Annotated in this window: 54 protein-coding genes and 1 tRNA gene (2 of these 55 running past the window's edge); 27 read left to right on the top strand and 28 right to left on the bottom strand. The window is 65.2% G+C overall.

Features of this window, described 5'->3' with window-relative positions; all coding sequences use genetic code 11:
- Positions 1-893: the 5' end (the start) of an NAD(+) synthase gene (locus tag ACT53M_RS00710; protein WP_476230794.1), read on the bottom strand. The gene continues 1,159 nt to the left of window position 1, outside the view; only the first 893 of its 2,052 coding nucleotides appear in the window; its start codon is at positions 891-893; its stop codon lies off the left edge, out of view.
- A gap of 83 nt (positions 894-976) precedes the next feature.
- A complete protein-coding gene (locus ACT53M_RS00715) occupies positions 977-1,702 on the bottom strand; it encodes a murein L,D-transpeptidase catalytic domain family protein (RefSeq protein ID WP_476227414.1) in 726 nt (241 codons plus the stop codon).
- A gap of 296 nt (positions 1,703-1,998) precedes the next feature.
- On the opposite strand from ACT53M_RS00715, the gene ACT53M_RS00720 reads away from it, so the two are divergent.
- Genes ACT53M_RS00720 through mtnA form a run of 5 tightly spaced genes read left to right on the top strand, consistent with a single transcriptional unit; the run spans position 1,999 to position 5,643 of the window.
- Positions 1,999-2,715 (top strand): L,D-transpeptidase family protein, encoded by a 717-nt coding sequence (locus tag ACT53M_RS00720; RefSeq protein WP_476230795.1) that lies wholly within the window; start codon positions 1,999-2,001, stop codon positions 2,713-2,715.
- Between the two features lie 59 nt (positions 2,716-2,774).
- Entirely contained in the window at positions 2,775-3,398 is a 624-nt protein-coding gene (gene mtnB, locus ACT53M_RS00725; RefSeq protein WP_476230796.1) for a methylthioribulose 1-phosphate dehydratase, read from the top strand.
- On the top strand, positions 3,395-3,943 hold the full coding sequence (locus ACT53M_RS00730; RefSeq protein ID WP_476227417.1) for a 1,2-dihydroxy-3-keto-5-methylthiopentene dioxygenase: 549 nt from the start codon (positions 3,395-3,397) through the stop codon (positions 3,941-3,943). The genes mtnB and ACT53M_RS00730 overlap by 4 nt, the downstream gene beginning before the upstream one ends.
- Before the next feature lie 24 nt (positions 3,944-3,967).
- Complete coding sequence (gene mtnC, locus ACT53M_RS00735; RefSeq protein WP_476227418.1) at positions 3,968-4,600, top strand: acireductone synthase; 633 nt, start codon at positions 3,968-3,970, stop codon at positions 4,598-4,600.
- Positions 4,597-5,643: an S-methyl-5-thioribose-1-phosphate isomerase gene (gene mtnA, locus ACT53M_RS00740; protein ID WP_476227419.1), complete on the top strand. Its 1,047-nt coding sequence runs from the start codon at positions 4,597-4,599 to the stop codon at positions 5,641-5,643. The genes mtnC and mtnA overlap by 4 nt, the downstream gene beginning before the upstream one ends.
- A gap of 4 nt (positions 5,644-5,647) precedes the next feature.
- Here the strand turns inward: mtnA and ACT53M_RS00745 are convergent, their stop codons facing one another.
- Positions 5,648-6,802: an aminotransferase gene (locus ACT53M_RS00745; protein ID WP_476230797.1), complete on the bottom strand. Its 1,155-nt coding sequence runs from the start codon at positions 6,800-6,802 to the stop codon at positions 5,648-5,650.
- A 100-nt stretch (positions 6,803-6,902) separates the two neighbouring features.
- Here ACT53M_RS00745 and ACT53M_RS00750 point away from each other — a divergent pair, with 100 nt between their 5' ends.
- Positions 6,903-7,127 carry a hypothetical protein gene (locus tag ACT53M_RS00750; RefSeq protein WP_476230798.1) on the top strand — a complete coding sequence of 75 codons (225 nt, stop codon included), beginning with the start codon at positions 6,903-6,905 and terminating at the stop codon, positions 7,125-7,127.
- A gap of 89 nt (positions 7,128-7,216) precedes the next feature.
- Here ACT53M_RS00750 and pncB read toward each other — a convergent pair whose 3' ends face one another.
- The 4 genes from pncB to ACT53M_RS00770 form a co-directional block, all read right to left on the bottom strand.
- Entirely contained in the window at positions 7,217-8,521 is a 1,305-nt protein-coding gene (pncB, locus tag ACT53M_RS00755) for a nicotinate phosphoribosyltransferase (RefSeq protein ID WP_476230800.1), read from the bottom strand.
- A 64-nt stretch (positions 8,522-8,585) separates the two neighbouring features.
- Positions 8,586-9,452: a tyrosine-protein phosphatase gene (locus ACT53M_RS00760; protein WP_476230802.1), complete on the bottom strand. Its 867-nt coding sequence runs from the start codon at positions 9,450-9,452 to the stop codon at positions 8,586-8,588.
- A 24-nt stretch (positions 9,453-9,476) separates the two neighbouring features.
- Positions 9,477-11,876 carry a TonB-dependent receptor gene (locus ACT53M_RS00765; RefSeq protein ID WP_476230803.1) on the bottom strand — a complete coding sequence of 800 codons (2,400 nt, stop codon included), beginning with the start codon at positions 11,874-11,876 and terminating at the stop codon, positions 9,477-9,479.
- Between the two features lie 138 nt (positions 11,877-12,014).
- Complete coding sequence (locus ACT53M_RS00770) at positions 12,015-14,669, bottom strand: DUF5695 domain-containing protein (protein WP_476230804.1); 2,655 nt, start codon at positions 14,667-14,669, stop codon at positions 12,015-12,017.
- Positions 14,670-14,808: 139 nt separating this feature from the next.
- Here ACT53M_RS00770 and ACT53M_RS00775 point away from each other — a divergent pair, with 139 nt between their 5' ends.
- The 3 genes from ACT53M_RS00775 to ACT53M_RS00785 are packed head-to-tail and all read left to right on the top strand — an operon-like array spanning position 14,809 to position 18,202.
- Positions 14,809-15,732, top strand: coding sequence for a dihydrodipicolinate synthase family protein (locus tag ACT53M_RS00775; RefSeq protein WP_476230805.1), 924 nt, complete (start codon positions 14,809-14,811; stop codon positions 15,730-15,732).
- A 5-nt stretch (positions 15,733-15,737) separates the two neighbouring features.
- The gene (locus tag ACT53M_RS00780) at positions 15,738-16,736 is read left to right on the top strand and encodes a 4-hydroxyproline epimerase (RefSeq protein ID WP_476230806.1); all 999 of its coding nucleotides are present in this window, start codon (positions 15,738-15,740) and stop codon (positions 16,734-16,736) included.
- Between the two features lie 32 nt (positions 16,737-16,768).
- The gene (locus ACT53M_RS00785) at positions 16,769-18,202 is read left to right on the top strand and encodes an amino acid permease (RefSeq protein ID WP_476230807.1); all 1,434 of its coding nucleotides are present in this window, start codon (positions 16,769-16,771) and stop codon (positions 18,200-18,202) included.
- Here ACT53M_RS00785 and ACT53M_RS00790 read toward each other — a convergent pair.
- Entirely contained in the window at positions 18,195-18,839 is a 645-nt protein-coding gene (locus ACT53M_RS00790; protein ID WP_476227429.1) for a GntR family transcriptional regulator, read from the bottom strand. The two genes, ACT53M_RS00785 and ACT53M_RS00790, sit on opposite strands and share 8 nt — an antisense overlap.
- 101 nt (positions 18,840-18,940) lie before the next feature.
- Between ACT53M_RS00790 and ACT53M_RS00795 the strand changes: the two genes are divergently transcribed.
- Positions 18,941-20,182 carry an NAD(P)/FAD-dependent oxidoreductase gene (locus tag ACT53M_RS00795; RefSeq protein WP_476230809.1) on the top strand — a complete coding sequence of 414 codons (1,242 nt, stop codon included), beginning with the start codon at positions 18,941-18,943 and terminating at the stop codon, positions 20,180-20,182.
- On the top strand, positions 20,179-21,363 hold the full coding sequence (locus ACT53M_RS00800) for a M24 family metallopeptidase (protein ID WP_476230810.1): 1,185 nt from the start codon (positions 20,179-20,181) through the stop codon (positions 21,361-21,363). Before ACT53M_RS00795 ends, ACT53M_RS00800 begins: the two co-directional genes overlap by 4 nt.
- Before the next feature lie 56 nt (positions 21,364-21,419).
- Here ACT53M_RS00800 and ACT53M_RS00805 read toward each other — a convergent pair whose 3' ends face one another.
- Positions 21,420-23,216 (bottom strand): DUF885 domain-containing protein, encoded by a 1,797-nt coding sequence (locus tag ACT53M_RS00805; RefSeq protein WP_476230811.1) that lies wholly within the window; start codon positions 23,214-23,216, stop codon positions 21,420-21,422.
- Positions 23,217-23,561: 345 nt separating this feature from the next.
- Between ACT53M_RS00805 and ACT53M_RS00810 the strand changes: the two genes are divergently transcribed.
- Positions 23,562-25,973, top strand: coding sequence for a TonB-dependent receptor (locus ACT53M_RS00810; RefSeq protein WP_476230813.1), 2,412 nt, complete (start codon positions 23,562-23,564; stop codon positions 25,971-25,973).
- Between the two features lie 38 nt (positions 25,974-26,011).
- Here the strand turns inward: ACT53M_RS00810 and ACT53M_RS00815 are convergent, their stop codons facing one another.
- Both ACT53M_RS00815 and ACT53M_RS00820 read right to left on the bottom strand, forming a co-directional pair.
- Positions 26,012-27,145 carry a DUF3089 domain-containing protein gene (locus ACT53M_RS00815; protein WP_476230815.1) on the bottom strand — a complete coding sequence of 378 codons (1,134 nt, stop codon included), beginning with the start codon at positions 27,143-27,145 and terminating at the stop codon, positions 26,012-26,014.
- Positions 27,142-28,482 (bottom strand): spinster family MFS transporter, encoded by a 1,341-nt coding sequence (locus ACT53M_RS00820; protein ID WP_476230817.1) that lies wholly within the window; start codon positions 28,480-28,482, stop codon positions 27,142-27,144. The genes ACT53M_RS00815 and ACT53M_RS00820 overlap by 4 nt, the downstream gene beginning before the upstream one ends.
- Before the next feature lie 185 nt (positions 28,483-28,667).
- Between ACT53M_RS00820 and ACT53M_RS00825 the strand changes: the two genes are divergently transcribed.
- Positions 28,668-31,022: a beta-L-arabinofuranosidase domain-containing protein gene (locus ACT53M_RS00825; protein WP_476230819.1), complete on the top strand. Its 2,355-nt coding sequence runs from the start codon at positions 28,668-28,670 to the stop codon at positions 31,020-31,022.
- Between the two features lie 11 nt (positions 31,023-31,033).
- Here the strand turns inward: ACT53M_RS00825 and ACT53M_RS00830 are convergent.
- Positions 31,034-31,110: transfer RNA gene (locus ACT53M_RS00830), tRNA-Arg, on the bottom strand.
- Positions 31,111-31,170: 60 nt separating this feature from the next.
- On the opposite strand from ACT53M_RS00830, the gene ACT53M_RS00835 reads away from it, so the two are divergent.
- A complete protein-coding gene (locus ACT53M_RS00835) occupies positions 31,171-31,917 on the top strand; it encodes a queuosine precursor transporter (protein WP_476230821.1) in 747 nt (248 codons plus the stop codon).
- A 107-nt stretch (positions 31,918-32,024) separates the two neighbouring features.
- Complete coding sequence (locus ACT53M_RS00840; protein WP_476230823.1) at positions 32,025-32,804, top strand: sulfite exporter TauE/SafE family protein; 780 nt, start codon at positions 32,025-32,027, stop codon at positions 32,802-32,804.
- Between the two features lie 7 nt (positions 32,805-32,811).
- Here the strand turns inward: ACT53M_RS00840 and purQ are convergent, their stop codons facing one another.
- The 4 genes from purQ to ACT53M_RS00860 form a co-directional block, all read right to left on the bottom strand.
- Complete coding sequence (gene purQ, locus ACT53M_RS00845; RefSeq protein ID WP_476230824.1) at positions 32,812-33,477, bottom strand: phosphoribosylformylglycinamidine synthase subunit PurQ; 666 nt, start codon at positions 33,475-33,477, stop codon at positions 32,812-32,814.
- Positions 33,474-33,704, bottom strand: a complete 231-nt coding sequence (gene purS / locus ACT53M_RS00850) for a phosphoribosylformylglycinamidine synthase subunit PurS (RefSeq protein ID WP_476230826.1) — start codon at positions 33,702-33,704, stop codon at positions 33,474-33,476. The genes purQ and purS overlap by 4 nt, the downstream gene beginning before the upstream one ends.
- Before the next feature lie 203 nt (positions 33,705-33,907).
- The gene (gene purC, locus ACT53M_RS00855) at positions 33,908-34,687 is read right to left on the bottom strand and encodes a phosphoribosylaminoimidazolesuccinocarboxamide synthase (protein ID WP_476230827.1); all 780 of its coding nucleotides are present in this window, start codon (positions 34,685-34,687) and stop codon (positions 33,908-33,910) included.
- Positions 34,688-34,820: 133 nt separating this feature from the next.
- The gene (locus tag ACT53M_RS00860) at positions 34,821-35,663 is read right to left on the bottom strand and encodes a DUF4349 domain-containing protein (RefSeq protein ID WP_476230828.1); all 843 of its coding nucleotides are present in this window, start codon (positions 35,661-35,663) and stop codon (positions 34,821-34,823) included.
- A 153-nt stretch (positions 35,664-35,816) separates the two neighbouring features.
- Here ACT53M_RS00860 and parC point away from each other — a divergent pair, with 153 nt between their 5' ends.
- Positions 35,817-38,057: a DNA topoisomerase IV subunit A gene (gene parC, locus ACT53M_RS00865; RefSeq protein WP_476230830.1), complete on the top strand. Its 2,241-nt coding sequence runs from the start codon at positions 35,817-35,819 to the stop codon at positions 38,055-38,057.
- A gap of 156 nt (positions 38,058-38,213) precedes the next feature.
- Positions 38,214-39,869: a putative bifunctional diguanylate cyclase/phosphodiesterase gene (locus ACT53M_RS00870; protein ID WP_476230831.1), complete on the top strand. Its 1,656-nt coding sequence runs from the start codon at positions 38,214-38,216 to the stop codon at positions 39,867-39,869.
- On the opposite strand, the gene ACT53M_RS00875 is transcribed toward ACT53M_RS00870, so the two are convergent.
- From ACT53M_RS00875 to ACT53M_RS00890, 4 genes are all read right to left on the bottom strand, one after another.
- Positions 39,809-41,044 (bottom strand): CCA tRNA nucleotidyltransferase, encoded by a 1,236-nt coding sequence (locus ACT53M_RS00875; protein ID WP_476230832.1) that lies wholly within the window; start codon positions 41,042-41,044, stop codon positions 39,809-39,811. The two genes, ACT53M_RS00870 and ACT53M_RS00875, sit on opposite strands and share 61 nt — an antisense overlap.
- Positions 41,032-41,628, bottom strand: coding sequence for a CoA pyrophosphatase (locus tag ACT53M_RS00880; RefSeq protein ID WP_476230833.1), 597 nt, complete (start codon positions 41,626-41,628; stop codon positions 41,032-41,034). The genes ACT53M_RS00875 and ACT53M_RS00880 overlap by 13 nt, the downstream gene beginning before the upstream one ends.
- Positions 41,625-42,191: a DUF1285 domain-containing protein gene (locus tag ACT53M_RS00885; RefSeq protein ID WP_476230834.1), complete on the bottom strand. Its 567-nt coding sequence runs from the start codon at positions 42,189-42,191 to the stop codon at positions 41,625-41,627. The genes ACT53M_RS00880 and ACT53M_RS00885 overlap by 4 nt, the downstream gene beginning before the upstream one ends.
- A 65-nt stretch (positions 42,192-42,256) precedes the next feature.
- On the bottom strand, positions 42,257-42,778 hold the full coding sequence (locus tag ACT53M_RS00890; RefSeq protein ID WP_476230835.1) for a GNAT family N-acetyltransferase: 522 nt from the start codon (positions 42,776-42,778) through the stop codon (positions 42,257-42,259).
- 176 nt (positions 42,779-42,954) lie between these two features.
- Between ACT53M_RS00890 and ACT53M_RS00895 the strand changes: the two genes are divergently transcribed.
- Entirely contained in the window at positions 42,955-43,326 is a 372-nt protein-coding gene (locus ACT53M_RS00895; RefSeq protein WP_476230836.1) for a dihydroneopterin aldolase, read from the top strand.
- A 42-nt stretch (positions 43,327-43,368) separates the two neighbouring features.
- Here ACT53M_RS00895 and ACT53M_RS00900 read toward each other — a convergent pair whose 3' ends face one another.
- A complete protein-coding gene (locus tag ACT53M_RS00900; RefSeq protein ID WP_476230837.1) occupies positions 43,369-44,193 on the bottom strand; it encodes a hypothetical protein in 825 nt (274 codons plus the stop codon).
- A 228-nt stretch (positions 44,194-44,421) separates the two neighbouring features.
- Here ACT53M_RS00900 and ACT53M_RS00905 point away from each other — a divergent pair, with 228 nt between their 5' ends.
- The 5 genes from ACT53M_RS00905 (at position 44,422) to ACT53M_RS00925 (ending at position 47,512) form a co-directional block, all read left to right on the top strand.
- Complete coding sequence (locus tag ACT53M_RS00905; protein WP_476227941.1) at positions 44,422-45,099, top strand: energy transducer TonB; 678 nt, start codon at positions 44,422-44,424, stop codon at positions 45,097-45,099.
- A 63-nt stretch (positions 45,100-45,162) separates the two neighbouring features.
- Positions 45,163-45,963, top strand: a complete 801-nt coding sequence (locus ACT53M_RS00910; RefSeq protein ID WP_476227940.1) for a MotA/TolQ/ExbB proton channel family protein — start codon at positions 45,163-45,165, stop codon at positions 45,961-45,963.
- A gap of 86 nt (positions 45,964-46,049) precedes the next feature.
- Complete coding sequence (locus ACT53M_RS00915) at positions 46,050-46,529, top strand: ExbD/TolR family protein (RefSeq protein WP_476227939.1); 480 nt, start codon at positions 46,050-46,052, stop codon at positions 46,527-46,529.
- Positions 46,530-46,555: 26 nt separating this feature from the next.
- A complete protein-coding gene (locus ACT53M_RS00920) occupies positions 46,556-46,981 on the top strand; it encodes an ExbD/TolR family protein (RefSeq protein WP_476227938.1) in 426 nt (141 codons plus the stop codon).
- 171 nt (positions 46,982-47,152) lie between these two features.
- A complete protein-coding gene (locus ACT53M_RS00925; protein WP_476227937.1) occupies positions 47,153-47,512 on the top strand; it encodes a tetratricopeptide repeat protein in 360 nt (119 codons plus the stop codon).
- A gap of 81 nt (positions 47,513-47,593) precedes the next feature.
- On the opposite strand, the gene truA is transcribed toward ACT53M_RS00925, so the two are convergent.
- Together truA and fmt are read right to left on the bottom strand one after the other, a co-directional pair.
- Positions 47,594-48,337, bottom strand: a complete 744-nt coding sequence (gene truA, locus ACT53M_RS00930; protein WP_476230838.1) for a tRNA pseudouridine(38-40) synthase TruA — start codon at positions 48,335-48,337, stop codon at positions 47,594-47,596.
- Positions 48,334-49,236 carry a methionyl-tRNA formyltransferase gene (gene fmt / locus ACT53M_RS00935; RefSeq protein WP_476227935.1) on the bottom strand — a complete coding sequence of 301 codons (903 nt, stop codon included), beginning with the start codon at positions 49,234-49,236 and terminating at the stop codon, positions 48,334-48,336. Before fmt ends, truA begins: the two co-directional genes overlap by 4 nt.
- 53 nt (positions 49,237-49,289) lie before the next feature.
- On the opposite strand from fmt, the gene recR reads away from it, so the two are divergent.
- The 4 genes from recR (at position 49,290) to ACT53M_RS00955 (ending at position 53,539) form a co-directional block, all read left to right on the top strand.
- Positions 49,290-49,886, top strand: a complete 597-nt coding sequence (recR, locus tag ACT53M_RS00940; protein ID WP_476230839.1) for a recombination mediator RecR — start codon at positions 49,290-49,292, stop codon at positions 49,884-49,886.
- Positions 49,887-49,917: 31 nt separating this feature from the next.
- A complete protein-coding gene (def, locus tag ACT53M_RS00945) occupies positions 49,918-50,445 on the top strand; it encodes a peptide deformylase (protein ID WP_476230840.1) in 528 nt (175 codons plus the stop codon).
- 249 nt (positions 50,446-50,694) lie between these two features.
- Positions 50,695-52,101: a DNA recombination protein RmuC gene (locus ACT53M_RS00950; RefSeq protein ID WP_476230841.1), complete on the top strand. Its 1,407-nt coding sequence runs from the start codon at positions 50,695-50,697 to the stop codon at positions 52,099-52,101.
- 55 nt (positions 52,102-52,156) lie between these two features.
- Entirely contained in the window at positions 52,157-53,539 is a 1,383-nt protein-coding gene (locus ACT53M_RS00955) for a hypothetical protein (RefSeq protein WP_476230842.1), read from the top strand.
- A 92-nt stretch (positions 53,540-53,631) separates the two neighbouring features.
- On the opposite strand, the gene ACT53M_RS00960 is transcribed toward ACT53M_RS00955, so the two are convergent.
- The 5 genes from ACT53M_RS00960 to ACT53M_RS00980 form a co-directional block, all read right to left on the bottom strand.
- Positions 53,632-54,435: a TrmH family RNA methyltransferase gene (locus tag ACT53M_RS00960; protein WP_476230843.1), complete on the bottom strand. Its 804-nt coding sequence runs from the start codon at positions 54,433-54,435 to the stop codon at positions 53,632-53,634.
- Positions 54,436-54,548: 113 nt separating this feature from the next.
- Entirely contained in the window at positions 54,549-54,821 is a 273-nt protein-coding gene (locus tag ACT53M_RS00965) for an HPr family phosphocarrier protein (protein WP_476230844.1), read from the bottom strand.
- Positions 54,818-55,225 (bottom strand): PTS sugar transporter subunit IIA, encoded by a 408-nt coding sequence (locus ACT53M_RS00970; protein ID WP_476230845.1) that lies wholly within the window; start codon positions 55,223-55,225, stop codon positions 54,818-54,820. Before ACT53M_RS00970 ends, ACT53M_RS00965 begins: the two co-directional genes overlap by 4 nt.
- A gap of 1 nt (position 55,226) precedes the next feature.
- Positions 55,227-56,165 (bottom strand): RNase adapter RapZ, encoded by a 939-nt coding sequence (gene rapZ / locus ACT53M_RS00975; protein ID WP_476230846.1) that lies wholly within the window; start codon positions 56,163-56,165, stop codon positions 55,227-55,229.
- On the bottom strand, positions 56,162-56,381 hold the final stretch of the coding sequence (locus ACT53M_RS00980; RefSeq protein WP_476230847.1) for an aldolase. It continues 221 nt past the right edge of the window; the window shows 220 of its 441 coding nt (coding positions 222-441); the start codon falls outside the window, past its right edge; it ends in the stop codon at positions 56,162-56,164. Before ACT53M_RS00980 ends, rapZ begins: the two co-directional genes overlap by 4 nt.

The following is a 56,381-nucleotide window of genomic DNA, read 5'->3' on the forward strand; positions in this document are numbered from 1 at the left end:
GCGTTGTCGTTGAACGTGCCGTCGCGCATCCGCTCCAGCCGCAGCCGCTCGAGGTCGAGATCGGCATAGGTGATTTCGGTGGTCAGCTCGAACCGCTCCGACGCCGCCAGCTTTTCGCCAAATTCATAGATCAGGCCCTGGCCATCCCAGGCAAGATCGGTGGTGCTCTCGCCCGGTCCCGATGCGGAATAGAGATATGCGGAAATTGTCCGCGAGCTTTGCGAGGCGCATAGCAATTCGCGCTCGCGCCCCTTGCCGATCACGATGTTGGAAGCAGAGAGGTTGCACAGCACTAGCGCCCCCGCCATCGCGCCTTCGGTCGAAGGCGGCTGCGGCGCCCAGTAATCCTCACAGATTTCGATATGGAAGACGAAGTCGGGCAGGTCGGTTGCCGCGAACAGCAGATCCGGACCGAACGGCACGGTCTGGCCGGCAATCGTGATGTCGAGGTCGCTGAGTCCTGCGCCAGAGGCGAACCAGCGCTTCTCATAATATTCGCGGTAATTCGGCAGATAGGTCTTGGGCACGACACCGAGGATGCGCCCGCGCGCGATTGCCACCGCACAATTATATAGCCGCCCGCCGCGCTCCAGCGCCGCGCCGACCAGTAACACCGGCTTTAGGTCACGGCTCGCCTCTACGATCTCCGCAATGCCTTTGCGGGTCGCGGCCAGCACCGCATCCTGCAGATGCAGGTCGTCGATCGCGTAGCTGGTGACGTTCAGCTCCGGGAAGACGAGGATGTCCGCCCCCTGCGCATCGCCCTGCTGCGCCAGCGCGATCGTGGCGCGGGTATTGGCGGCGGGATCGGCGACCGTGCCGACCGGCGTGCACACGCCAGCGCGGATCATGCCGTGGCGGTGCAGCGCGAAAAAGGGATGCGGATCGGCCATGTCCGTCTCCTATGCCGGGGACAAGACCATGCCAACCCCGCGGGCGCTGGATTGATCCGGCAGGGAAGGGAGCGTGCTCCCCCTCAGACCTTGGCCGAAAAGACCATCCGCCCCGGCCCGAGCCGCTCGAACACCTTGGCAAGCTGGCGCTCGCCCACGGCGAAGCAGCCCTGGCTGCGGCCGAGCTTGCCGTGCTTGGCGATCATGTCGGGGTTTGCGTACCATGCCGAATGGATCACGATGGCGCGTTCCAGCGCCTTGTCGTTGGTCGGGTCCAGGCCGATGAGCCGCTGCGAATCCCCATGCTTGCCGACATAATAATCGGCGGTCAGGAACGCGCCTTCGCAGGTCGCTTCGGAATTCACTTCGTTGGAGAAGCGATGCAGCAACCCGGTATGCCCCGGATCGGAACCGATCCCGTGCGCGACCAGGAAGCTTTCTACTTCGCCGGTGCCCATATTGACCAGGTAGAAACGCGGCTCGGACGAAGACTTCGAGAAATCGGCGATGGCGACGCGATCGTGTCGGTCGACGCGCATGGAATGGCGGTCGAGCGCGGCGGTCACTTGCCGGAACAATTCCGGCCGAATGCCCGGCGGGGTGGCACGGGCGGCGGCGGCCACGGTGGGCGCCTTCGGGATGGCGGCAACTTCAACCGGCTTTACCGGCGGTGGCACCGGAACCGGCGCGGCTGCTGCCGCAATACCCACCGTCCGTGATGCGCAGGAAGAAACCACTGCACCGCTTGCCATCACCAGCGCTGACCTGAGCAGCGCGCGGCGCGATTGCGCCGATCCGAACTTGTCCATCACCGTGTGTTGCGCCCGCTACAATATACTAGCCCCGGAAACACCCTATACCAAAAAGGGACTTAGCGGGGGCCTAAGGGATTCCATCTCCGGCTGCGACTCGGCGCAACTGACACCCGGTTCGCCGAAGCAGCGTGCCGAAAGGGGACGTTCGGCTGCGCCGCCACCCCTCGCTTCCCGCTTTGCGATTCGGCAAAGCCGTAAATCTGCGTTAACCACGATGCGGGGGCCTGGGGGGCTTCGCACGGAATTGGGGGAGTTCGGGTTTCGCGATGCGCGGCTTGATGCGCGGCTTGATGCGCGGCCTGCTGATCCTGCTGCTACTGGCCTGCGCTGCGACGCCCGCGGCGGCGCAGCGGCTCGCGTTGCGCAACGGCCAATATCGCTGGTTTGAGGCACCGGTAATGCTTCGCACCGGCGGGGTTGCCGGCGGTGTCTCGATTGCGGTCAGCATTCCCGAGCAACGCGCCTATGTCTATCTGGGCGGGCGGCTGATCGGCGTGACCACCGTGTCCACCGGCATGCGCGGCCATGGCACGCCGCCGGGCGAGTACACGATCCTTCAGAAGCAGGTGTTCCATCGCTCGAACCTCTATTCGAACGCGCCGATGCCTTACATGCAACGGCTCACCTGGACCGGCATCGCCCTGCATGCCGGGCATTTGCCGGGCTATCCGGCGTCGCATGGCTGCATCCGCATGCCCCGCGCCTTTGCCCGTACGCTGTATGACCTCACCGAAATCGGCGCGGCGGTTACGGTGGTGAATCACCGGATCGACGCAGTGCCGCCGGCAGCGTTCCCGCCGCCGGTGCAGGTCGCCCAGCGTGCACCGCGCCGGTGGGAGAATGCGGTCGCTTCCGCGCCGCTTCCTTCCATTCCTTATCCGCAGCCGATTCTGGTTGCCGATACGCGGGCGCTGAACGGTGCGGCGTTCGAGATCCTGACCATGGCGGGCGATCCCCCGGTCGGCACGGCCGAATGGGTGACCGATGACGATCCGGCGATGCGCTGACCTCAAGAAAATTTACGCACGCGATTTTCTCCGGATCGGCTAGAGGCGCGGATATGACGATGAGCTATTCCCAGGCAGTGACGGCGCTGATCGATGTCGGGCGGCGACTGGATGCGCGCGGCTGGGCCCCGGCGACCTCCGGCAACTACTCCGTGCGGCTCGACGATGGCAGTTTCGCGCTAACCGTGTCGGGCCGCCATAAGGGGCGACTGACGCCCGACGGCATCATGCGGATCGACGGGGAAGGAATAGGCCTCACGCCGGGCAAACCCTCTGCGGAGACCGAGCTGCATCTGGCAGTCTATCGTCTGTTTCCCGAGACTGGCGCCGTGCTGCACGGCCATTCGCCGCAGGCAGTGGGGCTGAGCCGCGCCGCGACGGAGGTCGATGCATGGGTGCTGGCGGGCCATGAGATGTTGAAGGCCTATCCGGGCCACACCACGCATGCCGCCGAAGTGCGTCTGCCGATCGTCGACAACAGCCAGGACATGGCAGTCATTGAAGCAGCGGTGCGTCCCGCATTGCTGGCGCCGGGCGCGATTCCCGCCTATCTTATCCGCAGCCACGGGCTTTACGCCTGGGGCAAGGACGTGGACGAGGCAGAGCGCGTGCTGGAGGCGACCGAATGGATGATCGCCGCAGAACTTGCCGAACTCGGCTTCAAACAGGCGTGGATGCGATGAGCCAACTCCGAATGTTCGCCGAAACGGGTGACGCACCGCTGCTCGACACCCGCGACCCGATCACGATCGCGGAAGAACTGGGCGCGATCGGGGTCCGGTTCGAGCAATGGCCGCTGCGCGCGATCCCTGTCGACGCCGATCAGGATGCGGTACTCGGTGCGTTCGCGCCCGAAGTGGACCGGTTGAAGGCGAGCGAAGGTTATCAGTCGGTCGACGTGGTCCGGATGGTGCCCGATCATCCCGAGCGCGCGACGCTGCGCGCGAAGTTCCTGTCCGAACATCGCCACGCCGAGGACGAGGTGCGCTTTTTCGTCGAAGGCGAGGGGCTGTTCACCATGCACGCCCGCGGGCGTGTTTATGCGGTGCTCTGCACGGCAGGGGATCTGATCTCGGTGCCGGCGGGCACGCCGCACTGGTTCGACATGGGCCCGGCGCCGTTCTTCACGGCGATCCGGCTTTTCACCAACCCCGATGGCTGGATCGCCCAGTTCACTGGGGATGCAATCGCCGATCGTTTCCCGCGCCATGAGCCCGTTGCCGCCTGAGCGCAGCCAGCCGAGTTTTTGTTCATGACCCAGCCCAAGGCCGTCCTGCTCGATATCGAGGGGACAACCAGCAGCATCGCCTTTGTGGCGGATGTGCTGTTCCCCTATGCCCGCGCGCATCTGGCCGGCTATGTCGCCACCCATGCGGAATCGGTGGCACCGATCCTCGCCGCGGTGCCGGGCGACGACAAGGTTGCGACGCTGCTGCAATGGATCGACGAGGACCGCAAGGAAACGCCCCTCAAGACGCTGCAGGGGTTGATCTGGGAACGGGGCTATGCCGATGGCACGCTTCAGGGCGATGTCTATCCCGACACGCCGGAGGCGCTGCGCCGCTGGTTCACCGCCGGGGTGGCGATATTCATCTATTCCTCGGGCTCGATCGCGGCGCAGAAGCTGATCTTCGGCCGCTCAATCGCGGGTGACCTGACGTCGTATCTCTCGGGCTATTTCGACACGACCACCGGCCCGAAGCGCGAAGCGGCCAGCTATGCGAAGATCGCTGACGCGACCGGCTTCGCGCCGCCGGAAATCCTGTTCGTCTCGGACATGCAGGCGGAAGTCGATGCCGCCCGCGCTGCCGGGCTGGGCGCGCTGCTGATCGATCGGCAGGGCGGCCCCGCCGACATCCACTCGCTCGCGGAGATTCGCCTGTGATCCTCGAAGACAAGCACACCCGCTCGATCGCGCGCACCGCAGACGGGCAGGGGGTCTGCATCCTCGACCAGCGGCAGCTGCCTTGGGAAATCCGCTGGGTCGAACTGCGCGACCTGAATGCGGCGGCTGTCGCGATTAGGGAGATGTGGACACGCGGCGCGCCGATGATCGGAGCGACCGCTGCCTATGGTCTCGCCATGGCACTCTCCGTCGATGCCAGCGACGCCGGGCTCAATGCCGCCTATGCGACGCTGGTCGAAACCCGGCCGACAGCGATCAACCTGCGCTGGGCGCTCGATCAGGTTCGGGCAGCGGTGCAGCCGCTGCCCGTGACCGAGCGCGCTGCTGCCGCGTTCGCCCGTGCCGACGCGATCTGCGATGAGGATGCCGAACTTTGCCGCGCGATCGGCGAGCATGGGCTGGGCCTGCTGCGCGAGCTTCATGCGAAGCACCCAGATCGCCCGCTCAACATCCTCACCCATTGCAATGCCGGCTGGCTGGCGACGGTCGATTATGGCACCGCGACTGCGCCGATCTATCTCGCGCATGATGCCGGCATCCCGGTGCATGTCTGGGTCGACGAGACGCGGCCGCGCAATCAGGGGGCGCTGCTCACCGCGTTCGAGCTGCGCAACCACGGCGTGCCGCACACGGTGATCGCGGACAATGCCGGCGGCCTGTTGATGATGCAGGGGCAGGTCGACGCGGTGATCGTCGGGACCGACCGGGTGACCGCAAACGGCGATGTCTGCAACAAGATCGGCACCTATCTGAAGGCGCTGGCGGCGCACGACAACGGTGTGCCTTTCTATGTCGCGCTGCCCTACACGACGTTCGATCCCGCGACCGCGACCGGCGCCGACATTCCCATCGAGAACCGCGCGGCAGAGGAAGTCACCCGGCTGACCGGCCCGGACGAAAGCGGCCGCATCGCGACGGTTCGGGTCACGGATTCTCCCGCGCTGAATCCGGCGTTCGACGTGACCCCGGCGCGGCTGGTAACCGGCTATATCACCGAGCGCGGGGTGCTGGACCGCATCTGAGGCTTCACCCCTGCCGCGTCCGCCAGTCCCGCACGCGCGCGATCGCCTCGTCCAGCACCGCGTCTTCCTTGACGAAGCAGAAGCGCACCACGTTCGTCACCGCATCCTCGGCATAGAAGGCCGATACGGGGATCGTCGCCACGCCTGCCTCGTCGACCAGCCGCTCGCTGAACGTCACATCGTCCATCGCCAGTTCCGACGCGGTCAGATCGACCGACAGGAAATAGGTCGCCGCGCTCGGCAGTACCGCCAGCCCCGCGTCGCGCAGTCCTGCCGCCAGCCGGTCGCGCCCGGCCTGGAACCGGTGGCGCGCCGCCTGCACCCAGTCATCCTGTGTCGCCAGCCCTTCAGCCACCGCCCATTGCAGGTTGGGCGGGGTGGTGAAGGTGAGGAACTGGTGCGCTTTGGCGACGACGCGGGCGAGCGGCGGCGCTGCGCACATCCAGCCGACCTTGAACCCGGTCAGCGCAAAGATCTTGCCCGCGCTGCCGATCTTCACGGTGCGTTCGCGCATGCCCGGAAAGCCGATCAGCGGCAGGTGCCGGGCGCCGTCGAAGGTGACATGCTCCCAAACCTCGTCGCAGATCGCGGTCAGGTCGTGCGCGACGCAAAAATCGGCGAGCATCGCCAGATCCGCGGCGCTGGTCATCGTCGCGGCGGGATTGAGCGGATTGTTGAGCAGAATCAGGCGGGTCTTCGCCGTCACCGCAGCCTCCAGCGCCGCGCGCTCGATCCGCCATTCGGGCGGGCTGAGGCGCACGAAGCGCGGCACGCCACCCGCACGGCGGATAAGCGGGACATAGGCGTCGTAGAGCGGCTGGAAGCACAGCACTTCGTCGCCCGGGGTGATCAGCGCGAAAAGGGCTGCCGCCAGCGCTTCGGTCGCGCCCGAAGTGACGATCACTTCCTCGGCGGACAGGTCCAGCCCCTGGTGCCGGGCATAGTGATCGGCCACGGCCTGGCGCAGTTCGGGCAGGCCGGCCATCGGAGGATACTGGTTCGATTTTTCCAGCACGGCGCGGGCGGCTGCCTCCAGCACCGCTTCCGGCCCCCGTCCGTCGGCAAAGCCCTGTCCCAGGTTGATTGCGCCGCGCGCTCGCGCGCGGGCAGACATGGCTTCGAAGATGGTTGTGCCCATCGAAGAATAGATCGGGTTCATCGCAGTCTGCTATTGCGGGCTGCGCTTGCGGGTTGCAAGTGTAGGCTCAGTGGCCGCATGGAAGGCCCGTTGCGTATCGTGCGTTGAATAAAGGATACCCATGACCAGCAAGTCGCCAGTCCAGAAGGACCAGAACACGCCGCAAAAGACGGAATCGAGTGGCGATGGCGAAGCGATGGCCGCAGTGAAGGAAATCGCGGAAGCCAAGAAGCGCCGCATGCCGACCACGCGCCAGATCGGCATGGGCGCGGCGATCGGTGTGGGATCGGCTGCAGTCGTCGCTGGCCTGCTTTACTGGCGCGGTGGCCGGAAGGACCGCAAGTAAAACCTCCCAGATGCAGCGCGGCGATGGCTGGCATCCGCCCACTGCCGCGCCGCGCATCTACACCCTAGGTGCGGGAGCGTAAGCGGCGCCTAAACCGCCACTTCGCATTCGGTTCGGCCTTCCGTGCCGAACAGCCGCAAATAGCGCGCGATCACTTCCGGATCGCCGGTCGCCTTTGCCGGGTTATCGGACAGCTTGACCGCCGGGCGGCCATCAGCCGCACTCACCTTGCAGACCAGCGAGATCGGCTCCAGCCCGGCGTCGCCATCGGGGTCGCAGCCGCGAAAGTCGTTGGTCAGGTTCGTGCCCCAGCCGAAGCTCATTCGCACGCGCCCGGTAAAGTGCCGATAGGTGCGCTCGATCGAATCCACGTCCATCCCGTCGGAGAAGATCAGCAACTTGCTCCCCGGATCGCGGCCCATGGCCTGCCACCAGCGGATGATCTGCTCGCCGCCTTCGATCGGCGGCATGCTGTCGGGCCGGAAACCGGTCCAGTCCGCCACCCAGTCGGGCGCATTTCGCAGAAAGGCAGTGGTGCCGAAGGCGTCGGGCAGGGCGATCAGCAGGTTGCCGCCATAATGCCGGCGCCATTGTTCGAGCACGCGGTAGGGCGCGTCTGCCAGCGCCGTATCGTCGAGCGAAAGGGCGGCTTCCACCATCGGCAGTTCATGGGCGTTGGTGCCGATCGCCTCGAGGTCGGCGTCCATCGCCAGCAGCACGTTGGAGGTGCCGATAAAGCGGTGGCCAAGTCCTTCCTTCAGCGCCTCGACGCACCAGCGCTGCCACAGAAAGCCGTGCCGGCGCCGGGTGCCGAAATCCGACAGGACCAGATCGGGCAGCAGGCGCAGCCGTTCCACCTTGTCCCACAGCTTCGCCTTGGCGCGGGCATAGAGCACATCGAGCGCGAACTTGCCCTTGTCCCGCATCGCGGCGCGCGAACGCAGCTCGTTCAGGATGGCGAGCGCAGGGATTTCCCACATGGTCGTGTGCGTCCAGGGGCCAACGAACTGGAGCAGATACTGGCCATCGTGCTTTTCGAGATGATAGTCGGGCAACCGGAAATCGGCCAGCCAGGCGATGAAGTCCGGCGCGAACATCTGGGTCTTGCCGTAGAAGCTGTTGCCGGCAAGCCAGATCAGTTCTTTCTTGCCGAAGCGCAGGCTGCGGGCATGGTCCAGTTGCGCGCGAAGCTCGCCCTCGTCGATGCTGTCGGCAAGCCGTACCGTCTGCGTGCGGTTGATCACCGAGAAAGTGACATGGGTGCCCGGGTGCAGATGGCGGATCATCTGCAGCATCAGCAGCTTGTAGAAATCGGTATCGAGCAGGCTGCGGACGATCGGGTCCAGCCGGAAATTATGGTTGTAGGTGCGGGTCGCGATGTCGGTGACGGCCATGCCGCCCGCCTAGCCGATCGGGGGCGGCTGTGCACCGCCCCTCGCACGTTTTTCCCGGCGGCGGTCAGCGGGTGAGGTAGAGATCCTGCAATTTGCGGCGCTCGACCGGTCCCAGCCCGAGCGCGTCGCGCAGATAACCGTCCGCGCCGTCCTTGTGTGCGTCGACTACGGCAAATGCCGCTTCGATATAGCTGCGGTCGGCGGCCAGCAGCGGGCGCATTACCGCCGGCGGCAGCGATGCCAGCGGATTGGCCGGATTGGGAGCGCCCCCCATCAGCTTGGCAGGATCGAGATAGGTGTTGGTGAGGAGATAGTCCTCGATCACCGTTTCCCGCGGCACGCCCAGCGCCGTCAGCAGGAGCGCGGCAGCGATGCCGGTGCGGTCCTTGCCGGCCGAGCAGTTGAACGCGAGCGGAGCGTGCCCGGCCAGCAGCTCGCCGAACATGCGGCGATACTGGCCGTTGAACTGCGCAAGCATGCGCGGATAGGACGCCGCCATGGCGCCTTGCACCTGTTCCGGCGTCCAGTCTTTCGGGCTGCCGGCGGGAAGGAAGCGCAGGTCGAGCGCATAGTCATCGCTCAGCACGCGCGGCATCTCCGCGTTCGGCCAGCGCACCGGTTCGGCGGCGCGCTCGCGGCTGTCGCGCAGGTCGCACACCACACGGATGCCAAGCCGTTCCAGATAGCCGAAGTCGCTGTCGGTAAGGCCGTGCATCGAGCCCGACCGAAACAGCATACCCCATTTGACCATGCGGCCATCGGCAGTGCGATAGCCGCCCAGGTCGCGGAAATTGCGGCCGCCCTGGAGCGGCAGCAACCGGTCATGCGCGACCGGTGCTGCCGCTGTCTGGGCAGATGCGGGGAGAACATGCGCAGCCGGGCTCGCCAGCAACGATGCAGTGAGCAGGACGAGACGTACCTGGTTGCGCATGGCATCCTCCCCGTTGGTGCGCGATCAGAACCGCAGATTGACTTCGCCGCCCCAGGTGCGCGGCTCATTGAAAAAGCCTTGCAGGCCCGCAGTGGTGCTCAGCGATTTGTAGAAAAGGTGCTGTTCGTTGAAGAGGTTGCGTGCCCAGACCGAGAAGGTGACCCGGGTACCTTCCGCAACCAGTATGTCGGCCACGCTGAGGCGACCGTTGAACAGCAGCGCCTTGTCGCCCTTGGGCTGCGACACCACGACCTGACCGGTCTTCGTGTTGAAAAGCGGGTCGTTGTAGTTGGCGTAATAGCCCGAGTCATAGTTCGCATCGAAATGGGCGGCGATCGAATAGCCGATCATCGGCACGATGTAATCGATCGAGCCGCTGGCCGAATGCTCGGGCGTGTAGACCGGATAGATCGGGATCGCGAAGGGGATGACCGTGCCGTCGCTCTGGCGGAACGGGTTCTTGGTCGCCGGGATCTTCACGCTGTTGTACGAATAGCTCGCGCCCAGCGTCAGGCCGTTCACCGGGGTGACGGTGAAGTCGGCTTCGATGCCCTTCACGCGCCCGGTACCGGGAGCGTTATAGGTCTCGGTGGTGGTACGCAGCGTGGTGAGCAGGTGCCCTTGCGCATCGAACTGCTGGTACTGGGCGCTGAAGTCGAGCTGGATGTTCTTGTAGGCACCGGTGTAGGCGGCCAGGTTGAGGCGCGCGCGGTGGTTCCAGAACTCGGTCTTGGCGCCGATTTCGAACATCGACAGCGTTTCCGGGTTGAACGGCGCATAGAAGAGCGAGCGCGAATTGGCGCCGCCCGACTTATAGCCGGTGCTCCACTTGCCATAGACATGCACGTCGCGCGAAACGTCGACCGCCAGATTGACGAGCGGGTCGACACGCGACCAGGAGGCGTTGAGGTTCAGCGGCGCCGTGACGCCGTTCACCTGCGGCGTGGCACCGTTGATGATGAAGAGCTGGCCCTTCTTCTTGTCATTGGTCCAGCGGGCGCCCAGCGTCAGGTGGAGAATATCGTTCGCCACGGACGGGGTATAGGTCGCCTGGCCGAACACGCCATAGCTGGTCGTCTTCACGCGGCTGGCACGATCGATACGCTGTGCGGCATAGTCGAGCGACAGGATCTTGTAGACGCTGCCGGCGGCATCGGTGAACTGGTTCGTCGCGAACGCCTGGGCGTTATCGTCCACATATTCGTGGTAATAAAGCGCACCGGCGACGAACTTCACGCGGCCCATATCGCCGATCGCCTGCAGTTCCTCGCTATACTGGTCCTGGTTGAACATGGCCAGGCTGTAGCGGCTGAAGGGGGTGCCGGTGAAATCGACAGTCCCGTCTTTCTTGGGCTGGGTAATCATTGTCGTCGAAGCCGAGCCATTGTCATACTGGCTCTGGGTAAGTTCGCGATACGAGCTGATCGACTTGAGCTGCAGCCCCGGCATCACCTGATAGTTGAGGGTCAAGCGGTGACCGTGCGTCTTGCCGACGCTGGGCTGTTCGGGCACGCCGACATTCGACGTGGTGGCGCGGCTGCTCTGCACCGTCGCGGCAGCGGCCGTTGGCAGCGAACCCGGCGCCAGTAGCTGCAGGTAGAGCGAGGTCGAGGCGTCGTAGGAAATGTCGAACGAATAGTCGGCACTGAAGCCGTCAACCGGCTGCCACAGCGCCTGGGCGTGGAGGCCGCGCTTGTCGAAATAGTTGAAGCCATAGGCGCTATCGAGTCGGTTCTTCACCAGCGCATTGCGATAGGTCACCAGCCCGTCGACCTTCACCGAGATATTTTGATAGCTCGGCAGGTCGAGATGCACTTCGCCCTTATAGGCGCCGTAATTGCCGACGCCGGCAGTGGCGTTCAGGTGTAGTTCGCCGCTCGGCTTCTTGGTGGTGATGTTGACGGCGCCGCCTTCGGTGTTACGGCCGAACAGCGTGCCCTGCGGGCCCTTGAGCACTTCGATGCTCTGCACGTCATAGATCGCGGCGCCGAGGCCCTGGGCGCGGCCCAGATATACGCCGTCAATATAGACGCCGACGCCCTGATCGCGCGCCGGCTGGTTGCTGTCCGACAGCACGCCCACGCCGCGAATGTTCACGATCAGCGCCGAGTTGCGCGAGTAGAAGGGGGCGACCTTGAGCGACGGGATCGCGCCGTCGCCCAGATCGACCAGCGATTGGACGTGGCGGTTCTCGATGCCCTTGCTATCCAGAACCGAAATCGCGATCGGCGTGTTCTGGAGGTTTTCCGGGCGCTTCTGGGCAGTCACGACGACTTCGGTCAGGCCCTGGTTATCGTCATTGTCTGCGTTCGCAGTTGCCTTGGTTTCCTCATGATCGTTGGCGAACGCCGGCAGGGCGCCGAGCGACAAGGTGAGGGCGGTGGCCGCAAGCAGGCGTGCCGTAGTCGAATTGACGATGATCATGGAAAATCCCCCGGTTTCGAATCGGGATCTTTTCTGGCGGTGCAATATGTAAGGTGCGTTGCGTTTTGGAAACGGTTTGGAAACTAACAGGACATGCTTCTGTTACGGAATTGCGGCAAGCACTGCAGTCGATCCTGGTTATTTTGGCAATAATACAATATCTTGTGGATTGTCATTCAACGGAATCACGTGCGCTCCACGATCCGTGGCGAAGGCCTTCTCGAGCCGGTAATTGCCCCCGATAGCCAGCCGCGCCTTCGGGCAGTTCGCAGTTGCAGCAGCCAGCGTAAGCGTCACCGCACCGGTGCTGCGATCAAGCGCTACTGTTTCGAACTTGCCCGCTTCCAGCTCCAGCCAAAGGCGCTGCGGTGCCAGGAAGATGCGGGTACGGGCGCTGTCGCGCGGCTCCATCACGACCTGCGCATTCTGCTGGCGCACCGTGCCGCCAAAGCCGATCCAGCCCCATTCGGGATGCTCCACCAGATAGCTTGCCGCAGCAAAGGCGTGGCCGAAGAAGCTCATCCCGTAGTCACCCGAATAGGCGTCGAACCGCATCAGGTCCGGATAGGAATGAAAGGCGCAGGCGCCGAATCCTTCCTGATCGATATTGGTCAGTGACCCCATCAGCCCGCCATAGGCGACGCGCAGCAGGTGGAAGTCGTCGGGGTCACGGCGATAGGAATCGAACAGCGGCAGCGCGTTGATCGACGAACCATAATGGTGGAGCTGGCGCTCGACGCGCGGGGTCTTGCCAGCGTAGAGAAAGTCCCAGTAGCGCCGCGCGCTGCCGTTATAGCCCCAGTGCGGCACCAGCGGGTCATAGCCCAGGATCACTTCGCGGGTCAGGGCTGCCTTCGCGTCGTCCCCAAAGTGGCGCATCCAGGCATAGACTTCCTCCTGGCCCGTCGAATCCCACGGCATTTCGCTGCCGAACGGATAGGCCTCGCCCCGCCAGCGATCCGCGCGCGTGCGCATCATGGCCTCCAGCGCATCCGCTTTCTCCGTCCAGCCCTCGCGGCGCAGGTCCGAAAGAATGGCCACGAAGACATCGCCTTCCATCTGGCCGAAGGGCAGATAGTCGGGCGCCAGCCGTGCCATGGCGAGCGTCGTTTGTAGCGCGCGCTCGAGATACCAGCGCCAGTCATGCGCCTGGACAAGGCCGACATGGTTGCGCGCGAGGCGATAGAGTACCCATTGCGCCGCCGCGACATGGACATAGTTGAACGAGCGGACCACCGAATCCGCCTGATCCGGCTTCCAGCTTGCCCAGGTGGACCAGTCGATTGCCGGATCATAGTCCTGCGGTCGCGCCGGATCGTAATGAAACAGGCTCTTGCGCACGCCATAGGCCGCCGGTCCGTCTGGCGCCTGCAGCCTTCGTTCGATCACCTCGACATGGAACCGCTCGAACTTCGCGACCTCGGCAGGGTCGGGATTGTCGAGCTGCTTCATGATCGCAGCCAGCCAGCCGCCGGCGCCGCCTTCGTCGCTCAGGCCGGCGATCCAGACGCGCTGTTCCTGCGTGACAAGGGCATTGCGCTCGCGATCGTAGCTCATCAACGACGGGCTGCGGCCGAAGCGGTCGGCGGGGTTTTCGTACCATTGCCGGGTGAACAGGAAGCGGCCGAGATCGCCTGCCACGGTCTGGAACGGCTTGGTGACGAAATAATGGATCGTCTGGCGCATGCCGTCGTGATGGACGAGCGTCAGCCGCGAGCGGCCCCAGCGCTGGCCGGTGACGCGGTACCGCTGCCACGTGCCGGCCGGCTCAGAGGCAGAGATCGCCAGTGCGCCTTCGGGATGTACCTCCATCGATCGCACCGGGCCGGACGCCTTGACGAACAGGTCGGCGGGCAAGTCGGTGGGGACGACATAGCCGGGTACGCCGATCGCCAGCGGCATACCGGCACGCGCGCGTGTTTCTTCCAGCGCACGGATCGACGGCGACGCCACGAGCCGCAGTCCGAAGCGGCGCGTCTCGCCGGGTGCCAGCGTGAAGCTGGTTGGCGTGTTCCACTGCTCCGCGCTCTGCCATTCTCGATCGGCGAAGCCCTTGCTGGCGACCATCCAGCGATAGAAACCTTCAAAGGTCAGGCCCCGCTTCGTCCGGTCGCGCAACAGCCCGTCGCCGTCGGCGACTGGCGCCCATGCCTCCAGCGGCGTGCCGGGCTCCGGCAGCACCAGCAGCGCGGGGCCCTTACCGTTGAGGCGCGTGACCTGCACATGACCTGCGTCGAGACCGATATAGGGATCGGTGAAGCTGGCGGCGGCGTGCGCCTGTTCCAGCGTGCGGTCGGTCAGAATGTTGTCGAACACCATCGCAAAGCCGAGTCCGCCTATTTCAACGGGTTGGCTCGAACGATTGCGAATCGCGGTACGCAGCACAATGGCATCGCCATCGATCGCCCAGCGTCGTTCGACGGCGAAGGGGGTGCTGGGGGGCAGGGCCGGGGTCACATCCAGGGCTGCGAATTCACCGTCCAGCAAGGGCAGCGTTGGCAGCTTTGTCCGGTGGAAGGCCGTGGAGACATCGAGCCAGTCGTGACCGTTGCGGTACCGGATGTCGCAGTCGCCCAGAGCATAATGGCCCGCTAAAGCCTTGTCGTGCAACACTGGTACGAAGCTGAAGTCGGGCGACCCGGCCCGCGAAAGCTGCGCGAGCACGCCGGATTCCGGGCAAAGGGCGAGTACCCAGTCGCCCATCGCCGCCCGTCCAGCCTCGGCCGTGCGCGGAAAGCCGGCGATGCACAGGGCGCCGGAAACACACAAAGCTTCCCGCCGATCAATCCGCATGTCTGTCCTCAGTAGAATACCGTATTCCTTTTGCATACAGCGCCCATGCGGTGCAAGGTTACGCACATTATGGACGGCGCGCTTGCCTTGGCGCGAGAATACGGTATACGAAATTTTCAATCTCAGGAGTCCGTTTTCGATGAGTGCTTCCACGACGCTATGGACCGGCGTCTATCCCGCCGCGACGACCCAGTTTGCCGAGGATCTCTCGGTTGACATCGCCGCGACTCAGGCCACCCAAACCGCTTTGGTCGATGACGGCGTCGACGGACTGATCCTGCTCGGCACCTGCGGCGAGAACAACTCGCTTGAGCCTGAGGAAAAGCGTACCGTTCTGAAGGCTGGCGTCGAAGCGGTTGGCGGTCGCGTGCCGCTGGTCGCGGGTGTTTCCGAACTCACTACCGCGCGCGCCGTAGCCTATGCCCGCGAGGCAGAGGCGATCGGTGTCGATGCGCTGATGGTGCTGCCGGCCATGGTTTATGTACCCACCGTTGCCGAGCTGGAAGCGCACTTCCGCGCGGTTGCGGCGGCGACGTCGCTGCCGATCATGCTCTACAACAATCCGCCAGCCTATCGCGTGCAGATCGATTTCGAAACGCTGGAACGGTTGTCGGACGTGCCGAACATCGTCGCGGTCAAGGAAAGCGCGCCCGATCCGCGTCGCTTTACCGACGTGCTCAACCGGTTCGGTGATCGTTATACGGTGATGGCCGGTCTGGACGATATCGCGCTGGAAGGGCTGATGCTCGGCGCGTCTGGCTGGGTTTCGGGCCTGACCAGCGCTTTCCCGGCGGAGTCGGTGCGACTGGTCGCAGCCTTCAACGAGGGCCGATGGGAAGAAGCGCGCGAAATCTATCGCTGGTTCATGCCGTTGCTGCACCTCGATGCCGAACATGATCTCGTCCAGTCGATCAAGCTGGCCGAGCAGATCATGGGCCGCGGCAGCGAGCGCGTGCGCATGCCGCGCCTGCCGCTGGCCGGGGAACGCCGCGCGCAGGTGATCCGCTGGGTCGAGGAAGCGGCAGCCACCCGGCCGAGCCTTCGCCTGCAGGTCGCAGCCTGACCGTGATGCGCCACCATTTCTTCTGCATCGACGGCCACACCGCGGGAAATCCGGTGCGGTTGGTAACTGGTGGCGCACCGCTGCTGCGTGGCGGTGACATGCTAACGCGCCGGGCGGATTTTATAGATCGGTTCGACTGGATTCGTACCGGCCTGTGCTTCGAACCGCGCGGGCACGATATGATGTCCGGCGGGTTCCTCTACCCGCCGACGCGCGAGGATGCCGATTGCGGCATTCTGTTCATCGAGACGTCGGGCTGCCTGCCGATGTGCGGCCATGGCACGATCGGCATGGTCACCTTCGGACTTGAGCACGGTCTGATCACGCCGCGCACGCCCGGCCAGTTGCGTATCGAAGTGCCGGCCGGGCTGATCGATATCGCCTATGGCGCCGAGGGAAACCGCGTGCGCTGGGTGCGGATTCGCAATGTGCCGGCCTATGTTGCCGTCACCGACGTGCGGATCGAGGTGCCCGGCTTCGGGCCGCTCAGCATCGATGTCGCTTATGGCGGCAATTACTATGCGATCATCGAGCCGCAGGGCGCCTATACCGGGCTGGACGATCTGGGTGCGTCGCGGATCGTCGAACTTAGCCGCACGATCCGGACCCTGATGCGGGCAGCTGTCGAGCCGGTGCACCCGCTCGACGACCGGATCCGCGGCGTGAGCCATGTCCTGTGGGCCGATGCGCCGAAGGGCGAGGGCGCCGACGGCCGCAACGCGGTCTTCTATGGCGAACGGGCGATCGACCGCAGCCCCTGTGGCACGGGCACGTCGGCACGGCTGGCGCATCTGGTGCACAAGGGCCGTCTGAACGCCGGCGATCGCTTTGTCCATGAAAGCTATATCGGTAGCCGATTCATCGGACGGGTCGAGGAAATCACGACCGTCGGCGACCTTCCGGGCATCATCCCCTCGATCGAGGGATCGGCAGTGGCGACCGGCTTCAACACAATCTGGATCGACCGCGAAGACCCGTTCTGGGCGGGCTTTTCGGTCGTCTAACGACATTCACAATACAGGGGGGAGGGGCGCATATGGGGTTCTGGGGGCCGGTAAAGCCGATTGCTGCGAGCGCAACGCCCCATGCCGAACACCGGCTGCGTCCAAGCCTTTCCTGGCCGCATCTGATCGCCCTGGGCGTCGGCGCGATCGTCGGTACCGGTATCTATACCCTGACCGGTGTGGGCGCCGAGCGGGCAGGGCCTGCGGTGATCCTGGCATTTGTGATCGCCGGTGCGGTCTGTGCCTGTGCCGCGCTCGCCTATGCCGAGCTGGCGACGATGATGCCGGCGGCCGGCAGCGCCTATACCTATAGCTATTCGGTGCTGGGCGAAACGGTTGCCTGGGTGGTGGGCTGGAGCCTGATCCTCGAATATTCGCTCGCCTGTTCGGCTGTCGCGGTCGGCTGGTCCGGCTATCTCGTGGGCTGGCTGCAATCGGCAGGTGTGCATCTGCCTGCGATGCTGCTGCAGGGGCCGCATGCCGGTGGGCTGGTCAACCTGCCCGCTGTGCTGGTCTCGCTGGGCATTGCAGGCATGCTGATGGCGGGCACGCGCGAGAGCGCCACGCTCAACATCGTGCTGGTCGCGATCAAGCTGGTCGCGCTCGCCGTGTTCGTCGCGCTCGCACTCCCGGGCTTCGATCCGGCGCATTTCCATCCTTTCATGCCCTATGGCTTTGCTTCCCATGCAGACGGCAGCAGCACGCGCGGCGTGATGGCGGCCGCCGCAATCGTGTTCTTCGCCTTTTATGGCTTCGACGCGGTCGCGACCTCGGCAGAGGAAGCGAAACGGCCGGGCCGAGACCTGACGATCGGCATTGTCGGGTCGATGGCGCTGTGCACGAGTATCTACATTCTGGTTGCGCTGGCGGCCGTGGGTGCGATGCCATACACCGCACTCGGCAATTCGCCCGAGCCGCTGGCGCTGGTATTGCGGACGCTGAATCATCCCTTTGCCGCCTGGGCGATTGCGGCGGCGGCGCTGGTCGCGCTGCCGTCGGTTATCCTGGTGATGATGTACGGCCAGAGCCGCATCTTCTTCGTAATGGCGCGCGACGGGTTGTTGCCGCGCCTGCTTGCCCGGGTATCGCCCCGCACCGGATCGCCCGTGCTGGTCACGGGGATTACCGGCATGTTCGTGGCAGCGGTGGCGGGCTTCCTGCGGCTCGACGAGATTGCAGAGCTGGCCAATGCAGGCACGCTGCTCGCGTTCATTGCCGTCGGCCTGTGCATGATGCTGCTGCGCCGCCGCGCGCCCGACGTTGCGCGCGTGTTCCGCTGCCCCGCACCCTACTGGGTGGGCACGATTGCCGTCCTCGGGTGCCTGTATCTTCTCTGGTCGCTGCCCGAGAAAACGCTGGTGCGTTTCCTCGCCTGGAACGTCGCGGGGCTGCTCGTCTATCTGTTCTATGGTCGCGCGCGGAGCCTGCTGGCCCAGAAGCGCGCGGCGCCCGCTGCGATCAGCTGATCAATTGACGGCGAAGGTCGGACAGGGTGCCCTGGATATGGGCTCGCGCCAGCGTGCGGGCGCGCTTGGCGTCGCCGCTTTCCCAGGCGGCAAACAGGTCCGCATGCTCGAGATGGGCGCGGTCCTCGCGTCCGGCGGGCTCAAGATGCTTGTGGACATAGCGCTCCGCCAGGATCTGCAGCCGCTCGACAAGCTGGATGGTAAGCAGGCGCTTGCTGGGGCGCACCAGCGCCATGTGAAATTCGCGGTTGCACCGCGCGACGTCATCCAGCCGTTCCGCCGCCGCCACATCGAGCGCCGACAACGCCTCGCGCGCTGCCGCCCGATCTTCATCGGTGGCCGCTTCCGCCGCGAGTGCCATCGCGTCGGGTTCGATCGCGAGCCGCAGCGCGTAAATTTCCTCCGCCTCGCCGGCCGACATCTGGCGGACGAAATAGCCGCGATTGGCCTGTCCGACCAGCAACCCTTCGTGCGCCAGCCGGGCGAGCGCCTCGCGCAGCGGAATCTTGCTCACACCAAGGGTCTGCGCCAGCGCATCCTGGCGGATTGCCTGATCGACGGGCAGCTTGCCGGTGACGATCTGCTCGCGAACGATCGTGAAAATCTGCTCAGACAGGGTGCGGACGACGATACTCATCAGGGCGAACATTCTCCGAAAGGCAGCAATCCTAAAGTTGTAAGACAGGGATTGCTTCCAAATACTGTATACGTAGCAGGTAAGCCGGGCAAGAAGTAGTGATGCGGTGTTCTATAACAGTAATTGGCGGCGGTGTCATCGGGCTTGCGAGCGCCCTGGCGTTGATCCGTGCCGGCCACCGCGTCCTAGTCGTCGATGACGATGTGGACGGCCATGCGCCGTCGTGGGGAAATGCTGGTCATATCGCGATCGAACAGGTCGAACCGCTCGCATCCTGGGCAACGGTGCGCAGCATGCCTGCCCGGCTGTTCCCACGCGGCGGGGCCGTTTCGCTGCCGCCCGGCGCGTGGCGATACTGGCTTCCCTTCGGCCTGCGGCTGATCCGAGCGGGCTCGCCCCGGCGTTTCCGTGCGGGCAAGGCGGCGCTGGGCGCACTGCTGGGCGAGGCGATGCCCGCCTGGCGGCGGCTTGCTGCCGGACTGGGTGATTCCGACCTGTTGCTGGAAGCGGGGCATTATGTCGGCTGGTCCACTCCGGATAAGGTTTGCGCGGGCTGGCGCAATTGGGAAAGCGCCGACATCGGCACGGCCACATTTCGCGATGCGACCCCGGCGGAACGCGCCATGCTGCCGGGTGCGCCCGCAGGCGCAATCCGCTTCGTCAATACCGGGCAGATCGCCGATCTTGGCCAACTGGCAACGGCGATGCGCGCCACCCTGCAGGCTGCCGGGGGTGAGATCCGCGCCGGTTGTGCAACACTGTCGGCGGAGTCCAGTCGTGCGGTGTTGATGCTGGACGGGGTTCCGGTCGAGGATGCTGGCACGATCCTGGTAGCGGCTGGCGTCCGCTCGGCTGCGCTGCTGGAACCGTTCGGCCATGTCGCGCCGATCATCGCCGAGCGTGGCTATCATTTGCGCAGTAGTGAGCATGACTGGCCCGCCGGACTGCCGCCGCTGGTGTTCGAGGACCGTTCGATGATCGTCACGCGCTACGCAGACTGCGTGCAGGTGGCGAGTTTCGTCGAGTTCGCCAGCCAGGATACACCGCCGGATCCGGCGAAATGGGCACGACTGGAGGCGCATGTCGCGGCGCTGGGGCTGCCGATCCGCGGACCCTATGCGCGCTGGATGGGCGCGCGGCCGACGCTGCCCGACTATCTGCCCGCGATCGGGCGGAGCAGTCGCGCCGACAATCTTTATTATGCCTTCGGGCATCAGCATCTGGGGCTGACCCTGGCTGCGGTGACGGGCGAGATCATGGCCGCAATGATCGGCGATCAGCCCGTCGCCGCGTCTGTCGCCGGCTTTTCCCTGGACCGATTTGAAGGAGTGCAAGGACGATGACCATCGGCGGATCGAATGCGGCGGCGGAACTCGCCGCGTTGGGGCCGTGGGCGCAAATCGCCCCCGCCATCGCACGCGACGAGCGGCTGGCCCGCATCGCACAGGCCCGCTCGCGGATGGAGACGATGGGCGCCGAGGCGCTGCTGGTCAATGCCGGTGCCTCGCTGCGCTATTTTTCCGGGGTGCCCTGGGGAGCGAGCGAACGGCTGGTGGCGATGCTGCTTCGGCTGGAGGGCGAACCGATTTTCGTCTGTCCGCGATTTGAGCTTGGATCGCTTATGGCAGATCTGCAGATCGAGGGCGATTTGCGGCTTTGGGAAGAAGACGAGGATCCCTTCGCGCTGGTCGCCGATGCACTGGGTGGCGTTGCCACGGTTGCAATCGATCCGGCGCTGCCGTTCCAGATGGCCGAGCGGCTGCGGCGGGCCGCGCCAAGCGTCACGCTGGTCGATGGCGGACCCGCGATCGACGGGTGCCGGATGCGCAAGTCGCCTGCGGAAATCGCGCTGATGCAGCAGGCGAAGGACATGACGCTGGAGGTGCATCGCCGCGCCGCCCGCATCCTGGCGCCGGGTATCACCACAGGTGCCGTCAAACGCTTTATCGACGAGGCACATCGCGCGCTGGGCGCCGCGGGCTCCACCTTCTGCATCGTACAGTTCGGTCATGCGACGGCGTTTCCCCACGGCCTGCCCGGCGAGCAGGCGCTGGAGGAAGGCCAATTGGTGCTGATCGACACCGGCTGTACCGTCGAAGGCTATCATTCCGACATCACCCGCACCTATGCCTTCGGGCGCGTTTCGGACGAGGTGCAGACGATCTGGGCGCTGGAAAAGGAGGCGCAGGCCGCCGCCTTCGCCGCTGCGCGGCCGGGCGTTCCCTGCGAGGCCGTGGACGCCGCAGCCCGGGCAGTCCTGGAGCGTGCAGGGCTCGGCCCCGATTATCGCCTGCCGGGCCTGCCGCACCGCACCGGCCACGGCATCGGCCTGTCGATCCACGAGCCGGCTTATCTGGTGCGCGGGGATCGAACGCCGCTCGACACCGGCATGTGCTTTTCGAACGAGCCGATGATCGTCGTGCCCGAGCGTTTCGGCATCCGGCTCGAGGATCATTTCTACATAACCGAAGCCGGCCCGCGCTGGTTTACGGAGCCGCAGGCAGCGATCGACCGGTTGATGTAAAGAGGCGAAAGGGGGAGGGGTTTTCGCGATCCCGAGGGGCCTCTCCCCCCGGCCACCTATTCCTCGTCGGGATAGGGGCCTTTGCCGCCTGCTGCGATGAACTGGTCGACCCGTGTCGTCAGCACCGGCAGCGGTACTGATCCCAGTGCCAGCACCGCATCGTGAAAGGCGCGGATGTTGAAGCGGCTGCCGAGCGCCTTTTCGGCGCGGGCGCGCTGGTCGAGGATGGCTTTCTCGCCCAGATAATAGCTCAGCGCCTGACCGGGCCAGGCGATGTAGCGATCGACTTCGGTTTCGATCTCGTGATCGGCAAGGGCGGTATTGTCGTGCAGGTAGCGTTGTGCCTGTTCGCGGGTCCAGCCCTTCGCATGGATGCCGGTGTCGACGACCAGCCGCGCCGCGCGCCACATCTGGTAGCTGAGCATGCCGAACCGGTCATAGGGCGTTTCATACATGCCCATTTCCTGACCCAGCCACTCGCAATAGAGCGCCCAGCCTTCGCCATAGGCCGAGATATAGCTGTTCTGGCGGAAGGGCGGCAGGCCCTTGTTCTCGGCCGCAAGCGGCATCTGGAAGGCGTGTCCCGGCGCGCTTTCGTGCAGCGTCAGCGCCGGCAACGAATAGAGCGGGCGCGCCGGCAGGTTATAGGTGTTGACGAGATAGACGCCCGGCCCCCCGCGTCCGCTGGTATAGAAAGGCGCGATTTCCGGCGGCACCGGCACGATCGCGAAGCGGCTGCGCGGCAGATGGCCGAACCAGTCCTTTGCCTTGCCGTCGAACGTCTTTGCGATCCACGCGGCGTCGTGCAGCAGTTCCTCGGGGGTCTTGGCATAGAAGCGCGGATCGCTGCGCAGAAAGGCGAGGAAGGCCGGCAGATCGCCGCCGAACTTCACCTCGCGCATCACGTCCTGCATCTGCGCGCGGATCTTGGCGACTTCGTCGAGCCCGATCTGGTGGATCTGGTCGGGCGTCAGGTCCAGCGTGGTGAATTCGCGGATCTTCGCCTGGTAATAGGCCTTGCCGTCGGGCAGCGAGGTGGCGTCGAGCGCGGTGCGGCTGTGCGGGATATAGTCGTCGCGCAGAAAGGCCAGCAGGGCGCGGTGCGCCGGCAGCACCTTGTCGCGGATCGCGGCAATCGCGGCGCTGCGCAATGCTGTCTGGGTGGCCGCCGGGATCGTGGCGGGCATCTGCCTGAACGGCGCGTAATAGGGGTTTTCTTCGGGCGTCTTCGGATCGACCACCGCCGCAACTCCCGCATCGCGCCCCGCAAGCGTAACGCGCGGCGGGGTGAAGCCGCGGGCCAGCCCCGCCCTCATGTTCGCGATCTGCTGGTCAAAATGGCGCGGCATGTCCGCCAGCATCGACAGATAGTCGCGATAATTGCGTTCGGTCTTGAAGGTCTGGCGCGCGACGCCGGCCAGATCGCTCCAGAAGCTGGTGTCGGCGGTCAGCGGCTTTTCATAGTCGCGGAAGCGTTGCGCGGCGAGCAGGCTGTCGATCTGATAGCGATAGACGGCGAAGTTGATGCGATTGGCGGGAGACAGGCGCTCCGGGCGGATGGTCGCGAGCTTTGCCGCCACGCCCTGCCACGTGCGCAACTTGGCAGCCTGGGTCGCGGTGCTCACATCGGGCAGATGGGCGGGAACGGTGTCGCCGCTATCCTCATCGACCGAGTCGAAGCTTTGCCGCCACTTCCATTCCGCTGTGTAGATTGCCTGGAAGCGCTGATCCTCGCTGTGGGCGGTGCGGTGCGTGGGTGCATGCGGGGCAGCAAGGGCCGTGCCTTGCGGGACGCAAAGGGCAGACGCGCTCCATGCCAGACAAGCTGCCAGCCGCTTTTTGGAACCCTGCACGCCTGCTTCTCCCATAAAAGCGAATTTGTATAACGTATTCCGCGCTAAGGGCAAGCGATGTGCCCGGTTCCCGCCGGAAGACATGCGCTTAGCCTGACAGTTTCATTTCCATCTTGTGACAATATTGGATAGGGCCTTTGCCGCTTTCGTATTCGCCTGCCGGTCTTTCGGGCGAGCTGGCGCGGGGACCATCCTTGGGTTCGTCCCCAGGCGCGCTGTTTTGCGGGACCGGCGCGGAAACGCATATCGGGGCAGGGGAGAAGAAGAAGGATGATTGGTTTCGACGCGGGCGTAGGCGGAGCGCGTCTCGCCCGGACGACGGCTATGCTGCTTTCGGGGGCAGCTATGGGCTTCGTACTGCCGGTGGCAGCCTTGGCGCAGTCCGGCGCGGCGCCTGCCGACCAGAGCCAGGATGCGCAGCGTGACGGTGCGGCGCTTGGCGAAATCGTCATCACCGCCAACCGCTCTGGCGCGGAATCGCTGCAGAAGGTGCCCATGGCGGTCGCTGTGGTGAACGTGCAGGAGATCACCCGCGGCGGCCAGGGCAATCTGGTAGATATCGCCAAGTTCACACCGTCGCTGTCGATCACCGAGGGCGCGCCGGGCTTCCAGAAATTCAACATGCGCGGCCTGTCGACGGGCCCCTATGCGACGTCCGACACCTCGGACCGGTCGCTGGTGGCGGTCTATCTCGACGACACGCCCATTTCCGTGCAGGGCCAGACGCCCGACCTCAAGGTCTATGACCTCGAGCGCGTCGAGGTGCTGCGCGGGCCGCAGGGTACGCTGTACGGCGCCGGCTCGATGGCCGGTACGGTCCGCTTCGTGACAGCCAAGCCGGTAATGAACCGCTTTTTCGGCACGGCCGAGGCGGGGGCCGCGACGACCGAGCATGGCGAGGCGAGCTTCAACGGCCGGGCTATGCTCAACCTGCCGCTGGTCAACGACACGCTGGCGGTTCGTGCCAATGTCTACGCTGCCCGCGATGGCGGATGGATCGACAATATCGGTCGCCACAACCAGACCGACGCCAACCGCAACGACACCTATCAGGGCCGCGTCGCGCTGCGCTGGACGCCGGATCCCAAGCTGACGGTCGATGCCGCGTTCACCTATGAGCGCAGCCGCGCCATGGGCCTGAACGTCGCATTCGACGGCCTCAACCGGCACACTATCCTGACCAATGGCCCCGAAGGCACGGAGGATCGTTTCCGCCTCTATACGCTTGGCGCGGACTATGATGCCGGCATCGCCGATATCGTCGTATCGGGCGCCTATACCGATCGCACCATCGGCTTCGACGCCAGTGTGGAACCGCAGATCGCCTATTTCTTCCAGGACTATAACAGCGGCCTGCCGATCAGCAGCACGACCTACCCGCTGTTCAAGGCACCGACCAGCTTCAGCAAGGACATCGCGCTGAAACTGCCGGCCGAGCTCTACCAGATCGACCAGCGGCTTAAAGACTATATGCTCGAAGGGCGGCTGGTTTCGAAGCCGGGCGGCCCCGTCACCTGGACGGTCGGTGTCTATTACGAAAAGCAGAAGCGGCACCTGCGCCAGGACATTCCGACGCCGGGCTTCGACAAGCTTTCGTACCAGAATCTGTTCTACGGCCCGTTCAACACGCCGGACAAGCTGTACAATTCGCAGACGGTGGATGCGGCCTTCCAGCCTGACGACATCTTCTCGGGCCTGCAGGATGTCGATGAGCGGCAGGTCGCGGTCTATGCCGACGGCACATGGCACGCCACCAGCAAGCTCGATCTTACCGCCGGCCTTCGCTACTTCGATTTCCGGGAAAAATATTACCTGTTCGAAAGCGGCGTGTACGGCGTGGTCGACCATCTGCCGCTGACGACCAATGCCACGCTGTCTTCCACGGGGGCGAACCCGCGCGGTAACATCTCCTACAAGGTCAACGACAATCTGATGGTCTATGGCGAGGTGGCCAAGGGCTTCCGCTATGGCGGCGGCAACCAGCCGGTGCCGCTGGGCACCGCCGGCATCGCCGGGCAGTGCTCGTCGGACCTTGCCGGCTATGGCTATCGCTCGGCGCCGCTCACTTTCGGTCCTGACAAGCTGTGGAACTACACCATCGGCGAAAAGGCGCGGCTGGCGGACGGGCGCGTGACGCTCAATGCCAGCGCCTATTATATCGACTGGAGCGACGTGCAGACCCGGCTGCGGCTCAATTGCTCCTATTTCTTCACCGACAACAAGGGGAAGATCACCAGCAAGGGGCTGGAAGTCGAAACCATGGTCAAGGCCACGCCGGACGTGACGCTGCAACTGAGCGGATCGTACAATGATTCGCGGGCCAATGGCGACATTCCGACGGTCGGCGCCTTCGACGGCGACCGTACACCTTATTACCCGCAATGGACCGCCAGCGCGCAGGTTTTCTATGACCGGCGCATGGCGAAGGGCGACCTGCACGTCCAGGCGGGCTATCAGTACCAGTCGACGCAGAACACCACGTTCAACAACTTCACCACGACGTTCCAGAACGGCAAGCTGGCGGCCACCGGGCCGAGCCAGACCTGGGCGGTGATCCCCGAGACGCACAATCTGAGCGCCGCCGTCGCCTATGACATCGGCAATCTGGAGTTCGGGCTGTACGGCAACAATCTGGTCAACGGCGTCGGCGTGATCAACATCGCCCGCGCCACCTATTATCAGGTGTACCAGCCGGGCAGCCGCATCACTGTCGCTCGCCCGCGCACCATCGGTGTACGCGCGAAGGTGAAGTTCTGAGGCTTGCTGCCGGTCGGGTTTCGACCCGGCCGGCGGCTTCAGTGCCTTTGCGAGCGGTGGCGCCAGGCAGCGCGCTGGGCGGAAACCAGGCGTAGCAAATCGCCTCCGACAATTGCCATATCGGCGACATGCATGCCCCAGTCGGGAAAGGCGGTGTCGCCGATCGCGCGGGTGCCGACGACGATATCGGCAAGGGCGGGCGCTGCCGAGGGGGCCACTTGCACCGCCAGATAGTGAAACCCGCCCGCCCGGACACAGGTCGCCGAAAGGAGACCGGGCATTTGCACGAAGCGCGTTGCCACCGGCCAGCCGGTCGCCGGCTTTGCATATTGCGCATAGCCGCCCTTCCACCATGGAAAGCCGAGGATCGGATCGAGCGGCGCCGTGCCGCCGGCGAGACGCGCGGGATTGGTGCAGCCGGCTTCCTGCCCGGGCGCTTCGGAACGGCCGAACAGTGCGTTGGCGGGCAGGGTGGCGTCGGCGCGATAGCTAGCCCAGGTGACGACGCAGCCGAGCTGACCTGCCTCGCGGCACAAGGGCACCGTGCGGAAACTGCCGCCGACATCGCCACCCACCGGCACCTGCACGGCGGTGCCCGGCAGAATCGCTAAGAGCATGTGCCTCTGGATGGGCTTGCCGTCGATTTCCTCGGCGATCAGCCGTTTCAGCAGCAGCGAACCCTGACTATGCCCGATCAGCACGAAGGGCCGTCCGCCATTGTCGCGTGCCAGATAGCTTCGCCACGCCGCGCGCACGTCGCGATAGGCGAAGTCGAGTGCTGCGGCGAGGGACGCACCGTTTCCGCCCATCGCCTTGCGGAGCGCGGTGAGCGTGACCTGGCGGTAAATGGGAGCAAAGGGGCGGCAGACGCTGCGAAATGGCGCGAATTGCGCGGTCGTCTGGCCTTTCTCGCCTTCGCCCGGCGTCAAGTCGCTGTTGTCGCCAGGGTCGAGCGAGGCGGTGGGATAGAGATAGAAACAATCGACATCGCGCGGCCGCTGTCGCGGTGCCGGCACCCTCCTTGCGCTGCCGTTGGCGGCGATGCGTGTCATCGCCAGGTCGTCACCGCACACATCAGCCCGGCCTGGCCGGCATAGCCAGTTTTCGCCGCGGCTATAGTCCGGTGCCGCGATGCCGGAGGCCATGGCGAGCAGCAGCGCCAGCACGCTCACAGGGCAGATTCTCCCGCGCCAATGCCGGCTGTGCGCGGGGCAATGCTGGCCGCGCGGACGCGCTCGTCGTCGGGGCCATAGGTGCGTACGCTGGTGAGGTAATGATAGGCGGCCCAGAACCCGGTCAACGAAAGGGCGAGCAGCGCATAACGGAGCGATTCGGTGTTGTTACCCATCGTCCCCGCCAGCAGATCGCTCAGCCAGCCGACGCTGGCGGGTGCGATGATCAGATTGGCGACATTGGCGGTCAGCAGGCTGATCGCCATGCCCTGCGCGCGCATCGTTGCCGGCAGGAAGTTGAGCAGCAGCGCCATGGTCGGGCCAACGTAGAGATAGACTGCCGGGACGACGATCCACAGCATCGCCGTCGCCATGGTCAGCGAGTGCGTCCAGTAGATGAGGAAGGAAGGTATGGTCGACAGCAGCACGATCGCGCCCAGGAAACGCGCGATCCACTTCGGCTCCTCCATCTTTGGCAGGGCGAGAATGGCGCCGGTGGCGATCGTCGCTGCGGTCCCTGCCCAGAAATAGATGGTACCAAGCCGCTGGCCAGCATCGGCCGTGGAGAGGTGGAAGGCACGCTCGAAATAGGTCTGGGTCCAGAACAGCAGGCCCCAACCCCAGAGGCAGATCACCGTACCGGCGGCGTTGATGTGCCAGGCCGAACGCTGGGTCCACAGGAAGCGACAGGTTTCCACAAAACTGGCGGGCGGGGCGCTGTCTTCGGTCAGCAGTTCGAACCGTCCGCGCACCGGCTCGCGCACCGTGAGCAGGATGACGAAGCCGAAAAGGACGCCCGGTACGCCAAGCGCAATGAAGGCGGCGCGCCAGTTGTTGAAATGGCCGACGATTTCGCCCGCTACGCTCGATCCCAGCCACGCGCCCAGCGGCAGGCCCAGCGCATAGATGGTGAGCGCATAGGCACGGCGGCCGCGCGGGAAATTATCGGCGATGATCGAAGTGGAAGGCGGCGTCCCGCCCGCCTCGCCGATGCCGACGCCGATCCGTGCGAGCAGGAACTGCCACCAGTTCTGGGTGAGGCCAAGCAATGCCGTCATCGCCGACCAGAGGATCATCGCGCTGGCGACGATGTTGCGCCGGTTCGCTCGATCGGCGACACGGGCAATGGGCAGCCCCACGGTGATGTAGAACAGGGCGAGCGACACCCCGGTCAGCCAGCCAACCCCGGCATCGCTAAGCCCGAATTCGACGCGGATGGGTTCGAGCACCGTCGAGACGACATAGCGATCGGCGATGTTCAGTGCATAGACGAGCGCCAGGATGAGGACGACATACCAGCGTCCTTTCGACAAGGTCGGCGTGGCCGCTCCGCTCATTCCTGCATTCCCCCCGGTTGACCTGACTGCCGAATACGAGTGGGCTCGCATGGCGGTTCGTCCGCATTGCCTCAGCGACGCGGTCTCAGGCAAGCGGCTGCATCGGCCTGGCAGGAGTATGGTTGCCGTATCACGGCCTGATCGTATAACATATGCTTGTTATGGGGAGATGGAATATGGCGTGCGTGACCAGCAACCGGCGCGAATGGATGATCGGCGCCGGGGTAGCGGCACTGGTTACCGGCACGGCGCGCGGCACGGGCGTACGCGGGACGCTGCCGGATCGCGCCGCGCCGCTGCCGCTCAGCGATGTTCGGTTGCTCCCGTCTCCGTTTCTGACCGCCGTCGAGGCAAACCGGCGGTATCTCTACAGCCTCGAGCCGGATCGGCTGCTCCACCATTTCCGCAAAGGGGCAGGGCTGACCCCGAAGGGTGCTGCCTATGGTGGCTGGGAAGGCGACACGATCGCTGGCCATTGCCTGGGCCATTATCTGTCCGCGCTGGCGCTGCTCCATGCCCAGACCGGGGATGCGGAGGCGAAGCGTCGTGCCGACTATATCGTTGTCGAACTCGCCGAGACGCAAAAGGCCCGCGGCACCGGTTATGTCGGTGCGCTGCTGCGCAAGCGCAAAGACGGCACGCTGGTCGATGGCGAAGAGATTTTCCGCGAAATCGCGGCTGGCGATATTCGCTCCGGCGGGTTCGATCTGAACGGGGCCTGGTCGCCGCTCTACAATATCCACAAGACCTTTGCGGGGCTTCTCGATGCGCAGGCGCTGTGCGGCAACGCGCAGGCAATGACGGTGGCGACCGGGCTCGCAGGCTATTTCCAGCGGCTGTTCGCCGGGCTCAGCGCTGAACAGCTGCAGACGGTGCTCGGCTGCGAATATGGCGGCCTGAATGAGAGTTTCGCCGAGCTTTCGGCGCGTACGGGCGACCGGCAATGGATGCTGGTTGCCGAACACATCCATGACGACAAGGTGCTGGACCCGCTCGAACAGCGGCAGGACGATCTCGCCAACCACCACGCCAACACGCAGATCCCCAAGCTGATCGGGCTGGCACGCATCCATGAGTTGACCGGGCGGGCGACGCCTGCCATCGCCGCGCGCTATTTCTGGGACACGGTGACCGCGCATCACAGCTACGTCATCGGCGGCAATGCCGACCGCGAATATTTCTTCGCGCCGGACACGGTCGGCCTGCACGTCACCGAGCAGACGTGCGAGCATTGCAACAGCTACAACATGCTCAAGCTGACCCGCCATCTGTTCGGCTGGCAGCCCGACGGCGCACTGTTCGACTATTACGAGCGTACCCATTTCAACCACATCCTGGCGGCGCAGAATCCGACGACGGGCATGTTCGCCTATATGATGCCGCTGATGACCGGCAGCCGCCGCGAATGGTCTTCGCCGACCGAAGATTTCTGGTGCTGCGTCGGGAGCGGCATGGAAAGCCATGCCAAGCACGGCGAATCGATCTTCTGGGAAGGCGACGACACACTGTTCGTGAACCTGTTCATTCCGGCCCATGCCCGCTGGGCGACGCGGCATGCGGAATGGACGCTCGCCACCGCCTATCCTGATGACGGCGCTGTCACGCTCACGCTCGCGGCGCTGCCGAAGCCGGATAGTTTCGCGGTGGCGATGCGCGTGCCTGGCTGGGCCGCTTCCGTCACGCTGGAGGTCAATGGCGTGCCGGTGCAGAGCGAGCGGGCGGCTGGCTATGCAATCGTGCGGCGCCGGTGGCAGGCAGGAGATACGCTGCGCATGACGCTGCCGCTCGCGCTAAGGGCAGAGCCGGCGTCGGGCACGCCCGATCAGGTTGCCATCCTGCGCGGACCGCTGGTGCTGGCCGCCGATCTGGGGCCGGCGGACAAGGATGCACCTGACGCAGCGGCACCGGCGCTGGTGGGGAGCGACATCCTGGCCGGGTTCGTGCCGGCCGGGGAGGGGGGCAGCCGGTTCGTCGCACGTGGCGTCGGACGGCCCGGCGACCTGCAGTTCGCACCTTTCTATCGCGGCTGGGATCGCCGCAGCGCGGTCTATTTCAAGCGCTTCACCGATGCCGGCTGGGAGCGGGAAAAGACGGTGTACGCCGCCGAACAGGCGCGCCGCGCCGATATTGCCGCGCGATCCGTCGATGTGATGCATCTGGGCGAGATGCAGCCCGAGCGCGACCATGACCTGACGTCCGCGATTTCCTATCCGCTGGTCTATCGTGGCCGTAACGGCCGCGATGCGCGCAGCGGCGGTTTCCTGCAGTTCCGGATGAAGGCGGCAGCGGGGCCGCTGGTGCTGCAGGCAACCTATTGGGGCGACGAGCGCAATCGCGCGTTTGACATTCTGGTCGACGGCGTTCGCGTCGCCACCGAAACGCTGCACGCCAGTCAGCCGGGCGTGTTCGTCGACATCGACTATCCGGTGCCCGAGGCGCTGACCCGCGGCAAGCAACTGATCGTCATCCGGTTCGAGCCGCACGCCGGCCACACCGCCGGCCCGGTCTTCGGCGTGCGATTGATGCACGCGGCGCGCTGATGGGGGAGCGTTGGCGCGCCCGGCTGGATTCGAACCAGCGGCCCCAAGCTTAGAAGGCTCGTGCTCTATCCAACTGAGCTACGGGCGCGCGCTCGATTCCCCTTAGGCGCAGATTGCGCGACGGGCAAACCGCACGCATACTATGGGCATGAGCGAGGGGGCAGCAAGGCTGGCGCACGTCGCCGCGAGCAAGGTGGCTGGGGGCCATTTCCGCTATTATGATTTCGTGATGGCCGCCTTTGTGGCGATCATCCTGCTGTCGAACGTGATCGGCGCGGGCAAGGTCGCGCAGATTTGGTTGCCCGGAATCGGCTGGTGGCCGTTCGGGGCGGGCATCCTGTTTTTCCCGATTTCCTATGTGATCGGCGACGTTCTCACCGAAGTCTATGGCTATGCGCGGGCGCGCCGGGTGATCTGGGCGGGGACCGGGGCTGTGATCTTCATGGCATTCATGTCCTGGGTGGTGGTGGCGCTGCCGCCGGCGCCGACCTGGACGAATCAGGCTGCCTATGAAGTGATCTTCGGCCAGGTGCCCCGGATCGTCCTCGCGTCGATCTGTGCCTTCTGGGCGGGCGAGTTCGTCAATTCCTATGTCCTTGCGCGCATGAAGCTGTGGACGGGCGGGCGCATGCTGTGGACGCGCACGATCGGATCGACGGTGGCGGGGCAGGCGGTCGACAGCCTGATCTTCTATCCGCTCGCCTTTTGGAATGCCGAAGGGTGGACGCATGCGCTGGTGATCCAGGTGCTGATCACCCAGTGGGTGCTGAAAGTGAGCTGGGAAGTGCTGCTGACGCCCTTCACCTATCTGGTCGTCAATTTCCTGAAGCGGCGCGAGGGCGTGGACGTGTTCGACGAAGGGACTGACTTCACGCCGTTCGCCACCCGCGTCTGACAGCCCATCTGCGGCAGGCGAGCGCGTTTCGCGGGCGCTGAAACGAAAACTATCTGGCGTTGGCGGCAAATCCCGCCACTGTGGTAGGAAATAGATCAGGAACGGCCGTGCTCGCGATCAATCCGCTATATTCCATCGCCGGGGTGCTTGTTGGGCTGCTGGTCGGCCTGACTGGCGTTGGCGGCGGCTCGCTGATGACGCCGCTGCTCGTGCTCGTCTTCGGTTTTCACCCGGCCACGGCGGTCGGTACCGACTTGCTTTATGCCTCCGCCACCAAGACCGTCGGCACCGCGGTACATGGCTGGCACGGCACAGTCGATTGGCGCGTGGTGCGCCGACTGCTGGCCGGCAGCGTGCCCGCGACGATAGTGACGCTGCTGTTGTTGTCGTCGCTGCCGCCGTCGAGCGCGAAGGGCAGCGGTGTCATTACCACCGTGCTCGGCTGTGCGCTGGTCCTGACCGCCATCGCTACTTTCTTCCGCGCGCGGCTGATGCGCGTGCTCCAGCCGCGATTCGAGCGGATCGGGGAGGGCGGCATTGCCGGGCTAACGGTACTGCTCGGCGTAATCCTGGGCGCGCTGGTCTCGCTCACCTCGGTGGGCGCGGGCGCGCTGGGTATGACGGCGCTACTAATTCTTTACCCGCATTTGCCGGTGAAGCGGCTGGTCGGGTCGGACATCGCCCACGCCGTGCCGCTCACCTTGCTGGCGGGCGCGGGACACTGGCTTCTGGGGTCGGTCAACCTCTCGCTGCTGCTGTCGCTGCTCGCGGGATCGGTGCCGGGTATCGTACTGGGCAGCTTTCTTGCCAGCCGCACGTCGGAGCGCGTGCTCGTGCCGGTACTGGCAACGACGCTCGCCGTCGTCGGTATCAAGATGCTGGGCTGAGCCGCGGTCAGGCGACCGCGGCGAGCAGACCTTCGAACAGGCGGCGGCCGTCGGTGCCGCCATGGGCGGCTTCGATCCGGCGTTCCGGGTGCGGCATCATGCCGAGCACATTGCCGGCGGCGTTGATCACACCGGCGATGTTGCGCGCCGAGCCGTTGATCGGATGGCTGTAGCGGAACGCCACGCGACCTTCGCCTTCCAGCCGGTCGAGCGTCTCGGCATCGGCGAAATAATTTCCGTCATGGTGCGCCACCGGAATGGTGATCTCCTCGCCGGCGCGATAGGCGCTGGTGAAGATCGACTGCGAATTGTCGACCGTCAGCGGCACGTCGCGGCAGACGAAGTTCAGCCCGGCATTGCGCATTAGTGCGCCCGGCAGCAGCCCGGTTTCGGTCAGGATCTGGAAGCCGTTGCAGATGCCGATCACCGGCACGCCGCGTTCGGCCGCTGCCACCACCGCTTTCACGATCGGCGAACGACCCGCAATCGCGCCACAGCGCAGATAATCGCCATAGGAAAAGCCGCCGGGCAGGGTAATGAGCCCCAGGCCCTCGGGCAGCTCGCTGTCGCCATGCCACACCATGTGCGGCTTCTTGCCGGTCACGCTTTCCAGCGCGACGGCCATGTCGCGATCGCAGTTCGATCCCGGAAAGACGATGACCGCGCTCTTCACAGCTTTTCGATCCGGTAGTTTTCGATCACCGTGTTGGCGAGCAGCTTGCGGCACATCTCGTCGATGGCGGCGTCGCTGGTGGTGTCGGCGACGTCCAGCTCAAAAATCTTGCCGGCGCGGACATCCTCGACGCCCTCGAAACCGAGGCCGCCAAGCGCGTTCTGAATGGCCTTGCCCTGCGGATCGAGCACGCCGTTCTTCAAGGTGACGATGATGCGAAGTTTCATGGCCGCGCCTATGGCGCGACAGGGCGAAAGTCGCAATCGGAAATCGTCGGGGGTGCCGATCCTCCCCGGAACGGGCAGGGGAACCGCACGCCACCGGCGCGTGGTGAAGGGGAAGGCCGACAAGGGACTCGCCCGTGGCGAGCCCCTCCACCATTCGCTGGCGCGAATGGTCCCCCTCCCCGCGCCGGGGAGGAGCTTAAAGCTTACTTGCCCCGGCGCTTGCGGTGCGTTTCGAGGTCGAGAACGGCCGAAGCGTCGCCTTCCGGGAACAGGCCCAGCCGGCGCGCGACTTCCTGATAGGCTTCGACTTCGCCGCCCAGGTCGCGGCGGAAACGGTCCTTGTCGAGCTTTTCGCCGGTGGTCATGTCCCACAGGCGGCAGCCATCGGGGCTGATTTCGTCCGCCAGGATGATCCGGGCATAGTCATTGTCCCAGATCCGGCCGAACTCCAGCTTGAAGTCAACCAGACGGATGCCGATGCCGGCGAACAGACCCGACAGGAAATCGTTCACGCGAATGGCCATGTCGGCAATGTCGTGCAGCTCTTCCTGGCTGGCCCAGCCGAAGCACAGGATGTGCTCGTCGGTGACCATCGGGTCGCCGAGCGCGTCGTCCTTGTAATAATATTCGATGATCGTGCGGGGCAGCGGCGTGCCTTCCTCGATCCCCAGCTTCTTCGCCAGCGAACCGGCGACGACGTTGCGGACCACGACCTCGATCGGCACGATCTCTACCTGGCGGATCAACTGCTCGCGCATGTTGAGCCGGCGGATGAAGTGAGTCGGAATGCCGATGCCGCCGAGCAGCGTGAAGACATGCTCGCTGATGCGGTTGTTGAGCACGCCCTTGCCGTTGATGGTGCCCTTTTTCTGGGCATTGAAGGCCGTTGCGTCGTCCTTGAAATACTGGATCAGCGTACCGGGCTCCGGACCCTCGTAGAGAATCTTGGCCTTACCTTCGTAGATTTGCCGGCGGCGTGCCATGTCGGCCGTAACCCCTTGGAAATGCGTTGCCCCGGCGCTGCGGGATTTCTCCGCGCGATCGCCGGGGCTGTGGAAGGGTTTGGCCTATACCGGAAGGGTGGCGGGGGTGCAATGCGGACGCGCGCGGATGCGCTCAGCCGACCGTGCGGCGGCGGCGCACGAGGACGATCATCGCGAGAACCCCGCCGACCAGTACAGTCCAGGGAAAGAGGTAGATTGCCAAGTACAGCAGCGCCTGGATGCCGTCGACGAACATTGCGGACGAGCCTTGGACGGCCTCGCTCAGCACGGCTGTCGTCGTAGTCGCCGATGCCGGCGCAGCCACGGCCGAGTAATGGATTTCCACATCCGCCATCGCCACGCGCCCGCGCAGTTCGGTCAGCCAGGCGCGCGCCTTGTCGAGTTCCTCCTGCGCATTGGCAACGGTGCGCTCCGCCTCGACCAGTTCGCTAACGCTGCCCTTGCGGGTCCGCAGCATCTCGGTCAGCCGCGCAACGAGCAGTTCGCGCTGATGGATACGGGCATTGGCGTCGACAAGATCCTTCGACACGTCTTCCCCGGCCACCTTGGTGTCGGTGGTGCGCCCGCCTGCGGCACTGACGATCCGCCCCGCCTCGGTCGTGAAGGCGGCGGCGTCGCCGGCGGCGACTCGCAGTTTCAGGGTCGCGGAACCGGTTGCGCCGCCGCGATCGAGCGCCACGAGCTGGCAGCGCGCGAGGCCGAATTTCTCGCACAACGCCTGATGTGCCTGCTGCGCTTCAGCCATGCGCGCATCGGGAATCGTGAAGCTGAGCAGATAGCTATAGGAAAGTTGGGGGAGGTTGACGTTGATTGGGGCTGCGCCCGGCGTGGTCGGCTGGTCGGCCTTCGGCGCGGCGGCTGCGACCTGTTCTGCGCGGTCGCCCGCCTGCGGCGATTCCGCACTTGAACAGGCCGCCAGCAGCGCGGCGCTTCCCAGAACCATGAACTTTCGCATCGAAATCCCTCCCTCGGTGGTGCGCATCAAATCCGATCACGGAAGTAGGGATGGCGTCAAGACATAATTTCGCCGTAATTTGGGCCTGATTGTGGCGGGGGTCGTTTCGTCCCCGATGGCGCGGCGCCGCATCGCCTGCTATTCAGCGCGGCGATGACACTCGACACCGACGTTTCCGAACCCTCCGGCGCCTCCGACGTCCCCTTCGACAGCGCACTTTCCGAGCGCTACCTTGTCTATGCGCTGTCCACGATCACCGCGCGATCGCTGCCCGACGTGCGTGATGGGCTGAAGCCGGTGCACCGCCGGCTGCTATGGGCGATGCGGCTGCTGCGGCTCGATCCGGCGAGCGGCTACAAGAAGTGCGCCCGCGTCGTCGGCGACGTGATCGGTAGATACCACCCGCATGGCGACGCCTCGGTCTATGACGCGATGGTCCGCCTCGCCCAGACCTTTGCGCTGCGCTATCCGCTGGTCGACGGGCAGGGCAATTTCGGCAATATCGACGGCGATAACGCCGCTGCGTACCGGTATACCGAAGCCCGGCTGACTCAGGTCGCGATCGATCTGATGGACGGGCTCGACGAGAATGCCGTCGATTTCCGCCCCACCTATAACGGGGAAGACGAAGAGCCGGAGCTGTTTCCCGGCCTGTTCCCGAACCTGCTCGCCAATGGCGCGGCGGGCATCGCGGTGGGCATGGCGACCAGCATCCCGCCGCACAATGCCGCTGAGCTAATGCAGGCCGCGGTGGCGCTGATCGACAATCCGCAGGCCGATGTCCTCGAATATGTGAAGGGCCCGGACTTCCCGACCGGGGGCATCGCCGTCGACAGCGCCGCCGCCATCGCGGAGGCCTATGTGACCGGCCGCGGCAGCTTTCGGGTAAGGGCGAAGATCGAGAAGGTCACCGAAAAGGGTGGAGGCTGGCACCTCGTCGTCAGCGAGATTCCGTACGGCGTGCAGAAGGGCAAGCTGATCGAGGGCATCGCCGCGCTGGTCAACGACAAGAAGCTGCCGATTCTGGGGGACGTGCGCGACGAATCGGCCGAGGACATTCGCATCGTCCTCGAACCGCGCAGCCGCACCGTCGATGCCGATACGCTGATGGACAGCCTCTATCGCCTGTCCGATCTCGAAGTGCGGGTGCCGCTGAACCTCAACGTGCTCGACAAGAACCGCACGCCGCGGGTGATGAGCCTGGCCGAGGCGCTGTCGGCCTGGGTCGAGCACCAGTTCGTCGTGCTGCGCCGCAAGTCCGAGCACCGGCTGGGGAAGATCGCCGATCGGCTGGAGCTGCTGCGCGGCTATATCATCGCGTTCCTAAACCTCGACCGCGTGATCGAGATCATCCGCACCGAAGACGAGCCCAAGCCGGTGATGATGGCCGAGTTCGACCTGACCGACCGCCAGGCCGAGGCGATCCTCAACATGCGGCTGCGTAGCTTGCGCAAGCTTGAGGAAATGGAGCTGCGGCGCGAGCAGGAAGGGCTGGAAAAGGAACAGGCCGAGCTGGAGACGCTGCTTTCCTCCGACGCGCGCCAGCGCACCTGGATGAAGCGCGCGCTGGGCAAGATGATCACCCACTATGGGCAGGATACCCCACTGGGCGCACGCCGCACCGCGATCATCGAAGCGGCGCCGACGCGCGAAATTCCGCTGGAGGCGATGATCGAGCGCGAGCCGATCACCGTCATCCTATCGCAGCGCGGCTGGATCCGCGCGATGAAGGGCCATGTCGAGGACACCAGCGGCGAGGCGATGAAGTTCAAGGAAGGCGACGGCCCGTTCCTCGCCTTCCACGCCCAGACGACCGACAAGCTGCTGCTCGCCGCCGACAATGGCCGCTTCTATACGCTGGCGGCCGACAAATTGCCGGGCGGGCGCGGCTTTGGCGAGCCGGTACGGCTGCTGATCGACCTGGAGGCCGAGCGGCAGATCGTCGCGCTGCTCCCGGCCAGCGCCTCGGCCAAGCTGCTCGTCGCGGCGAGCGACGGGCGCGGTTTCGTCGTGGCCAGCCAGGATGTCCTCGCCGAAACGCGCAAGGGCAAGCAGGTGGTGACACCGCGCGCCGGCGCGCAACTGAAGCGCGTGCGCCCTGTTGCTGCCGAGCACGACATGGTCGCGGTCGTCGGCGACAACCGCAAGATGCTGGTATTCCCGCTTTCCGAGGTGGCGGAAATGGCCCGCGGCCAGGGCGTGCAGCTGCAACGCTATCGTGATGGGGGCCTGTCAGACGTCGTTACCTTTGCGCAGGCGGAGGGGCTGCGCTGGCGGATGGGCGGCGAGCAGGAACGCTATCGCTCCGAAACCGACCTTACGCTGTGGCGGGCCGCGCGCGGGGCCGCGGGGCGGATGCCGCCCACCGGTTTCCCCCGCGATAATCAGTTTTGACCTGATAGGTCTGACCGGTCAATTTTGAACGGTCGAGTCCGAAAAGCGCGTTGCTTCAGTCGGCTTTAACCAATTCGGGTTAGCACCCGGATCGTGATGCCGTTTCTGAGGCCCCGGCCGGTTCCCAGGCGCGTTGAGGAGTGCAGTTCCTCGACGATGCCGGATAATAGTCACGGCCCAAGGGCTTATGGCGCAGTGCTCGATCTGCTGCCGGTTCCTTGCGCGGTTGTTGCGCTCGAAGGGGATGGGCTGCATTTCGAGGCGCTCAATCGCGCTTTCCGTACCGCGGGGCTGGGGGTTACGCCCGCCGAATCGCCGCTGATCCGCTTGCTGGGCAACCGCATTCGCAAATTTCTCGGTTCGGACGAAACCCAGTGCGAAATCGCCTGGCAGTTCGGCGACGAAGTCGACAGCCGCCATTTCCGGGTGATGATTGCGCGCCGGGCGAGTTCGCGGGGGACCGGTCGTTGCCTCGTTACGCTGGTCGACCAGACATCCGAACTGCGGACCGAGCACAGCCTTCGCCGCGAAATGGCGACCGACAGTCTTACCGGACTGCCCAATCGTGCCGGCTTTTCCGATGAAATCGAAAGCCGTATCGGACCCGACGACGCCGACCGCTATGCCGTGCTGGTCGTGAATCTTGATCGGTTCAGCCGCGTCAACGCTTGCGCCGGCGGCCTGGCGGGCGACGAACTGCTGATTTCGGTGGCGCGCCGGCTGAAAGGGGCGCTGCGCAGTCGCGACGTGCTTGCCCGCATGGGGGGCGATGAATTCGGCGTGCTGATGATGCTCGACGACGGCCCGAACGATGCGCTGCATGTCGCCAAGCGGATACACGCTGCACTCGGCAATCCGTTCAGGCTATCGGACTTCGAGATTCGCGTAGATTGCTCGGTCGGCATTGCGCTGGGGGCTGATGCCGATGGGGATCCGGAAGACCTGATCCGTAACGCCCAGTTCGCGGTGAAACGGGCCAAGAAAAGCGGTCGCACCGAAATCTATCACACCCGTGCCTTCGATCTGGCGCGTGAACAGTTCGCGATCGAAACCGAATTGCGGCGCGCGATCGAAAATGGCGGGCTGACCTTGTGCTACCAGCCGATTTGCGATCTGGCGACGGGCCGGATCATGGCGTTCGAGGCGCTGGCACGCTGGACCAACGAGCATGGCGTGCGGGTGTCTCCCGATGAATTCATCCCGGTTGCCGAGGAATCGGGGCTGATCCTGCCGCTGGGCCGCTGGGCGATGGAAGAGGCGGCCCGCACGCTGGCCGGCTGGGATGCGCAGGCCGGCGGCGATTGCGGGGTTCGCGTGGCCGTGAACCTTTCGGCGATCCAGCTCCAGCGCGACCAGATTCCGGCGATGGTAAAGGCCGCGCTCGACGCCTATCGGCTGTCTGGCGATCGCTTCACGCTGGAACTGACAGAAAGCGCGATTGTCACCGATCCGGATCGCATCGCCCAGACGATGAAGGCGCTGAAGGATCTGGGTACCACGCTGGCGATGGACGATTTCGGCACCGGCTATTCCAACCTTGCCTATCTGCAGAAGCTGCCGATCGACATATTGAAAATCGACCGCAGCTTCGTGACCGGCATGCTCGCCGACCGCGACAAGATCGCCATCGTGCGGGCGATCCTCAGCCTTGCCCAGGCGCTGGGCATGCGCACCACGGCAGAGGGCATCGAAACCAACGAACTCGCGCAGACGCTTGCCGCGCTGGGCTGCACCTTCGGCCAGGGCTTTCTCTATTCGCGGCCGGTGCCGGCGGACGAGGCATTTTCGCTGATCGGCGTGCCCAGCATCTGAGCGACGATCGTGTCGGCGATGGCGCCGGCGCGGGCGGCATCGGGGAAGCTCTCGGCAATCCACTGATCCTCGACCGCGCGAAGTGCACGCGCCACGTCGGGTCCGCGCGCCAGCCCGCGTTCGACCAGCGCGCCGCCGCTGATCGGCAGCGTCGGAACCGTCCATGCGTCCAGTTCGCCCAGACGTGCAGGATCGGCATCGGACAGCAGCAGCCGGTCGACCGCCTCGGCCACGCCGATGCGATAGGCGAGCGCACGGATCGGCTCGCCCTGATAAGGCATCAGTGCCAGCACCAGCCGCTTGCGCTGCGCGTTGGAAAGCTTGAGCCGGGCGCCGATCGTTTCCCCCAGCGCCGTATCGCGTGGCAGCAGCGCGGCGAGCCGACGGATCGGGTCTGCCGCCGTGCCGGTCGCTGCCTCGCGTGCAGCGAGGCGGGCAAGCAGGTCGGCATCGGTGATCTCGGGCAGCACGGGCGTTAAAATGCCGCGTTCCAGCATCAGCGCGACCACCCGAACCGCATCACGCGCGACAAGCAGCTTCAGCAATTCGTCGCGAATCCGTTCGCGGCTGAGCGCCATCAGGTCGCGCGCACGCGCGGTGCAGGCGTCGAGCCCGGCGGGATCGGGCGCATCGCCGAACCGGGCGAGGAAGCGGAAGAAGCGCAGGATGCGCAGATGGTCCTCGGCAATGCGGCGGAGCGGGTCGCCGATGAACCGCACCCGGCGCGCCCCCAGATCGTCGAGGCCGCCGAAATAGTCGTAGAGCGTGCCCGACAAGGGATCGGCATAGAGCGCGTTCATCGTGAAATCGCGCCGCGCAGCGTCTTCGCGCCAGTCACCGGTGAAGGCGACGGTCGCGTGCCGCCCGTCGGTTGAAACGTCACGGCGCAGTGTCGTGACTTCGACCGGGCCGCTTTCCAGCACGGCAGTCACGGTGCCATGCTCGATACCGGTCGGCACCGCACGGATACCGGCGGCGCGGAGACGGGCGATCACGGCCCCGGGCGCGAGCCGGGTGGCCAGGTCGATATCGGCCACTGCCAGTCCCAGCAGCGTGTCGCGCACCGCGCCGCCGACGAATCGGGCGTCGCCCTCCTCCGCGCCCAGCACCTGAGTCAGCTGCGCCAGCCCGTCGCGGCGGCGCCATTCGGCATCGGGCAGGATCATGGCTGCCACTGCAGCCGTCGCGAAAGATTGACCAGCATCGCCGCCGTCGCGCCCCAGATTCTCCGGCCGTTCCACAATATCTCGTAATAACGCCGTTCGCGATCCTGGTAGAAGGTCGTGCGTTCGGCATGGTTGGCGGCGTCGAGCAGAAAGGCAAGCGGCGCCTCGAACACCTCGGCGACTTCGGCTTCGGAGGGGACGAGCGACAGGTCGGGCGGCACGACGCCGATTACCGGCGTCACCTGATAGCCGGTGACGGTGCGATAATGCTCGACAGTGCCGATCACCTCCACGGTACGCCGCGGCAGGGCGATCTCCTCCTCCGCTTCGCGCAGGGCGGCGGCGACAGGGCCGCTGTCCTCAGGATCGATGCGGCCGCCGGGAAAGGCGATCTGCCCGGCGTGGCGGCGCAGATTGGGGTTGCGCTGGGTGAGGATCACGCCCGGTTCGGTGCGGTCGGTAACGGCGACCAGCACGGCGGCCGGCCGGGTTTCCGCGTCGGGATCGAAGTCATAATGATCGCCCGGCAACAGGATCGGTGCCACCGCATGTTCCGTCGCCAGCGCCGTCCGCAGCCGTTCGGCCAGGGTCATGCATCCGGCTCCAGCGGAAAAAAGGCGCCGTTGCTCCAAACGCCAGGCGGAGAAGAGCCGTTCGACAGCGCGATATGGGCGAGCTCGTAATAGGCGGCGCGCGTCACCAGCGCCTCCAGCCCGCCGCGGACGTGCAGATAGGGATGCGGCCCGTCCTCGCGCGATTCGAAGCGCAGCGCATGGTCCTGCCCGGCGACCACCAGCTCTTCGGTATTCAGCCGGAAGGCGAGCCGCGCCTGGGCGCCTTCGCCCTCCACCTTCAACTCTACTGCCACGAACGGCGCGTCCTCGACGGCGATGTCGAGCTTCTCCACCGGCGTGACGAGAACATGGCTACCATCCGCCTCGCGCCGCAAAATGGTGGAGAACAGCCGCACCATGGCCGCCCGGTTGATCGGCGCGCCCTGGTGGTACCAGGTGCCGTCGCGAGCGATTCGCATCTCGCTGTCGCCGCAATGCGCCGGGTTCCAGCTTTCGACCGGCGGCAGGCGATTCGCCTCGGCAAGCCGGGCAATCTCGGCGAGCGAGAGGCTGGCGAAATCGGGCGGGGGCGTCATCGGCATGGCGAACCCCTTAGACCGGAACCGCAGCCTTTGTCGAAGCCGGCGATTTCCCTAGGCCGCGCCGGTCACGCCGCCTGGCGCAGCCGTGGCCCGATCATGCCGCTCCCGTCCGGCACCGCCCCGCCGCGCGCGAGCAGCCGGCGCGGCTCGAACGGTCCTGGCAGGCGCCAGCCACCGGTCCGCTCGGCCGTGAAGCCGAAGAAGCGGCCATAATATTCCGGATCGCCGATCAGCATTGCGGCATCGGCGCCGGGATCGGCCGAGCCGGGCAGGGCGGCGAGCAGGCGTTCCATCAGCGCGCGGCCGATTCCGCCTTGCTGCAGGCGGGGTTCCACCGCCACCGGACCTACCATCACCATGGGCACGGCGCTTCCGCGGTCGCAGACGAGCTCGACGGGCCAGGCCTGGATGATCCCCTGCAGGCGCTTGGCTTCGTCCAACCGGGCAAAGCTCAGCCCGGCGATTGGTGCAGTACCGCTGCGCACGCGATAGGCGGTTCGCTGGTGCCGGTCGACGCCGAACGCGCGATCGAGCAATGCCTCGACCGCGAGCGGATCCACCGAAAAGAGCGGCACCATCTTGTCCACGCCTGGGCCTTTCACCCTGTGTCCCCGGCACCAGTTGCAAGGGGCGGGGCGCTGTACCGTCCCGGCGGCGCGGTGCAAGTGCAAATTGCGGCGGGTGCGGTGCGCGGCATGCACCGGGCTTTCGCCCGCCGCCGCATCTGCTATGGCGCGCGCCAGTTTTTCGAAAGGCCCGTTGATTGCACGATCTATTGCAGCTCCAGGTTCATGACCTGGAAGTGGAAGTCCTGACCGGCGTCTATTCCGAGGAGACGCACCTGCCGCAGCCGCTGCGCATTTCGGTGACGGCGGACCTCGATCTGCCCGAGCGATTCGCGCCGGACACGCCGCTCAGCGCTTCCAAAAGCTATATCGACCTGAAGCACGCCGCCACCGATGCGCTGCCCAAGGACGTGCATTTCACGCTGATCGAGGCTGTGGCCGATCACATTTGCGAGACGCTGTTCGTTTCCGATTCGCGCGTGCGCCGCGTTGAGGTGCAGATCGTCAAACTGGCGATTGCAGAGCGCGGCGAATCGATCGGAATCCGGCTGGTGCGGCACCGCCGCTGACGGACGGGCAGGGGGCTCCGGCCCCGCCCGCCCTGATCTGCATCAGTTGCAGGGCCCCAGGTCGCGCAGCACCAGCGCATAGTCCTCGCGCGCGGCGGCGGCATTTGCCGGCTCTTCGGAGGCTACTGCATCGTCGGGCAGGGTGCGCGGCAGCCCGCAGGCAAGGCGATACCAGAGCAGCGTGTCATGCGCCGGCGCCCCGGCGGCATTGTCGACGATGTCGCCCAGCGACACCGCCCAGCGGGTCTGTTCACCCGGTCGCCGCAGGATTTGCAGCGAGATTGGCGCACCCGTCGCCGTCTTCAGGAACACCTGGGTCTCGCCTTCGCCCGGCAATGTGCCGGGAACGTGGAAGGCATTGCCCACACCGGTCACTGCTGGCGGCGCATCGGCCGCGAGGAGGTCGCGGACGATCGTGCGCACGCGCTCGTCGAGCGGGGCCGACCAGGCGAACTGACGGTCGAGCCCGGTGAGCTGCACCTGCCCGGCCTGCCCCGCGACGTCGCGCGCGAAAAGTAGCACGCGCTGCTTCTTCAGCTTGGGTACCTTGCCGCGAGAATCGAGCGGCACTTCTGCCAGGTAGCTGATCTGCGCGGGCAGCGGATGCGCGCCGCGAATCAGTGCCAGAACATCCGCCTGAATGTAGAGGCGCGCCCGTCCCGGGGCCAGTCCGGCAGCATCGCTGTCCTTGATTCTGATCACATCGGCAATGCGCGCGTCGATCACGAACGGGGCACTCGCGACAGCCGTGGCGACCGTGACATAGGTTGGTAAGACAGCCGGGGATTCCTGGCGGTTTTGCGGGATTTGCGCGGCCGCCGGCAGGGCCGCCACGCAACAAAAGACCATGGGGAGGAGGCGCTTCATGGCGCCGCCGTTAGCCGATTGCGCTGTGGTTATACAGAAATAATTCTGCCATGGTCCGCTTGTAGGGCCAATTCGTCCGACAAAGAGTTTGCGTCGTTCGGATGCCCACGATACAGACTCGGCGCTCTCGCCGAAGAGGACGCATCTGCGATTCACGGCGGGCGGACTTGTGCGCGGCAGCCAGCCGTCCAGGGTCGCATGCAGGATTAGAGGGAGTGACGTTGCCGAATGGCTTACGCTGACCGTAATGTAAGTGGCAGCCGCGTCGTCGCGATCGTTATGGTCGCGATCATCGTCGCTGGCATGGGTTATGCCTTCGTCACAGGTCTGGCATACCAATACATCAAGAAAAAGGCGGAAGAGCTGAAGACCTTCGAGGTCGAAGAGCCGCCGCCCCCGCCGGAAGAGATTCCGCCGCCGCCGCCGCCGCCGGATACGCCGGTGCCGCCGCCCCCGACCCAGGTCGTGGTGCCGCCGGCCATCGTGCAGACGGTGTCGCCTGCGCCGCCGATCCCGACCACGCCGGTTATTCCGCCCGCGCCGCCGATTTCGCCGCCGGCACCGCCTGCTCCTCCTGCTCCGCCGGCGCCTGCCGCTCCGGTGATCAGCAAGGCTGCGGCTGCCAAGGGCAATCCGTCGTCGTGGGTTACGCCGGATGACTATCCGCCGTCGGCGCAGCGCGCTGGCGAGCAGGGCAGCGTGGGTATCGCGTTCCAGATCACTGCCGATGGCCGTATCGCCGATTGCTCGGTGACCAAGTCGTCCGGTTCGCGTGCGCTGGATGAAGCGACCTGCCGTCTGGTTACCCGCCGTGGGCGTTATTCCCCGGCACTCGACCAGGCCGGACACCCGACCCCGGGTGGCCGCAAGGCGCTCACCTTCACCTGGCGTCTCCAGGATCAATAAGGCCAACCTGGTTGGCCTCGGGTCAGCCGTGACAGATATTCTTGCAAGGGAAAGAATCGACCAATGCTCACGACCATTCTCGCTGCCGGCGCTACCGCAGCCAAGGGCGACAATCCGTACGGCCTCATTCCGGCGCTGAAGGAAGGTGGCCTTATTTCGCAGACGGTTTTCAGCATTCTGGTGCTGATGCTGTTCGTGTCGCTCTACATCTTCTTCACCAAGATCTTCGAGCAGCAGAAGATCATCAACCAGGCGAAGCGCGTCCGCGCAAGCTTCTGGAGCAGCACCAGCCTGCGTGAAGGCGCTGCGAAGCTCGAGAAGAACTCGGCCTATCGCCAGATCGTCGATGACGGCCTGGAAGCCCAGGATCACCACAAGCTGCTGACCGATCCGGTCGAAGCGCATGACTGGCTGCACGGCTCGCTGGCGCGTTCGGAAGCGTCGATCAACTCGGCGCTGAACGGCGGCCTGGCCTTCCTCGCGACCGTCGGTGCTACTGCGCCGTTCATCGGTCTGTTCGGTACGGTTATCGGTATCTACCGCGCGCTCATCAAGATCGGTGCGCAGGGTCAGGCTTCGATCGACGCCGTCGCCGGCCCGGTCGGTGAAGCGCTGATCATGACCGCGCTGGGGCTCGTCGTGGCCGTTCCGGCCGTGCTCGCCTACAACTTCCTGCAGCGCCGCAACAAGGCGATCGCGGAAGGCCTCAACGCCTTCTCGAACGACGTGCTCGGCTACCTGGCTTCGGAAGGCAAGGTGAAGCCCGCTGCCGCTGCGGTGAAGAAGGCTCCGGCCGCTGCCGCTGCCAAGCCGGCGACCACCACCGCCGGTCAGGCGGGCGGTGTCCAGACTCCGCGCTCGTAACGACTGAGGCGCGGGGCTGCCGGGATCGCGCAGCCCCGCCGCCGGTCCTCCCGGCCCGGCGAACAAGAAGGATAGGATAGCGCCCAATGGCGATTAGCACAGGCAGCGGTGGCGACGACACCCCGATGTCGGACATCAACACCACGCCCCTCGTGGACGTGATGCTGGTGCTCCTGATCATCTTCCTCATCGCCGTTCCCGTTGTGATCCAGACGGTCAACCTCACGCTTCCCAAGGTGCAGTTCGAGCCGACGGTCACCAAGCCCGAGAACGTTTCGCTCTCGGTCAAGTCGGGTCCGGATGGCTGCGAGGTCTATTGGGGCATGACGCGCGTCAACCATGGCGAACTGCTCGACAAGGCAGTTGCGAAGCTGAAGGCGGAGATCGAGCGCCAGGGCGGTCCGAATGCTGCCGGCCTCGAACTTCCCGAAGTGCACATCCGTGGCGACATCAACACGCCCTACAAGTGCATCGGCGGCACCATCTACACGATGCAGATGGCAGGGTTCGTGAAGGTCGGCTTCATCTCGGAACCGGAACCCGGTTCGACGACGACCCGGCTGTGACCGGCACCGTTTAGGGAGTTACTGAAATGGCAATGAGCGGTGGCCGCGACGACGGCGAACCGATGATGGAGATGAACACGACGCCGCTTATCGACGTCATGCTCGTGCTCCTCATCATGTTCATCATCACCATCCCGGTCCAAACCCACGCGGTGAAGGTCGACCTGCCCCAGCCGAACAACACGCCGCAGAACGTGGTCGAGCCGGACAAGAACAAGGTATACATCGACCCGCAGGGTAATGTGTACTGGAACAGCATGCCGATCGACGATGTGACGCTGCGCCAGTATCTGGACGCATCGCTGACCAAGTCGCCGGAGCCGGAGCTGCACTTCCAGCCCGATCCGCAGGCCCGCTACGACGTGGTCGACCGCGTGCTTGCGATCATCAAGCGCGCGAACGTGACCAAGCTCGGCTTCATCGGCAACGAGCAGTATCGCAACGATTTCTGATCGCGCTTCGGCCGTCGGAACGTGAAGCAAAGGGCGGTCCCGAAAGGGGCCGCCCTTTTTTTCGCATATGCAGATTTCCGGGGTTGCGAGCCTGCAACCAAAGTGTCACAAAATAGTCATTCCAGTGACATGAAAATGCAAGGCTGGTGTAACACGATCTAGGAGATTGCGATGCGTATCGAACTTGTGGTCGCGGCCGCTGCGCCGCTGATGCTGATGGCTACCCCGGCTGCTGCACAGGATGGGCCGATGGCGGCGAGGCAGATCCTCACCGGCGCCTTCCCGCAGGCCGAAAAGACCCTCGTCTCGGAAATGCAGGTGAACCCCGGCCGTCCCGAAGTGAAGCTTAACCTTGCCGCTGTCTATTATGCCACCGGCCGTCGCGACGAGGCGCGTGCCCTCTATCGTCAGGTGCTGGCGCAGCCCGACGAACAGATGCAGGTTTCGACCAACCATTGGCGCGGGTCGCACGAAATCGCCCAGACGGGCCTCCGTTATCTCGATTCTGCCCAGCGCACTGCTTCGCGCTAAACCATAGACCCCAGAGGGCGGCTGGCGACGTATTCGCGAACCAGCCGCACCGGGCAGACACTCCCCTTCATGTCGAGCCCACTACGCCGGATAATCTGCCCGTAGAAAGAACAGTCCGTCGGGTGGCGCATTGAGGCCCAGCTTGGTCCGGTCCTGCGCAGCCAGCGCGTCCCGTACATCCTCCACTGACCATCTTCCCTGACCGACCAGCGCGAGGCATCCGACCATCGACCGTACCTGATGGTGCAGGAACGACCGGGCAGAAGCGAACACGCTGATCCGCTCGCCTTCCGCTACCACGTCTAGCCGATCAAGCGTTCGCACCGGGCTTTCCGCCTGGCAATGCGCCGAGCGAAACGTGGTGAAGTCATGCCGTCCGACGAGATGCCCCGCCGCCGCCTGCATCGTCGCCACGTCGAGCGGGCCGACCACGCGCCAGGCTAGCCCTTTTTCCCAGGTGAGTGGCGCCCGCCGCGTTACGATACGATATTCATAGTGCCGGCCAAGGCACGAGAATCGCGCGTGCCAGTCATCCGCGACTTCCTCACACGACAGGACCGCCACCGGATCGGGCCGCAGGCGCGCGTTGAGCGCTTCCATCAGCCGGAACGGCGCGATCGGCTTGGCGATATCGAGATGCGCCCGCATGCCGAGGCCATGCACCCCCGCGTCGGTGCGGCCGGCGGCATGGACGACCACATCCTCGCCGGTCACAGCATAGGCTGCGTCCTCGATCGCCTGCTGCACGCTGGGGCCGTGATCCTGCCGCTGCCAGCCCATGAACGGGCGGCCGTCAAACTCCACGGTCAGGGCAAAGCGCGTCAAAGCTGTGTTCCCGCTGGAATCGGGAAACCGCGCAGCAGCTCGCCGACAGCCATCGCCCCGCGTCCGGCGCGCTGGATGAGCGTCGGGCGAATCGCGCCTTCGCTGCAATGGATCAGCAGTTCTTCCCCCACCGTGCCCGCTGGTCCGGTGGCGTCCACCAGATCGGCGGCATGGACCCGGAACCGCTCGCCACCCAACTCGAAAAAGGCGCCCGGCGCCGGGTTGAGCGCGCGCACCGCCCGCTCGACCTCGATCGCGCTGCGGGTGAAGTCCAGCCGCGCCTCCGCCTTGTCGATCTTCGCGGCATAGGTGATGCCCTCGTCCGGCTGCGGTACCGCCGGATGCGCATCGAAATCGGCGAGCACCTGCACCATCAGCCGCGCGCCCAGCTCGCTGAGTTCGGCCCGCAATTCGCCGGCGGTCTTGCGATCGATCGGCGTGCGCCCCTCCAGTCGCACCGGGCCGGTATCCAGCCCGGCCTCCATCTCCATGATCCCCACGCCCGTTTCCGCGTCGCCGGCCAGAATCGCCCGCTCGATCGGCGCCGCGCCCCGCCAGCGCGGCAGCAGCGAACCATGGACGTTCAGGCAGCCGAGACGTGGCGCATCCAGCACCGCGCGCGGCAGGATCAGGCCATAGGCGGCGACCACCGCGACATCGGCCTCCAGCGCCGCGAAATCGGCCTGCTCCTCAGCGCCCTTCAGGCTGAGCGGCGTGCGCACTGCGATCCCCAGTGTCTCGGCACGAGCATGGACCGGCGAGGGCGTCAGCGCCTTGCCGCGCCGCCCGCCGGGGCGCGGCGGCTGGCTATAGGCGGCGACGATCTCGTGCCCGGCGGCGACCAGCGCGTCGAGCACCGGCACGGCGAAATCGGGTGTTCCCATGAAGACGATGCGCATATGTCCCCTCAACCGCTTGGCAGGGCCGGGCGCAAGCCCCTATGTCTGCATTCATGGCGTCTCCCGAAATCGAAGCGCTCACCCAGGCCTTGTCGCGGCTGCCCGGATTCGGCCCGCGATCGGCCCGCCGCGCCGTGCTGCACCTGCTGAAGAAGCGGGAGACGGCGCTCGACCCGCTGCTTTCTGCCCTGTCGGCGGTCAGCCAGCGGCTCACGACGTGCCGTACCTGCGGCAATGTCGATACCAGCGACCCCTGCGCGATCTGCGCCGATCCGCGCCGCGACGATCGTTCGCTGTGCGTGGTGGAGGAAGTGGCCGACCTCTGGGCGCTCGACCGCGCGCGGCTGTTCCCAGGCCGCTACCATGTGCTGGGCGGGCGGCTGTCGGCGCTGGACGGCGTACGGCCGGAGGATCTGCGGATCGACGCACTCGTCCGCCGGGTGGGGCAGGGCGGCATCGACGAGGTGGTGCTGGCGATGAACGCCACACTGGAGGGGCAGACGACCGCCCATTATGTCTCCGAACGGCTGGAGGCGTTCCCGGTGCGCGTGACGCAGCTTGCCCACGGCCTGCCGGTGGGGGGCGAGCTCGACTATCTCGACGAGGGCACGCTCGCCCAGGCGCTCCGCGCGCGGCGTCCGGTTGCTTGACGCTGCGGGGCCGCTCTCCTAAATTTGGGGGATGGCCATCCTCCCCATCGTCGAAGTACCCGATCCGCGTCTGCGCCTTGTCTCTGAACCTGTGGAGACGGTGGACGATGATCTGCGTGCGCTGATCGGCGATATGTTCGACACGATGTACGACGCTCCGGGCATCGGCCTGGCGGCGATCCAGGTCGGCGTGGCGAAGCGTGTGATCGTGATGGACTTGCAGGAGGAAGAGGACGAGGAGGGCAAGCCGATCCGGCATCCGCGCGTCTTCATCAATCCCGAAATCCTGGAGCCGTCGGAGGATCAGTCGGTCTATACCGAAGGCTGCCTGTCGGTGCCCGACCAGTACGCCGACGTCGAACGCCCCGCGCGCTGCCGGGTGAAGTGGCTCGATGAGAATGGGGCGGCGCATGACGAGGTCTTCGAAGGGCTGCTCGCGACCTGCATCCAGCATGAGATGGATCACCTGCAGGGCATCGTGTTCCTCGACCACCTCTCGCGCCTCAAGCGCGACATGCTGCTGAAGAAGCTGAACAAGGCCCGCCGCAGCGCCGCCTGAGGGCGGCCAATCCTCTTTAACTGCCGTCATCCCGGCGAAGGCCGGGATCCATTCGCCACGCCGCCGGGGCTTGGGGCGTGACGGAGGCCCCAATGGATTCCGGCTTTCGTCGGAATGACGACGGTTGGGGTCGGGCGCCTCACACTTATCCACCGAAGCCTTTCCATTCGCGCCCAACCGATCCCCGCCGCCCTTGCGACAGCCTTGCCCGACGGGTAAGTTCGCGTCCTGTTCCCCCGGAGGCGTACTTTGAACCCGTTGCTGATCGTTTTCGTGATCGTTGCCCTTGTCGCCGGCGTGGTGCTCGGCTGGCTGCTCGGTGCCCGTGGCACGGCAGAGGCGCGGGCGGAGAGCGCGCGGCGAGAGGCGGATTTCAAGGCCGCGATCACCGATCTCGCCATGGCCGAGGAGCGCGCCCACCAGATCCCCGAACTGCGCGAGGAAGTGGCGCTGCTCCGCGACGAGCGCGACGCCGCCCGCATCGAGCTGGCCGAGCTCAAGGCCAAGGCCGGCGCGTTCGAGGAGCGGCTGGCCGAGTTCATCAACGCGCGGGAGACGATGTCCGGCCAGTTCCGCGAAACCGCCGCCAAGATGCTCGACGAAACCCAGCGCGCCTTTCTCGAACGTGCCGAGGCGCGCTTCCACCAGGCGGGCGAAAAGAATGAGGAGCGGCTGCGCACGCTGCTCCAGCCGATCGACACCACGCTCAAGCGCTATGAGGAGGGGCTGCAGCGGGTCGAGAAGGATCGCAGCGACAGTTATGGCCAGCTCCGCGAGGCGATCAGCGCCGTCCATGCCAGCCTGGGCGAGACGCGCGCGGAAACCTCCAAGCTGGTCAATGCCCTGCGCGCCGCGCCCAAGACGCGCGGCCGCTGGGGCGAGCAGCAGTTCCGCAACCTGATCGAGATCGCGGGGCTGTCCGGCCATGTCGATTTCGCGTCCGAAGTCTCGGTCACCACCGAGGACGGCATGCTGCGGCCGGACTTCATCATCCGCCTGCCGGGCGACCAGCAGCTGATCGTCGACGTGAAGTGCGTGCTCGACGGCTATTTGCAGGCGGCCGAGTCGACCAGCGCCGAGGAGCGCACCGCGGCGCTCAAGGCCCATGCCAAGGCGATGAGCACCCATGCCGACGCGCTGTCGCGCAAGGCCTATTGGGCGCAGTTCGAAAAGGCGCCCGATTTCGTGATCATGTACATCCCCGGCGACAATTTCCTGTCCAGTGCGCTGGAAGTGGACATGGAGCTGTGGGAGCGCGCGGCGCGCAACCGGGTGATCATCGCCGGCCCCTCGGCCTTCCTGCCGCTTGCCCGCACCGTCGCGTCGATGTGGCGCCAGCAAAAGCTGACCGAGGACGCCCGCGAAGTCGGCAAGCTGGGCAAGGAATTGTACGAACGGCTGGCGACGGCGGCGAGCCACCTCAAGCGCGTCGGCGGCGGGCTGAACAGCGCGGTGGAGAATTACAACAAGTTCGTCGCGAGCTTCGAAGGCCGGGTGATGGTCTCCGCGCGACGCTTCCAGGCGCTCAATGTGGATATCGGCAACAGCACGCTGGACGCGATCGATACGGTCGACGTGATCGCGCGGGCGCCGACGGCGGAATTGCCGGCGCCGGGCGAGGGCGGCGAGGTGGAGGAAGCGGCTGCGGCGGAGTGAGGGGATAGTCTGTCAAGGCTGATGGTCGCGCCGTTGCGAGAGGGGAAATGATCAGGTGGCTAATGAGGATGCAATTGCAGCGTATGAGGGGGCAATCGCAGCTTATGTCGAAGACTTAACCGGCTCGCTTACTTACATCGCTCGCAGAGTTGGAGCGAGCTCATATATCATAAAAGCTCGCCTCATGCTCCATGGCGAGGGCACGTTGCCGGAACCTCGCCTATTCGTATCTGATGAGATCATCGCAGAAACTTTTCTTCTTTCTGAACTTGGCCTGACGGCAATGGAAGTCGTAGGTCAGGCGCTTGAAGGGTTAATTTTAACTCCTCAAGGTTCATTTACTCTACCCGTCACCACAATGGGTGGTCGAACAGCGGTGTTCCTCCCTATGCACCCGGAGGCTATGGCTCAGCAAAGACGGATTGGTGTTCTTCAAGTTCGGGGTAGCGATCAACTCGGGCATTGGATGAACCAAATTTTAGATTGGAACCTTCGCTCCGCTCCTTGTCCCTATGACAGCCTCAACGAACTTAGCATGGATTTTGGGCTCGGTGGAATTATCGAGAGCGCTGCTATTTTTGAAGCCGTCGCACCATGCGTGGTGGAAGTCGATTTAGGGAGGCAAGTGGTCGATAGTAAAGTTGCGTTGGGACTGATTGCATTTCGGGGACTTGACCGCAGCAAGTTATCTATTGGCTATAGAATATTTGATAAAGGTGTGGTAGTTGCGAGAGGCAGTGTGTCTGGTTCTGATCTGGCATGGATGGTGCGGGATCGAGATTCTATAGGACACACTGAAATAGAAGTTCCGCCAGCCGCGCTTGTAAATTGTTATGGTCGATACGATTCAGTGACGTACCATAGTGGTTGGCTTGGCGATCCTGCGTTGGTTCAAAATCCCAGGCGAGCCACATATGAGCGCTTCGATCCCAGTTTAAAAAAATTGCAAGAAAACCTAACTGCAAAAGAAAAGCGACTTTCTAGGGAATTGGAATCTGCGATAGCAGCGCTGTTGTGGATGCTAGGATTTAATTCGTGTCACTTAGGAAAAAACCTGCAAGATGGCCCCGATGTTCTTGGTGTTACCCCAGAAGGGCACGTAGTTGTTGTTGAATGCACGATTGGTGGATTGAAAACTGAAAGTAAGATGGCAAGGTTGTTACAAAGAACGGCAGCCGTCCGTGATCAACTAGTCAAAACTAGTCACCAGCATCTTAGGGTGCTGCCGGTCATGGTTACAACGCTTCCTGCAAAGGAGATTGCGGCCGAGCTTGGAGAGGCGAAGGCCAATGGTGTATATGTCTTATGTGGTGAAGACATAAGTGATGCAGTCCTGAGAACCCTTTTTTCGCCCCGGGCTGATCAGTTTTTCGTCGAGGCAGAACAAAAGCTTGCGTCATCTTTGGAAGCGTTAGGTGTAGACCGAACCCTTCAGTAAAGGGCGTGGGTGCTTAGCAGTCCGCCAACCTTCTGCCGCAGGCAGTGGGAAGGGTGAGGGGGAGTCGGGCGAAACGACGTCACCCCATTCCCTCACCCCCGCCGTATCTGGTTCCGCACCTCATAGGCCATCACCGCCGTTGCCACTGCCGCATTGAGGCTGTCCGCCTTGCCGAGCATGGGGATCTTTACCAGCAGATCGCAGGCGGCTTCCATATGCGGCGGCATGCCCTGCGCCTCGTTGCCGGTGAGCAGGAAGGTCGGCGCGGCGTAGCGCGGGGCCTGATAGTCGTGATCCGTATCGAGGCTGAGGCCGACGAGCTGGCTGGGGCCGGCGCGCAGCCAGGGCTCGAATTCCTCCCAGCGGGCGCGGGCGACCGGCACGGTGAACAGGGCGCCCATGCTCGCGCGAACCGCCTCGACCGAGAAGGGATCGACGCAGTCGTCGATCAGGATCAGCCCGCCGGCGCCCACCGCGTCGCCGGTGCGCAGGATGGTGCCGAGATTGCCGGGATCGCGCAGCCGCTCGGCGACCAGCCAGATCGGCGCAGTGCTGCGGTCGATCGCGGCGAGGTCCAGCGCGAACTCCGGATAGACGCCGACCACCGCGCCCGGATTGTCCTTGCCGGAGAGCTTCGAGAGGATGTCGGCATTGGTCTCGATCGCTTCGCCGCCCCGGGCCTCGGTGGCGGTGACGAGCGCGGTGACCAGCGGGTGGTGGGCGCTTTCGGCGGTGTAGAACAGGTATTCGGGGATCCGGCCGGCCTCGCGGGCTTCCGTCAGGATGCGCAGGCCCTCGGCGAGGAACAGCCCCTCTTCGCGGCGGTGGCGCTTGTCGCGGAGATTCCGCATGCGCTTGATGAGGGGGTTGGAAAAGGCAGTGATTTCGCGTGGCATCCCGGCGCTATAGGGCGGGACGGGGGCGGGGGCTAGCTGGGCGCGGAACCCTCGCCGCGCGCGTTCCCCTCCCGCAAGCGGGAGGGAAGCGTATGTGGGAAGAGCTTTCCCCGTTATTCCTCGTTGAACCGCGCTTCCACCAGTTCCACCACCGCCTGCACGGCGGCTTCGGCGCCTTCGCCTTCGGCGCTGATCGTGATCGTGTCGCCCTTGGCCGCGCCCAGCATCATCAGGTCGAGGATCGAGGTGCCGAGCGCGGTGTTGCCGTCCTTTTCCACCGTCACTTCGACGGGGTGGGCGCTCGCGAGGGTGACCAGCGCCATGCTGGCACGGGCGTGGAGGCCCCGGCGGTTTTCGATGAGGACAGTGCGGCTGATTCGGCTCATGCGTTCGGCGGCCCCAGCATTTCGGAAGCGACGGTAACGTATTTGCGGCCCGCGTCGCGTGCAGCCAGCACCGCGTCCGTGACCGACATGGTCTTGCGGGCGCTGCCCAGGCGGATCAGCATCGGCAGGCTGATGCCGGCAATCACTTCGACCTTGCCCGCCTTCATCAGCGAGATGGCAAGGTTCGACGGGGTGCCACCGAACAGGTCGCTCAGGATGATGACGCCTTCACCCGAATCGACGCGGGTGATCGCCGCATCGATGTCTGCACGGCGCCCCTCCATATCATCTTCGGGGCCGATGCAGATCGCTGCGATCTGTTCCTGTTTCCCCACTACATGTTCCATCGCGACGACGAACTCCTCGGCGAGTCGCCCATGCGTCACGAGCACCAGCCCGATCATTCTATTCTCCGCCCCTAGCCATGGACACCGGCGCCCCCTCCAGGGAGTCCTGTGGCGCGGTCTGTAAGTCTCGATGCGTCACCGTGGGCGAAAATCCTTCTTCGCGCAACCGGCGCGCCATCCGTTCGGCGACGTGCACCGAGCGATGCCGCCCGCCGGTACACCCAAAGGCCACAGTGACATAGGATTTTCCCTCGGCCTGATAGCGCGGCAGCAGCAGGAGCAGCAGCGCCTCGATCTGCACCATCGCCGGGTCATAGGCGGGGTCGGCAGCGATATAGGCCGAAACGTCCGCGTCGAGCCCCGTGCCGGGACGCAGGCCTGCGTCCCAGTGCGGATTGCGCAGGAAGCGCATGTCGAGCACCAGATCGGCATCGCGCGGCAGGCCACGGGAAAAGCCAAAGGACGTGATGGTCAGCGTCGTCTTGCCCGTGCCTTGCTGGCCGAACGTGGCGCGGATGGTGTGGGCGAGCTGGTTGGCAGTGATGTCGGTCGTATCGATCAACCGATTCGACCAGCGTCGCAGCGGGCTTAGCAGCTCGCGTTCATGGGCGATGCCGTCGGCGGCCGGCCGGTCCTGCGCCAGTGGATGGCGGCGGCGCGTTTCCGAATAGCGGCGGTCCAGCTCCGCGCCCGAGCATTCGAGGAACAGCGTGCCGACATCATGGCCGTGTTCCTCGCGCAGCTTCTTGATGCGGCGGACGATGCTTTCGGCGTCGAAGCCGCGAGTCTGCGCGCCGATGCCGATCGCCAGCGGACGCTCGTCATCGGGCTCGGCCCCTTCGCTGGGCGAGGTATCAAGCAGGCGGTTGAGCAGCAGCAGCGGCAGGTTGTCGACGACTTCCCAGCCAAGATCCTCCAAGGTGCGCAGCACGGTCGACTTGCCCGCACCGGACATGCCGGTGACGAGCAGAATCTGCTTGGGGCGACGGCGGCTCATCGGGCGAAATGCTGGAGCGCCAGCCGCGCCTTGGCCGCAGCGGCGATGTCGTTGGCGCGCAGGCCTAGCAGCGGCAGCTCGGCGCCGGCGATCCGGCGCACGGGCAGCAGCGTGGCGAGTTGCGGCTCCGGATCGAGCAGCGTCACGCACAGCCGCACCACAACGCGGTTCTGATGCGACACGGTGATACGGCCCAGACCGGGCAGCTCGATACTC

It is taken from the genome of Sphingomonas sp. DMC6 (genome assembly GCF_056314225.1).

Coding starts and splice junctions, on each gene's coding strand:
- ACT53M_RS00715 (WP_476227414.1), bottom strand. CDS start 1,702: ATGGACAAGTTCGGATCGGCGCAATCGCGCCGCGCGCTGCTCAGGTCA.
- ACT53M_RS00720 (WP_476230795.1), top strand. CDS start 1,999: ATGCGCGGCCTGCTGATCCTGCTGCTACTGGCCTGCGCTGCGACGCCC.
- mtnB (WP_476230796.1), top strand. CDS start 2,775: ATGAGCTATTCCCAGGCAGTGACGGCGCTGATCGATGTCGGGCGGCGA.
- ACT53M_RS00730 (WP_476227417.1), top strand. CDS start 3,395: ATGAGCCAACTCCGAATGTTCGCCGAAACGGGTGACGCACCGCTGCTC.
- mtnC (WP_476227418.1), top strand. CDS start 3,968: ATGACCCAGCCCAAGGCCGTCCTGCTCGATATCGAGGGGACAACCAGC.
- ACT53M_RS00745 (WP_476230797.1), bottom strand. CDS start 6,802: ATGAACCCGATCTATTCTTCGATGGGCACAACCATCTTCGAAGCCATG.
- ACT53M_RS00750 (WP_476230798.1), top strand. CDS start 6,903: ATGACCAGCAAGTCGCCAGTCCAGAAGGACCAGAACACGCCGCAAAAG.
- pncB (WP_476230800.1), bottom strand. CDS start 8,521: ATGGCCGTCACCGACATCGCGACCCGCACCTACAACCATAATTTCCGG.
- ACT53M_RS00760 (WP_476230802.1), bottom strand. CDS start 9,452: ATGCGCAACCAGGTACGTCTCGTCCTGCTCACTGCATCGTTGCTGGCG.
- ACT53M_RS00765 (WP_476230803.1), bottom strand. CDS start 11,876: ATGATCATCGTCAATTCGACTACGGCACGCCTGCTTGCGGCCACCGCC.
- ACT53M_RS00770 (WP_476230804.1), bottom strand. CDS start 14,669: ATGCGGATTGATCGGCGGGAAGCTTTGTGTGTTTCCGGCGCCCTGTGC.
- ACT53M_RS00775 (WP_476230805.1), top strand. CDS start 14,809: ATGAGTGCTTCCACGACGCTATGGACCGGCGTCTATCCCGCCGCGACG.
- ACT53M_RS00780 (WP_476230806.1), top strand. CDS start 15,738: ATGCGCCACCATTTCTTCTGCATCGACGGCCACACCGCGGGAAATCCG.
- ACT53M_RS00785 (WP_476230807.1), top strand. CDS start 16,769: ATGGGGTTCTGGGGGCCGGTAAAGCCGATTGCTGCGAGCGCAACGCCC.
- ACT53M_RS00790 (WP_476227429.1), bottom strand. CDS start 18,839: ATGAGTATCGTCGTCCGCACCCTGTCTGAGCAGATTTTCACGATCGTT.
- ACT53M_RS00795 (WP_476230809.1), top strand. CDS start 18,941: ATGCGGTGTTCTATAACAGTAATTGGCGGCGGTGTCATCGGGCTTGCG.
- ACT53M_RS00800 (WP_476230810.1), top strand. CDS start 20,179: ATGACCATCGGCGGATCGAATGCGGCGGCGGAACTCGCCGCGTTGGGG.
- ACT53M_RS00810 (WP_476230813.1), top strand. CDS start 23,562: ATGGGCTTCGTACTGCCGGTGGCAGCCTTGGCGCAGTCCGGCGCGGCG.
- ACT53M_RS00820 (WP_476230817.1), bottom strand. CDS start 28,482: ATGAGCGGAGCGGCCACGCCGACCTTGTCGAAAGGACGCTGGTATGTC.
- ACT53M_RS00835 (WP_476230821.1), top strand. CDS start 31,171: ATGAGCGAGGGGGCAGCAAGGCTGGCGCACGTCGCCGCGAGCAAGGTG.
- purS (WP_476230826.1), bottom strand. CDS start 33,704: ATGAAACTTCGCATCATCGTCACCTTGAAGAACGGCGTGCTCGATCCG.
- purC (WP_476230827.1), bottom strand. CDS start 34,687: ATGGCACGCCGCCGGCAAATCTACGAAGGTAAGGCCAAGATTCTCTAC.
- ACT53M_RS00860 (WP_476230828.1), bottom strand. CDS start 35,663: ATGCGAAAGTTCATGGTTCTGGGAAGCGCCGCGCTGCTGGCGGCCTGT.
- parC (WP_476230830.1), top strand. CDS start 35,817: ATGACACTCGACACCGACGTTTCCGAACCCTCCGGCGCCTCCGACGTC.
- ACT53M_RS00870 (WP_476230831.1), top strand. CDS start 38,214: ATGCCGGATAATAGTCACGGCCCAAGGGCTTATGGCGCAGTGCTCGAT.
- ACT53M_RS00880 (WP_476230833.1), bottom strand. CDS start 41,628: ATGACCCTGGCCGAACGGCTGCGGACGGCGCTGGCGACGGAACATGCG.
- ACT53M_RS00885 (WP_476230834.1), bottom strand. CDS start 42,191: ATGCCGATGACGCCCCCGCCCGATTTCGCCAGCCTCTCGCTCGCCGAG.
- ACT53M_RS00900 (WP_476230837.1), bottom strand. CDS start 44,193: ATGAAGCGCCTCCTCCCCATGGTCTTTTGTTGCGTGGCGGCCCTGCCG.
- ACT53M_RS00905 (WP_476227941.1), top strand. CDS start 44,422: ATGGCTTACGCTGACCGTAATGTAAGTGGCAGCCGCGTCGTCGCGATC.
- ACT53M_RS00910 (WP_476227940.1), top strand. CDS start 45,163: ATGCTCACGACCATTCTCGCTGCCGGCGCTACCGCAGCCAAGGGCGAC.
- ACT53M_RS00915 (WP_476227939.1), top strand. CDS start 46,050: ATGGCGATTAGCACAGGCAGCGGTGGCGACGACACCCCGATGTCGGAC.
- ACT53M_RS00920 (WP_476227938.1), top strand. CDS start 46,556: ATGGCAATGAGCGGTGGCCGCGACGACGGCGAACCGATGATGGAGATG.
- ACT53M_RS00925 (WP_476227937.1), top strand. CDS start 47,153: ATGCGTATCGAACTTGTGGTCGCGGCCGCTGCGCCGCTGATGCTGATG.
- fmt (WP_476227935.1), bottom strand. CDS start 49,236: ATGCGCATCGTCTTCATGGGAACACCCGATTTCGCCGTGCCGGTGCTC.
- recR (WP_476230839.1), top strand. CDS start 49,290: ATGGCGTCTCCCGAAATCGAAGCGCTCACCCAGGCCTTGTCGCGGCTG.
- def (WP_476230840.1), top strand. CDS start 49,918: ATGGCCATCCTCCCCATCGTCGAAGTACCCGATCCGCGTCTGCGCCTT.
- ACT53M_RS00960 (WP_476230843.1), bottom strand. CDS start 54,435: ATGCCACGCGAAATCACTGCCTTTTCCAACCCCCTCATCAAGCGCATG.
- ACT53M_RS00965 (WP_476230844.1), bottom strand. CDS start 54,821: ATGAGCCGAATCAGCCGCACTGTCCTCATCGAAAACCGCCGGGGCCTC.
- ACT53M_RS00970 (WP_476230845.1), bottom strand. CDS start 55,225: ATGATCGGGCTGGTGCTCGTGACGCATGGGCGACTCGCCGAGGAGTTC.
- rapZ (WP_476230846.1), bottom strand. CDS start 56,165: ATGAGCCGCCGTCGCCCCAAGCAGATTCTGCTCGTCACCGGCATGTCC.